Here is a 57,671-nt window from a genome sequence, read left to right on the forward strand (position 1 = left end):
GACAAAAGAAACTAAAGAAACGCGCGCCGATTGAATATCGGCACGCGCTCGCTGCTTAGCTTTTTTATGTTGTCTACTTGACAGGGGCAAGACCAGATAACCGGAGTTTCTTTTTAAACAATTATTCAAAAGTGATTTTATCAACAGTTTCTCGATCAAGGCGCTTAATCACTTCAGCGATTAGCTTTACAGCATTTTCGTAGTCATCACGGTGAAGCATTGCTGCGTGTGAATGGATATAGCGAGTTGCAATGGTGATGGAAAGGGAAGGAACGCCATTATGTGTAACATGGATGGCTCCTGAATCTGTTCCACCGCCAGCAATTGCATCAAATTGATAAGGGATATTCAGTTCGTCTGCCGTATCTGTAACGAGATCGCGCAAGCCTTTGTGTGAAACCATGGATGCATCATAAAGAATGATTTGCGGTCCTTTGCCCATTTTGCTCATTGCTTCTTTTTCAGAAATTCCCGGGGTGTCTCCTGCAATTCCAACATCGACACCAAATGCGATATCCGGCTCAATTTTTTGTGCAGAAGTTCGGGCACCGCGAAGTCCAACCTCTTCTTGTACAGTTCCTACACCGTAAACAACGTTTGGATGGTCAGCTTCTTTCAATTGTTTTAATACATCGATGGCAATCGCACAGCCAATACGGTTATCCCATGCTTTTGCCAAAAGCATTTTTTCATTGTTCATTACCGTAAATTCGAAATAAGGAACAACCATGTCACCAGGTTTAACTCCCCACTCTTTCACTTCTTCACGGCTGGAAGCGCCGATATCAATAAACATGTCTTTAATTTCAACAGGCTTTTTGCGTGCTTCCGGAGATAAGATATGTGGAGGTTTTGATCCAATTACACCCGTTACATCTCCCTTTGAAGTTACGATTGTTACACGCTGTGCAAGCATTACCTGGGACCACCAGCCGCCAACCGTCTGGAAGCGGATGAATCCTTTGTCATCAATGCTTGTTACCATGAAGCCAACTTCATCCAAATGGCCGGCTACCATGATTTTAGGGCCGCCTTCTTTACCGGTCTTTTTAGCAATTAAGCTGCCTAGTCCATCAGTTGTCACTTCATCAGCGTATGCTGCTATATACTTTTTCATTACCTCGCGCGGTTCGCGCTCATTGCCCGGAATCCCTTTGGCATCTGTTAATTCCTTAAGCATTGTTAAAGTTTCATCTAATTTAGCCATCATTTCGACTCCCTTAATATGTATTCATCCCTATTATACTGAACCTGCGATTCAATATAAAGAATTATCAGACGGAAACCCAATCCGGCTCAAGACTGATTGTGGTTATAGCTCTGTAAAACTTGCCCGATGATTTCCGCTCAAGAAGCGTGCTATCAGAGGGCCGTCCGAAGCCTCTTCGGCGCAGGGTCTCCCTTTGGCTCACCTCTCCCGCTAAGACATTAGCATCCTCAAATAAACACCGCACAAAGGAAATACGGATGCATTTTCAAGGAGTCTAGCACCTTCCGCTCCAATCAACTGACTGCCAAACTCAAATAATGAGCTCCTTATCTTTTAGTATCCTTCCGCCTGCCTTTTATAATTTACTTCATTTTTCTCTATATATGCCTTTTCGATTTCTAAAGGGGTGAATCCCAGCATTTCACCAAGATTTAAATAGGCTGTAAAAAGTTCTTTGTAATGTTCAAGGGAACGGCTTGTCCGAAAATAGCCGATTCCATTATATACGGATAAAAACTGGCCAGTCACCGATTCTGTCTTATCCAAAGTGATTGCATATTCTTCTTCCTGATTAAAACCGCATTCAATGCCCAGAGATAAAATAAAATGTATACCGTCCACAAACTCTTCCAATACTGTCTCCTGAGGAGAAGATGGCTTGAGGCTCCAAAACTTAAAACACCTTGTTTCGTTTGCCAGCTCGCCCAGCTCAACAAGCAATGCCAGTACTTTACGCTCAAATAAATCTACATCCTGCAATTGGTGATTTGTTTCTATATGCCTGTCCAATTCTTTTTGCATTTTGAATAATTGCTGATAATTCATTCTCCACCATCCTATGTCCATATTAAATATAAGCTAATTAAATTATACTTCAAGTTTTGCATGGTCAAAAAAATTATAACAAATCGTTAAAAAGTTGAAACTTTTTTTAACCTCATCCGTAAAGTAAAGAAAATAATATTGGAGGGCTGTTATTATGTGGCTCCTGCGTATGCTGCTGTTTGCACTTATCCTTTTTCTCATTTACAGCGCCATAAAGTATCTTTTAAATTCTAAGCGAAAGCTGGAACTTGCCCATGAACAGAAACGTTATTATTTTTGGGATGACCAGGAAAATGTCCGGAAAAATTTCCTGATTACGTATAAAGGTGTTTTATTTGAAGGCGAAAAGTACCTTGGTACAACCGATAACGCTTTTGAAGTAGTCTCCATTTTCATCTGGCCCCGAAGCACTGCTGCCCTTAAAGGAATGGTTCGAGAAGATTTTATTTTTATTGAAAGAAAGATAACGGAGGCCTATCCTAATGCAAAAATTGACTGGAAAAGCCCTGTTAAAGAGTTCATGCATAAAACAGCTTCACCTGGCGAGCCATTTATAGATCATATGTAAAAAAACGTTCGGATGGACCGAACGTTTTTTTATGCTGTTTTAAAGAATTCCTTCCACTTTATAACGGTTACTTTTTCCCTTAAAATAAAAACCAAAAAAGCAAGAGAAAGCAAGATTAAAAGAATCATTGATGGAGTAAAACCACTGATGAATTCTCCAAACACTGTATAAAAGACTGCCAGCGGCAAATTGCTTACCCAAGAGTTTTTTACATAATCACTAAAGCTCTTGTTTCTTTCCATCAGGCAAAAATTCAGCAAATGGTAGTGGATAAATGGAATTAGCCTTAGAACAGCAACTTGCCCGACAGTCAGATTCCTGTACTCCCCGAACCATCTCTTTTTTAGCAATGAAAGCTTTTCATGAGTCCTTGGCATTTTGCTGATCATAAAATAAAAAAGACTACTGCTGATCATTAACCCGATAATCGAGAATAAAGAGCCAAAGAAGCTTCCAAACAAAACTCCCCCTGTCACGCAAACAAGCGGGACGGGAATAAATAAAACCTGCCGTATAATATGAAAAAAGATAAAAGCAATGGGAGCAAGAATTCCAGCAGTCTCCACGATCACAAACAACAGCGACAATTGCTCATTCATGCATCCACCTTCTCCCGGCTGTCATTCTGGGTGTTCACTAAAGCTTATGGAGGGTCATGCCTGCTTATGACAATTGAATGATAATGTACACAATTAATCCAGCTTCCAGCAAGGCTAAAGCAGGCAATCCAAATTTAAACTGAAGATGTTTCGTTTTATGCCTGAACGTGTTCATTCCGAGAGTCATCCCGGCTGCACCGCTTAGAAATGCAACAAGCCAGAGAGTCTTTTCGCTGATCCGGTACTGATTCCTTTTCGCCTTTTCTTTATCGACTTTCATTAAGAAAAATCCGGCTATATTCACAATCAGATAGACGATTACAATAGTTTTAAACATCGATGGTCTCCTTTTGTATGTATTAAGTCTCTAATGAGCTTAAGGGAAAAGCAAGCTGCTGTCTATTAAAGTGAAACTTCAATCAGTGGGTGGCTTTTCCCCACTGATTGTTAGTTGAACCAATCGGGCCTTTACGGGCAGTTGGATTCCCGCTTAACTTCCTTCGGTTCCTCTGATTCTTGAAAAGGGAGTCTTACTGCCCGTTAGACTGCGATAATAGAGCATAAAAAAGCCATTCCCGTTTAAGAGAATGGCTTTGTATTTATTATTACTTGCTAAGCTGCTGCTTTGCAACTGATGCTAATTCAGCAAATGCTTTTTCGTCAGCGATTGCTAATTCAGCAAGCATTTTGCGGTTAACTTCGATGCCAGCAAGCTTTAAACCATGCATTAAACGGCTGTAAGAAAGACCGTTCATGCGAGCTGCTGCGTTAATACGAGTAACCCAAAGTTTGCGGAAGTCGCGCTTTTTCTGGCGACGGTCGCGGTATGCATACATTAGGGATTTCATAACCTGCTGGTTAGCAACTTTGTATAATGTATGTTTTGAACCGAAATAACCTTTAGCTAATTTAATGACTTTTTTACGACGTTTGCGAGTAACTGTACCGCCTTTTACACGTGGCATATTATTTCCCTCCTAATTTCGAGATATTACTTAAGATTTACTAGTAAGTTACGGATGCGCTTGTAATCGCCTGAAGAAACAAGAGTTCCTTTGCGAAGCTTACGCTTTTGCTTTTGAGATTTGTTAGCGAACATATGGCTTCTGTAAGCATGAGAACGCTTCAGTTTACCAGAACCTGTTCTTTTGAAACGCTTAGCAGCGCCGCGGTGAGTTTTCATTTTTGGCATTGGGAATTCCTCCTCTTACTTGTCGTTTTTCGGTGCTAAGACCATAAACATGCTTCGGCCATCCATTTTTGGATGTGATTCCACTGTTGCAACTTCATTGCATGCTTGTGCAAATCGGATTAAAACACGCTGGCCAATTTCCTTATGCGTAATGGCACGCCCTTTGAATCGGATCGATGCTTTTACTTTATCGCCTTTTTCAAGGAATTTAATAGCATTGCGAAGTTTAGTATTAAAGTCATGCTCCTCAATAGTCGGGCTAAGGCGAACCTCTTTAATACTGATAATCTTCTGGTTTTTGCGAGCTTCTTTTTCTTTTTTCTGCTGCTCGAACTTGAACTTTCCGTAGTCCATGATACGGGCTACCGGAGGCTTCGCATTCGGTGCAACCAGAACAAGATCAAGATTTGCACGAGAAGCAATTTCAAGTGCGTCGAATTTTGATTTAATTCCTAACTGCTCGCCGTTTTGGTCAATAAGACGGACTTCGCGGGCGCGAATGCCCTCGTTTAACAACATATCTTTGCTAATAGCTAGACACCTCCAAGGTTTAATGCGAACACAACGTTTGGGTCAAGAATGGCTTAATAATAAGAAGCTGCCAACTGCACCGGACCAAAGCTGAATCGCAAGTTATGCAACATTTCTCTTCCACAGAGGGAAGCAGAACTGTTTTTAGCCAAATAAAAAAGTGCGGATGAATACACCCACACTTACGTATATAAACAGAAAATGTTCACGTAAAACCTGCCAACTGCACTTTGCGTCAATCAGGTGAGAAGCGGGTGCTTCTTCTTTTCCTCAAACTGTATTCAATTACCTTAGATACTATATCACAAAGTATAATTTCGTGTCAAACGAATAACTTTTATCACAACGAAGAAAAGCATAACAAAATATATCGCTTTTTGCAATATGGTTTTATTATTTTTTTGGAAAAAGAATTAAGTACCAGTTTCTTCAGGAATTTACGTTGGAGAAATATATCAACGAATTTTTTAATATATCAACAAAAAAAGAATCTGTCTCAAAGACATTGCAAGAGAAAAGGGCTGCAGTTTCCGCAGCCCTTTTGCCAATATTAGCGTTTAACTTCAGCTTTTAAAGCTGAGATGAAATCTTCAAATGGAACTGTTTCTGATTTTTGCTCCCCATACTTGCGGACATTAACAGCTTTTTCAGTTACTTCATTGTCTCCGACTACAAGCATGTAAGGAGTTTTTTGCATTTGCGCTTCACGGATTTTATAGCCGATTTTTTCATTGCGATCATCAAGCTCAACACGGATGCCTTCTGCCTGAAGGTGCTCCTGTACTTGCTTTGCATAGTCAAAGTGCACATCAGGAGAAACCGGAATCACCTGGACTTGAACTGGCGCCAGCCATGTCGGGAATGCCCCCTTGTATTCTTCAATCAGGAATGCCACAAAGCGTTCCATTGTTGAAACAACACCACGGTGGATAACAACAGGTCGATGAGGCTTTCCGTCTTCTCCTACGTATGTTAAGTCAAAGCGTTCAGGCAGAAGGAAGTCGAGCTGAACAGTTGATAATGTTTCATCTTTGCCAAGGGCAGTTTTAACCTGAACATCCAATTTAGGGCCGTAAAAAGCTGCTTCACCTTCTGCCTCAAAGTAATCCAGGCCAATTTCATCCATGGCTTCTTTCAGCATAGCCTGTGCTTTTTCCCACATTTCATCATCATCAAAATACTTCTCAGTATCTTGAGGATCCCTGTAGGATAGACGGAATGAATAATCATTGATATCAAAGTCTTTATATACTTCTAGAATCAGATGAACAACGCGCTTGAATTCTTCCTTAATTTGGTCAGGACGTACAAAGATGTGCGCATCATTCAGAGTCATGCCGCGTACACGCTGAAGTCCGGATAGGGCTCCTGACATTTCATAGCGGTGCATCGTTCCAAGTTCGGCAATGCGGATAGGCAGCTCGCGATAGCTGTGAATGCCGTTTTTGTAAATCATCATATGATGCGGGCAATTCATCGGACGAAGAACAAGCTGTTCATTATCCATTTCCATCACCGGGAACATGTCTTCCTGATAATGGTCCCAGTGTCCGGAAGTTTTATAAAGATCTACACTCCCCATGATTGGAGTGTACACATGGTTATAGCCTAATCTTTCTTCCTTATCAACAATATAGCGCTCGATGTTGCGGCGGATTGTTGCTCCTTTCGGAAGCCATAACGGCAAGCCCTGGCCAACCTTTTGGGAGTTCATGAACAGGTTAAGCTCTTTGCCGATTTTACGGTGGTCGCGCTCTTTTGCTTCCTCAAGCAAACGTAAATGTTCAGCCAGGTCTTCTTTTTTGAAAAAGGCTGTTCCATAAATACGCTGAAGCATTTTATTATCGCTGTCGCCTCTCCAGTACGCACCGGCAATGCTTAATAACTTGAACTCTTTCAGTTTTCCTGTTGATGGAACGTGAACACCGCGGCATAGGTCAAAGAACTCACCCTGCTCATAGATTGTTACTGTTTCTTCTTCTGGAATGGCTTCAATAAGTTCAAGTTTGTATTCGTCACCAATTTCCTTGTAGATCTCGACCGCTTCATTACGGCTGACTTCCTTGCGGACAATATCAATATTTTCATTAATGATCTTTTTCATTTCTTTCTCAATTACAGGAAGGTCTTCTGGCGACAGGGATTCTTCCAGGTCGATGTCATAATAAAACCCGCCTTCAATAACTGGGCCGACACCGAGTTTTACATTTTTATATAAACGCTTTATCGCCTGCGCCATCAAGTGGGCAGTACTGTGGCGAAGTACCTCCAGCGCATCACTGCTGTCTGGTGTAACAATTTCAATAGCCCCATCCTTTTCAATTGAACGGCGAAGATCATACATTTCTCCATCAAGCTTACCGGCAATCGCCTTTTTCTTCAGGCCCGGGCTGATCGAAGCTGCAACATCTTCTGTTGTCGTTCCCTTTGGAAACTCCTTTACAGCACCATCTGGAAACGAAACTTTAACAACTTCTGACATGATATTTCCTCCTTATTTATAAAGCGCAAGCGCCTTGGTTAGCCCCGACAAGCACAAGACGAGCCTCCACAAAAGGTGTACTTTCCTTTTTTGGAGGATTGGCTTGTGACCTCGAGGGGCTAGGCGCTGGAGCTGGATTCAGATTTTGCTCCTTAAGCGCGTTTTAACCTTTGTGAAAAAACAAAAAAACCCGCCCCTAAAAAAGGGACGAGTTATTATTAACACGTGGTTCCACCCTACTTCTCATTTTCAAAAAGAAAATGACTCTGTAGTAAGATAACGGTTCGTTAAAAACCGCCAGCCCATTTCCTGGCTGGAGTTCAGAGGCGGTAAGCATTCGAATCGTGTTAGGAAGGTTTCAGCCATGCCTTCCCTCTCTTTGAACCGTATAAGAATACCCTTATCCTCATCGCAACTTTTGGTTTGATTATCATAATATGTACGTTATTATAGTTTGTTATTTCAGGAAAATCAAGGGTATATCTTACATTTTTTCATCAGCTGCGTAAGGATAGGTTCTTTTATTATCATAAAAGCCTGAAATGGAATTCAGTACAAGTCTTTCTTCAAATATATTGCGGATCGTTCTGACCAATGGCTGTTCATAATCATCCGAATAAAGATAAATACAGGATGGGGCAATGGAAAGAAGCGGCGCAATCGTTACGGAGTCCACATATACCGGGTGATTGGATAAAAGTTTCCGGTCAATCATTCTTAGAAGCTCTACCCGCTTTATTTCATAAAATTGCTCATCATAAAAATGAATGCCCTCATCCATAAGAACATGGATCGTATTCAGTTTGGCCTGCCTGCCTGATAAAAAATCCCTTAATGTTTGAATAAACATCTGGTATTCCTGTTCCATCTTATACTCATCGATGGACACTTCCACATATTTGGCCATTTGGTCCATAAGCGGACGCATCCGGAATTTTACAAAGGAATCAAAAGAAAACGAGATATTATTTTGAAACAGCTGATCGATTGCGCTTTTCAAACTTTCCTTAACATCCAAATCGCTTACAAATGCAGCTAGATCCTCGCGGTTCCCTTCCAGAATGGAGTGGATAATTTCAAGAATTTGCTGCTGCTCACCCTCATCTTCATAATAATAGTTTTCGATCAGTATTCTCCTAAACCAGTCATCCTGCTTACGGTTAACGATAAACTGGTAAAATACTTCTTTTACAGACTCCAAATCTTTTAGGCTATTTTCAATGAAAACTTTTACTATATGTTGACCTTCAAATTGAAGAGTTTTATTATCGGTTTGGTTAGAAGACAGCAGCCGCTCATGGAGATGCTCATAAAAATTTCTTGCATCTGCGCTGCTATGGAAAATGATTTCGATCAACCAAATCCCCCCTTTATACAAATCTCTGTTCTATGTATATGGGGGACTTGGCCAAATTAGAAGTCTGGTTTGTTCTTTTAGCATTTTAAATCGAGGGAAAATAACATACTAAAGAAGCTGCCGGATAATACACGGCAGCTTTCTTTGTTAAACTCTTCTATTAGGGCCTTCCACAAGAACAGGATCTGCAAGGTATTTGATCCGCTCCATAATTCTTCTGGCCTTCATTTTCTCTTCCTCACCGCGCTGGCTATAGGATAGATGATGCTCCAGCCCTTGGAAATCAAAGTTAGAGGTGAAAAAGGTAGGAAGGCTTTCCTGCATGCGAAATTGCAGAATGGGACCTAAAATTTCATCCCTTGTCCAGCTGGACATCGTTTCGGCACCGATATCATCAAACATTAAAACAGGCGCTTTTTTGATTGTTTCAATCTTGCTATTTAAAGTATGATCGCCGATTGAATTCTTTAGTTCCCTGAACAGCTCCGGGACATACACAATCATAGAGGATACTTTTTTGCTTGCCAGCTCATTGGCGATAGCCCCAAGCAAATAGGATTTGCCCACACCGAATTTACCGTAAAAATAAATCCCCTTTTTCTTGGAGCCCGGCTGGTAGTCCATGACGAATGAAGCAGCTTTGTCGACTGCAATAATACGATCATCATCATCATATACAGAGTCAAAAGTGGCATGAAGAATATCAGTTGGGACATACAGGCTCTCGATAAGCTTCTCATTTTTCCGCTTCTCGTCATGCATAACCTTGCGGGGGCACTTATCGTACTTTAAATCAATAGTTCCCCTTTGAATAACAAGTTCTGGATGATAGCCCTGCATAAAATTAACACAGCCCTCCAGGCTCGGGCATTTATTGCACTCCTTGCTTTGCTGTGTATACTCAAATAACTTCATCAGGCTTTTTTCAACCATTTCAGATATCACTTCGTCCTTATGGTCCCGTAAAAAAGCCTTTACCTCCGGATGATTCAGTGTTTGATTGCGCATCATTTCATACCTTTTTTGGAACCCTTCATTGCCTGCAAGGCGTCTAAGTGTTTCATTGATTTTTTCCATCAATCAGTCACCTCCTGTGATCGCAGTTTTTTCAGTTTTTCTTTTAGCTCTCTTTTTTTCATTTCAAGTTCATCCTGTTCCTTGCCGCTTTTTTGTGGCTGGGCCTCAGGCTTATTACTGCTTATTTCATTTTTATCATCAAACCAGTCAGGCAGCATCTCAGTCCTGATAGGCTGCTTTTTTGTCCCTTTTTTATTCGGTGTTTTCTTTCCTTCTGCCCAATCAAGATATTGCCGGTGCTCCTTTTTAGCTAAAAGCATGGCCTCCTGAGGAGTTTTGATCTTCTTTCTGGCCCAGTGTCCCGCTATTTTTTCAACATAACCTTTAGTCAATTTCATATCTGTTTTAAGCATAACATATTGAATTAGAACATTTATTACTCCTGGAAGAAGCTTTTGCTGGAACATTACATCCTCAATAATCTGCAAGTCGCTTTTAGATGGTTCTGCTCCTCCGGATATGTCTTTTAAAAGCTGTCTCGGAGAAGTAATTTCTAAATAACGGATCAATTCCTCTTCCTGCGTTTTAGGCTCTTTTTTATGAGTTTGGTGAATCGAAGGCTGTATCCGGTCTATAAGGGATGGCAGCTGATCCTGATTTTGAAATTGATACCAATCGCGTGCGGATTTTCTTAGCTCTTCAATATTAATCTCATTGTCTTCATTGACAGCACTGATCATTATATTTTTCATTTGAATCGGATCAATTCCATACAAAAAAGCAAGATTGCTGATTGATTCCTTTACTTTAGCTGTAAGGGCTTTTTTGGGAACAAGAGATTCATTTAGTCCTGCCTGAAGCAATTCAAAATTAAAGGCTTCATTGGAGATTTGGATTCCATCCTGTTCCTGTCTTCCCACATACCCCTGCCCATCCGTTTCAGTCATGAGCTGCTCGATATCTTTGTCAACTTCAAAAGATCCGGGATGCCCTGATTCATATACATCTTGAAAAGCTTTAGTTACTTCAAGATACCCTGACTTCGGCTGCACCTTATGATCCGAAAAGAAGCGTTTCAGCCTCATGAATTGGTTTTTCCCCAATTTTTTATAGAGATAAATATTTAGCATTCCATCAAGGAAAAATTGTTCAGGCGTTAGAGGAGGGAGCAGCTCATAAATAAATGAACGGGTATCATCTTCCTTGTTTACATAAACCTTCAAAAGCCCGATTCCCTCCAGCTTGAGGCGTGCTTCATAAATTTCCTTAAGCCCCATGCCCATAAAATTCATTAAGCTGTGGTGTGAATTGGAAGAAGACCAAAGCCGGTTTTCCTCCAGCTCAGCCCAGAGGGTCATATATAGGCTGAAACAAGTTGAACCAATAAGAGGCTGGTACAACAGTGTTAGCACTTTTCGGTCATACTCATGCAAAAGCCCACTGGCGGCTACTGTATATCTGTCGATTGGAAGCATTTCTTGCCAATGCTGGGCCATAGCGTTCACCTTTTTCCGTTCTATTTTGTCTTGTTCGTCTGTGTCGTAAAGATGGATAACTGCCGTCTGCCGGTTTCTTGGCTTGGGTTGTTGAAGTACTACTGTACGATTAACTACCTTTTCCCACAAGCCAGCTGGATTTTCGTCGTTATTCCGCTTAATTAACTACCATATTTCCTGAACCTAGCGGATTTTCGTCGTTATTTCGCTCGATTAACTACCTTTTCCCACAAACCAGCTGGGTTTTCGTCGTTATTCCGCTCGATTAACTACCTTTTCCCACAAACCAGCTGGGTTTTCGTCGTTATTCCGCTCGATTAACTACCTTTTCCCACAAGCCAGCTGGGTTTTCGTCGTTATTCCGCTCGATTAACTACCTTTTCCCACAAATCAGCTGGACTTTCGTCGTTATTCCGCTTGATTAACTACCTTTTCCCACAAGCCAGCTGGATTTTCGTCGTTATTCCGCTTGATTAACTACCTTATTCCCTTAACCTAGCGGGTTTTCGTCGTTATTCCGCTCGATTAACTACCTTTTCCCACAAGCCAGCTGGGTTTTCGTCGTTATTCCGCTCGATTAACTACCTTTTCCCACAAATCAGCTGGACTTTCGTCGTTATTCCGCTTGATTAACTACCTTTTCCCACAAGCCAGCTGGATTTTCGTCGTTATTCCGCTTGATTAACTACCTTATTCCCTTAACCTAGCGGGTTTTCGTCGTTATTCCGCTCGATTAACTACCTTTTCCCACAAGCCAGCTGGGTTTTCGTCGTTATTCCGCTCGATTAACTACCTTTTCCCACAAGCCAGCTGGGTTTTCGTCGTTATTCCGCTCGATTAACTACCTTTTCCTCTATCCCAGATGTTTTCGTCGTTTAATATAAAGTCTCAGTAAAAAATCCCTTGTCAGCACATATATCGCAAAAAAAGAGCCAAAGAAAATCCTTCAGCCCGTCATTCCTATTCAGCGAGAATCAGGGGTGACGATCGATCAATCTAAGCCCGATTCGATTATGATTGTTCTTTTTTAATTAATTCTTTGAGTTCATCAATAAAAACGTTAATATCTTTGAATTGCCTGTATACAGAGGCGAAACGCACATATGCCACATCATCAACTTTGGCAAGCCTGTCCATGACCATTTCACCAATTTCATCACTTTTTATTTCAGAAACACCATTGCTTCGCAGCTCTTTTTCCACTTCAAAGGTAATTTCCTCAAGATCCTTGAGTGCAACCGGCCTTTTTTCACAGGCTTTAATAAGGCCGCGGAGAATTTTTTCACGGCTGAACTCTTCTCTAGTACCTTCTTTTTTAACTACAATAAGAGGAATTTCCTCTACTTTTTCAAAAGTAGTGAACCTGTATCCGCACTTTTCACATTCCCTTCTGCGGCGGATAGACCTGCTATCATCGACAGGGCGTGAATCGAGAACGCGGGTATTATTGTTTTGGCATGAAGGGCATCTCATACAATCAGCTCCGAATCCTTTTTTATATTAAGAGGGCTACAGTAATTTGCCTGGTTTGGACAGGTATCCACTTTAGCACCTTGGGTTCTGTTCCGATTTTCTTTGTTACTCTTATCTTATAAAAAAGGGGGGGACAGTACAAGTACAACTATTTGTCTGCGTTTCTTGCAGCACCTAGAAAATCATGTTTTTTATTAAGCTTTTCATAAATTGAAAGCACTTCTCTCTTTAGGATAGGGTGTACACCAGACACAGAGGATTGTTCTGTCGACATATTAATATCTACCGCAGTTTCAAATGGCTTAACTGTAACAACAGTTACAATAGCAAAAAAAGTTTTGTCTTTTTTTATCTCTGCTGCAATCTCGCCATGTTCTTTTGAAATGCTGATAATACGCACATTCCGATCCGCTTTGAACAGCTCTTCAATAGATTGCATCATTTGGGCAATGTTCGTTCTATAATATCTCGTTGCTAACTCAGGGTCGGAGTGATTTTCATGTGTTTCACACTGTTTTTTATAGCGATTGGCAAGTTGCCGGAAAATAGACATCCTCTTTCCTCCGTATATTTTATATGTATTCCTATTGTACTATTTTTTGCAAGGAAACCCTAATGGCGAAGCCCGGATTATCTTAACGTTTTTCTCAAAATAAAAAGAGGTGTAATGTATACACCTCTGGATTTGCCGATTATTATTCAGTTATTAAAGTACTTGAGCTTGTTTAACTTGAACTGGACCCATACCGCGAGGAATCTCGATATTCTCACGCGTTTGAGCTCCTAACGATTCTGCAATAAAGTCTGCAGCGATGTTAGGGTCAAGATCTCCACACGTATATACATCAATGCTGGCATAGCCATGCTCCGGGAAGCTGTGAATAGTTAAATGAGATTCAGAGATTATGACAACTCCGCTCACACCCTGCGGCGCAAATTTGTGGAATGCAACCTCACGAATTTCAGCACCTGATTTTAATGCTGCATTTACGAATGTCTGCTCAATAAAATCCATATCATTTAACTTTTCAAAATCGCATCCCCAAAGTTCTGAGATAACGTGACGACCCATAGTTTCCATATTCAAATTTCCCCCTTTAAACTTTTATGAAGCTATTAATTAATGAATTTCCAGATTTATACTGGTCTATAACTACCACGGGGGAAAGTTAGTCCAGAGAGGTCCTAACCCTTTAAGTAGCTACCGTACCAAAACTCGGAGAAGTTCACGAGGATTAGTATACTTCGTTTGTTTTCTTTTTGCAACACATTGTTCTACATTTTTTTTGCAAATTTATTATATGGGTTTGTCCTTCGGCTGTGCATGCAAATAATCCTTTTTGCCAGAAGTTTTCACCAAACAAAATAGCCTGCCGGGGTGGGCAGGCATAAAGGGTATGGGTATTTTTATTAAAAGAGATTGCTATTGTTTAGCCAACTTCTACAGCGGATGTTTGGAAAAGCTCCTGGGCTACATATTTAGTTAAGTCGACAACGCGGCATGAATAGCCCCATTCATTATCATACCAAGCCAATACTTTCACTTTATTCGTACCGATTACCATTGTGGATAATCCGTCGATGATAGCAGAATGTTCATTTGTATTAAAATCGATTGAAACTAATGGTTCATCTGTGATATCAAGAATTCCATTCAGTGATCCTTGTGAAGCAGTTGCAAAAGCCGCATTAACTTCTTCAATTGTAACGTCGTTCTTAAGGTCAACAACTAAGTCAACTAAAGAAACGTTAGGAGTCGGAACACGAAGTGCCATGCCATGCAATTTGCCTTTTAAATGAGGCAGTACAAGCGACAAAGCTTTGGCTGCTCCTGTTGAAGTCGGGATGATTGACTGTCCGCAGGCACGTGCACGGCGAAGATCTTTGTGCGGGTTATCAATATTCTTTTGGTCATTCGTATAAGCATGGACAGTTGTCATGAGCCCATTTTCAATGCCAAATTGCTCATCAAGAACTTTTGCAACCGGTGCAAGGCAGTTCGTTGTACATGAAGCATTTGAAATGACATCATGTTCCTTTATATTTAATGCGCTTTCATTTACGCCCATAACAATCGTAACATCTTCATTTTTTCCAGGTGCAGTAAGAATAACCTTTTTAGCTCCTGCTTCAAGGTGAAGACCAGCTTTATCGCGTGAATTAAATTTGCCAGTTGCTTCTATAACAATATCGATATTCATTTCCTTCCAAGGAAGCTCCTCAGGATTGCGGTTGCTGACAAGCAGAACTCTTTTGCCGTTCACAACAATGGCATTGTCTTCTGGAACAACACTTCCATCGAATTGTCCATGGTTGGTATCATATTTAATTAAGTGCGCCAATGTTTCAGCAGGGTAGCTTGCATTTATGGCAACAACTTCAAGATTATCTTCCAGGATGGCTTTTCTAAAAACCATTCGTCCAATTCTTCCAAAACCATTAATCGCTATTCTCGCCTTCATGTTACGGCCCCTTCCGCATTAGTGTTATACTTTTATTACCCTAAGATGTAATTAGTATAACATATTAATAGTCGTTTGTGATGAATAAAATGCGGATTTTTAAATGTTTAACAATTCAGAAATATTTTAACTACATAAAGGCTTATAAATACCTAATTTCATAATAATTTTGCCTAAGAAAAGAAAACATTTCTTTTTATTTTGTCATACTAATTAGCTTTAAAACAAAAAAAGAGCCTTTTCAGGCCCTTAAATAGCGTTCCAATTTTTTAAAATATCCCATAATTGTTTCTCAGTGTCTTCAATACTCCCGTTATTGTCGATAACAGCATCAGCCAGGGCCTTTTTATCTTTTAATGGCATCTGCGAGCGGATCCTCGCGCAGGCTTCCTCCCTTGAAAGCTGATTTCTGGCCATGAGCCTCCGCAGCTGCGTATCTTCATCTACATAAACTAATAAAGTCTTATCAGCCATAAATGTTAACTTACTCTCAAATAACAGCGGAATATCAAGAATCACCAATTTTTCATCTTTGCTGATTGCTTTTTCTTTCTTGGCTATCATTCTTTTACGAACAGCCGGATGGACAATACTATTTAATTTCAGCCGCTCCTTCTCATCATGAAAAATGATGGAGCCAAGTTTCCCGCGGTCTATTGAATCATCCTCAAGCAGTATACGATCCCCAAAGTGCCGGATAATTTCCCGGTAAGCTTCTTCTCCTTTTTCAACAGCTAATCTGGATTCCACATCTGCGTCAATTACAGTGATACCTTTTTCAATTAAGATGGCTGAAACGGTGCTTTTACCGCTTGCAATACCACCTGTCAGTCCTATGGTTAATGACATAGCTTGTTCCTTTCAAGGTCTTTTTAAATTTTCCAGATGCCAATTACGATTAAAATAATGCCGGGAATAAATGAGAACTTATGGACCCATCCGCACTTGGAAAAAAGAGATCCAACCTGCATTCCCATAAACACAAACAAAGAGCTCATTAAGGCAACTGTCAAAGCCAAGTAATATGGCGAATATCCCAGCATGGCCGCACCGATTCCAGCTCCAAAGGCATCCAGGGATAAAGCAAGCCCCAGCATAAGCGCTTCAACACCAGTAATTGCACCAGATTTATCAAAATCGGCAGACATCGGCTTTTTCAGGATATTAATAACGAGGCCCAGTGATTTAATTTCAAAATTTACAATTGTTTTTTCATGAGGCAAAACATCCTTAACCTTTTCAGGCCTGAAAAATTGATAAAGAACCCAGGCACCCAGAATGATAAGAATGATTCCTCCCATACTTTCAGCAAAAGCCGGCGATAAAAAGGCCTCTATGAGATGGCCAATTGTCATCGCAGCCATTAGCGTAATTGCTGAACAGCAAGCGATTATGCTGATCGATTTAAATGGTATATTCATTTTTCTTAAACCATATGTTAAACCGACACTAAAACTGTCAAGACTGACAGCAAAAGCAAGTATTAAAAGCGAGAATGCATGCACCATTGAATAGAGCTCCTTCCTGTCAATCGCTACGATAGTATATGGAAGAAGCCCATCCAATGTTATTAGAAAAGCGGACTGTGTCCGCCATTCTTGTGCATCAGTTTAATATTAGGCTAAAATTCATTATCTTTTTTCTGGCAGGATGGACAAAAGACTGTACCCCGGCCTCCTGTCACGGTCCTTTCAAGAGTATTTCCGCAGACTTTACACTCTTCTCCTTTTCGCCCGTAAACATAAAGTTCCAATTGGAACATGCCGATTTCCCCTTGGGAATTTACATAGGAGCGAATGGTACTCCCTCCCTTTTCTACCGCTTCCTTAAGGGTGTCGGAAATCTCCTTATGGAGCGTTTCCAATTCCTCCCTTGATAAGCTGTTTGCCGGTCTTTCCGGATGGATGCGGGAACGGAATAATGCTTCATCAACATAAATATTCCCAAGGCCGACAATTGTTTTCTGGTCAAGAAGCGCTGTTTTGATATTTCTCGTCGTCTTTGCCAGCCTTGCAGCGAGCTCGTCCACTGTGAAATCCTCGGCAAATGGCTCCGGACCCAGATGGGAAAGCGGAAGCATGTTAAATTCATCGCCTTTTGCATACAAGTGCATCGTCCCGAATTTGCGGACGTCCTTATACCGAAGCTCCGTTCCATCTGTAAAATGAAATATGACATGCGTATGTTTTTCAACGGGCTCGTCTTTCGGAAAAAGCCCGTATCTTCCTTCCATTCTTAAGTGGGATATAAGGGCATAATCATCTGTATATAGAATCAAAAACTTGCCTCTCCTGCCTATTTCCCGAAAGGTTTGTCCGGCTATAGCATCCTGAAATTGGGAGACCTCGTCAGGATGCTTAACCATTTTTGGCCAGAAAACAGATACATGTGCAATTGTTCTATTAACAACCAATTCCTGGAGTGTCCTTCTGACCGTTTCAACCTCAGGAAGTTCAGGCATATAAATCCCTCCAATTCGAAAAGCGCAGTGCGCATTAAAGTAATATTATTCAATTAAAACAGGAAAACATTAGATGACATAGCCCTCATCAAAGTAAAGAAAAGGGGTGTAGAAGGATCTATCCCCCTGCAAACGGAGAATTTGGGCGTCATAAACGCTTTGAGAAAAATAGTCTCTTCAAGCTAATGTTCCCTGTCGTTCAACGTTTCCAGCCGCAACCAAAAACGGTGATTTACTATGGCAGCCATAAAACTAAAAGAATTACTTTGCATCAAACCATGTAGGCCCATAAGAATAATCAACCTTCAATGGAACCTTCAGTTCTACGGCATTTTCCATTACATCAGGCACAATCTTTTTAAGTGTCTCTATTTCTTCCTCGGGAGCTTCAAAGATCAGTTCATCGTGTACCTGCAGCAATAACCGTGCTTTAACACCCTCATCCAGCAGGCGGTCTGCCATGTCAATCATCGCCTTTTTAATAATATCTGCAGCGCTTCCCTGGATTGGTGTGTTCATTGCCGTCCGCTCTGCAAAGCTGCGCAGGTTAAAGTTACGGCTGGTGATTTCAGGCAAGTATCTTCTCCTGTGGAGGAGGGTTGATACATAACCCTTTTGCTTGGCATCATGTATGATATCGTCCATATATTGCCTTACCCCTGGATAGCTTTCCAGGTAGCGGTCAATAAACTTTCCGGCTTCCTTTCGTGTAATGCCCAGGCTTTGGGAAAGCCCATAATCACTTATTCCATATACAATCCCAAAGTTAACGGCCTTTGCATGTCGGCGCATATTGGATGTTACTTCATCCGTACTGACATGGAATACTTCCATCGCCGTCTTCGTATGAATGTCCATATCTTCATTAAAGGCTTCAATAAGCTTTTCATCGTCTGCAATATGCGCTAGTACTCGCAGCTCAATTTGCGAATAATCTGCTGCAAAAATGACCCAGCCTTTTTCTGAAGGAACGAATGCCTGCCTGATTTTTCTTCCTTCTTCTAAACGTATCGGGATATTTTGCAGGTTCGGATCTGTGGAGCTTAATCTTCCTGTTTGTGTAAGAGCCTGATTAAATCTTGTATGAACCTTGCCTGTCTCTTTGTTAACAACCTTCAGCAAGCCCTCGATATATGTGGATTGCAGCTTGCCAAGCTGGCGGTAATGCAGGATATCCCGGATAATTTCATGTTCACTTTCCAGCTTTTCAAGGACATCAGCAGAAGTTGAGTAACCTGTTTTTGTTTTCTTAATAACAGGCAAGCCCAATTTTTCAAAAAGGATAATCCCCAGCTGCTTTGGAGAATTGATGTTAAAAGCCTCTCCCGCAAGCAGGTGTATTCGCTTTTCAATTTCATCCAATTTAGAAAGCAGATCTTGGCCCATTGCTTTCAACCGCTCAAGATCGACTTTGATCCCTGTTGATTCCATATCAGCCAAAATTAATGATAATGGCATTTCCAAATCGTAAAACAGCTCTGCCTGCTGGTTTTCTTTTAGTTCATTATCCAACTTTTCCTTCAGCGCCAGCAGTGCTGCAGCCTTCCTTGCCAAATGTCCCGCAAGTTCCTTTTCTTCAGGTATTCTTCTTTTGGCTCCCTTTCCATAAAAAGCTTCATCTGATTGAATCGCAGTGTACCCATGATTTTTAGCAACTGAAGCAATATCTTCAATTGTTTGGGATGGATTAATCAAATATGAAGCAATGTACAAGTCAAAATCTGCTCCTTTTAGATGGATGCCGTGATGGCGAAGGGAAACCTCGGACCTTTTTGCATCATACACGGTTTTCTTTTTTGTCTCATCCTCAGCCCACTTTTTAAACACTTCCGACTCAAGTGCTTTATCTTTGGCAAGAAAGAAGCTGCCATTTTCGTTGGCAATAGAAAAACCGATGATATCAGCATAATGGTAATTATCTTCAAGAACTTCAACATAAAATGCATTTTCATCTGAAAATATCTCTTCGTTAATTTCTTCTGCAATTGTAAATTCAATTTCTTCGAGATTCTCTTCAACTGCTTCAGTATCGCCGCCAAGCTTTTCTAGCAGGGAGTTAAAGCCGAGCTCTTTGAAAATGCCCACGACTTTCTCTTTTTCATATCCTTCATACTCAACATCATCAATCTTTATTTCTACCGGGGCCTCTCTTGTAATGGTAGCGAGCTCTTTGCTCATCAGGGCTTGCTCCTTGAACTCTTCCAGCTTTTCCTTCAGCTTTTTCCCGCTGACCTTTTCGATTGAATTCAATAATTCTTCAAGTGTACCAAATTCCTTCAGCAATTTAAGCGCCGTTTTTTCCCCCACTCCCGGAACTCCAGGAATATTATCCGAACTATCCCCCATAAGGCCTTTCATATCAATAATACGGTCGGCTGTAATCCCGTACTTCTCTTCTATATGGGCGGGAGTATACTCCTCGATATCCGTGATGCCTTTTCTCGTTATGCTGACAGTAACAGTATCTGAACTAAGCTGCGTCAAATCCTTGTCCCCGGAAATAACTTTTACTTCATAACCGTCTTTTTCAGCTTGAAGCGACAGTGTGCCAATAATATCATCTGCTTCATAGTTTTCCAGTTCATACCTGGAAATTCCGTAGGCATCAAGGAGCTCCCGGATATAAGGAAATTGCTCCGAAAGCTCTGGCGGCGTTTTTTGCCTTCCACCTTTATACTCACTGAATGTTTTATGGCGGAATGTTGTTTTCCCGGCGTCAAAGGCTACAAGCAAATGAGTAGGCTTTTCATCCTCCAGAATTCTCTGCAGCATCATTGTAAACCCGTAAACTGCATTTGTATGTACTCCCTTATCATTGTTTAAAAGCGGCAATGCGAAAAATGCACGATACGCGATGCTGTTGCCATCTATTAGAACCAGCTTCTTTTTATCCAAATAAAATCTCCTCCTCAAGAAAAACGCAATGCTATCAGATAAATACCCTGGTAAATCTGAAGTATCAGCTTTATAAAATTATAAAAACCGTTATTTTCCTTTATTCTATCATGAGCAGATAGAGAAAGAAAAATAACGGCTTTCGCATTAAGAAACCCTATTTTTATCTAATTTTTATTCTGTATCTCCCATTAGCAAACGGGCATATGGTGAATCAGATGGAAGAACAATAACGGTCTCTCCATTGATTGTCTTTTTGTAGGATTCAAGGGTACGGTATAAAGAGTAGAAGCTAGGGTCTTTTGAGAAAGCTTCATTATATACTTTCGCAGCTCCCGCTTCCCCTTCAGCACGGATCTCTTCAGCATCTGCCTGGGCCTTCGCAAGGATTTCCCTTACATTTCTGTCTGTTTGTGCAATAATGATGTTTTTTTGTGCATCACCCTTCGAAAGATATTCCTGTGCTGTTGATTGGCGCTCGGAAATCATTCTTGTATAAACGGATTGCTCATTTTCACCCGGTAAATCTGTCCGCTTAATCCGAACATCCGTAACAGTGATTCCATAATTGTCATTCGAAAGCAATTCGTTAACTTTAGCGGTAATTTGGTCGTTCAAGGATCCTCTTGAAGATTTTTCGTCGTTTATAATTTCATCATAATTGAGCTGGCCCAGTTCGGATCGGGTAACAGAGTAAATGAATTCTTCCATCCTGGCTTCTGCACCCTCTAGTGTTCTTGCATTGGCAATCATCTTCTTGGGGTCTTCAATTCTCCATACAGCATAATTATCGATAATCATTACCTTTTTATCCCTTGTGTTGATTTCAGCTTCAGATACATCATAAGTCATCTGGTATTTAGGAAGCGTTGTAACACTTTGAATGAACGGTATTTTATAAGATAACCCGGGTTCACTTTTAATTCTGACAACCTCTCCAAATTGCCGGATGACCTTATACTCTCCTTCCTTCACGATAAAAAGATTGCTAAAAAGAATCGCCAATGAGGCAATGATTATGACCAGGAGAATTCCAAATCTGGTATAATTTCTCCATTGAAAACTCCCCCCGCGTTCATTTATATTAACCACATTCTGATCACTCATTATCCGTACCTCCATCCTCTTTTGGTTTTGCCTGTTCTTTTTCAAGAGGCCGAATCGGGAAGTATTTCATTGTATTGCCATCATCATTCATAATATAAATTTCTGCTTCAGGCAGAACTTGTTCGAGTGTTTCGAGGACAAGCCGCTCTCTTGTAATATCCGGGTTATTTTTGTATTCTCCATAAATTTTATTAAAAACTGCTACATCGCCTCGTGCTCTTTCCAGACGGGCTGCCTTTTCCCCTTCTGCTTTGGAAATGAGGGCATCCTTCTCTCCTTCAGCTTCGTTCATTCTCTGGTTCTTATACTTTTCCGCTTCATTAAGTTTTGTGTTGGCCGTTTCCCGCGCGTCTGTTACATCGGTGAACGCCTTTCTGACATCTTCATTCGGCAGTTCAACATCCTGAAGCTTCACGGCCAGCACCGAAATCCCAATATCATATTTATTTACCAGGGAGGTTAGCAGTTCCCTGACTTCAGCCTCTATTTCCGCTTTTCCAGAGGTTAAAGCATCATCAATTTTGGAGCTTCCTATAATACTTCTCAACGATGCTGAAGTAGAATCATAAAGTACTTCTTCCGGATCTTCAGCATTGTAAAGATATTTCTCAGGATCCGTTATTTTCCATTGTACTACCAGATCTGCCAGAACAATATTTTCATCTCCTGTAATCATTTTCGTTTCTTCTGGGAAATCCTTTATTTCCCCATCCTTTTCTTCATAGCCAAATTGCAGGGAAAAAGTCTCTTTCGAAAGCTTCTCTACACTTTGGATAGGCCATGGCAATTTAAAATGAAGTCCTGGTTCCGTAATACCCTCTTCAACTTTTCCAAAGGTTAAAATAACCGCCTGATCTGATTCATCGACCGTGTACCATGTAGTAAAAGCCACCATACTTAAAATAACAATTGCCAGAACGAGGCCCACAATTGTGTAAATTCTCTTAAGACTGACCATTTCCTCTCCCCTTTCCCTCTTCTTATTTCTATAACTCTTCATACGCTTTAATTACGAAAAGGTTTCAGAAATATGACAAAAAAGGAGAGGAATTGTTTTATCCATGAGATATATAAGGGGATATAAGTTCGTTAATTTATTTGTGAAATAGATTGAAATAAAACTTAAGGTATAAAACTTCTTAATAAATATGCTCTATTAAGCTTGCGCCCAGCAAACCCCGGGCCCGGGCTGTCCTAATCTCTACAATCACTAAGCCTTGTCGGGTCGGTCGCCCTTTGACTCGATCTCCCTCAGGACATTGAACCAGTATCCGCGAGAGAATACCGCTCGAAGGACATTCAAATCTATATTCGGGGATCTCAAGCCTTCCGCTCCAATCAGCAGGATGACAATGTGCTTTAACATAGCAAAAAAATAAGAAAGGCGAAAGCGGGGTCAGCTTTCACCTTTCTCTATGGCTCCTTGGATGAAGGGGTTTAACAATTAAGATTTTAACAACACAATGTAAAGGGAACATAAATCAGTTGTAAAAATAATGTAAAGTTAACTTTTCCACTTCATCCAATTATTACATTGATTCATTAAATTTTTTAGGAAGTTCTATTGTAAAGGATGTTCCTTTGCCAACTTCGCTTTTTACCGTTATGGAGCCCCTATGAGCTTCAACCAAATGCTTTACAATCGCAAGTCCGAGTCCTGTTCCGCCGGAATTCCTGCTCCGTGCTTTATCGACCCGATAAAAACGTTCGAAGATACGGGGAATTTCTTTTGCTTCAATTCCAATGCCTGTGTCGGTTATTTCAGTTACCACTGCCGTACCGGTCTCATGTAACGAAATATAAATGGTCCCTTGATTCGGAGTATAGGAGATCGCATTAGATATTATATTAATAAATACCTGCTTTAGCCGATGTACATCTCCATCAATGCAGATTGGCTTTTTCTCCCTCTTATAATCAAAAACAATACCCTTTTCAACAGCTTTTCCTTTCGTTATGGCCAATACTTCATCAAGTACCACAGTCAAATCCATTGGCTGAATGGATAAGCTGAATCCCTGCTTCTCGATTTTGGATAAGTCCAGTAAATCTTGAATGAGGGACTGCAGCCGATCGCTTTCCTTCAATATAATATTCAGGAAATCCTTCAAAGCCTGCTTGTCCTCCATAGCCCCGTCCAATAGTGTTTCCGAAAAGCCCTTGATTGAAGTAATTGGTGTTTTCAGCTCATGGGAAACATTCGCTACAAAATCCTTCCTCATCTGCTCAAGCTTCTTTAGCTCTGTAATATCATGAAAAACCAGCAATATTCCCTTCCACTCATCATTGGTTCCGATAATAGGAACACCGTATACTTCAAAATAGCGTCTTTCTATATTCACAGGAATGATCAATTGCCTTTTCACTTTTTGCTCGGTCATGAATATCTCTTCTATTATATCTGTAATGCCTTTATGCTCAATAACTTCATAATAGAGTTTATACAAATATTCAGAGGGGTTTACGTTAAAAACCTCTTTGTATGGACGGTTAATTAAATTTATATACCCTCGGCTGTCAATCAGAATGAGGCTGCTGCCCATATTTTCAATAAGAGCCCCTAGCCGGTCTTGTTGCATTTCTCGTGATTTAACCATTTCCTGAAGGTTTCTGGCCAGTACATTAATAGAGGTGCTGAGCATGCCTGTTTCGTCTGCTTGATCTTCATAGGTCCTTGCCCGATAATTTCCTTTAGCAAGTTCTATAGCGACCTTAGTCGCTGATTCGATCGGCTTTGTATAGCGTGCTGTTATCCGCGCCCCAAGCATGATTATGACAAAAAGGGAAAGTCCCAGGCTGATGGTCAAAATCCACCAAATTTGCTGATAGGCCTTTTGGGTTTCTGTCATTTTTGTACTTAAAAATATGTAGCCTTCCTGTTCCCCATTTGTAAATAATGGATGCCAATAATAATGCAAATTATATCCGCCGGCAACTTCCCAGCCTGTTTGATCATCCTCTTCTTTTTTTAAAATCTCAAAAATAATCTCCTGATGCCTGCCTTGTGTGGTTGCACTTTTATTGCTGCTATCAAATAAAATCCTTCCCTGATTATCAGAAGCCGTTACACGTACACCAAGAATGTCACTAAATTCATTGACTTTACCATTACTTAGGGAAGTAATGCCTCCATTATCCACTACATAGCTGGAAATCATTTCAGTTTCCTTTTTTAAACGTTCATCAAAAGCCTTCAAATAATAGCTTTTAAAAAGCTGGCCCAAGAGAAGTCCTACTCCAATTAAAACGGCAAATATTAAAGTGAGCAATGCAAAAAGCAGCCGTGACCGGAACCTGGTCATTCTCCTTTAGGCTCCTCCAGCTTATACCCTAACCCCCGGATTGTTTTAATATAAACTGGTTTTTTTGTATTCTTTTCGATTTTCTCTCTTAAATGGCTTATATGTACATCTACAATTCTTGTATCTCCTGCAAAGTCATAATTCCACACTGCGCTTAGAAGCTGATCTCTTGTAAGAACGCGCCCTTTATTTTTAGCAAGATAAAGAAGCAATTCAAACTCTTTCGGAGTCAATTCAAGGAGCCCTTCCTCAAAATAAGCCTCATAGTGCTCAGGGAATATTTTCAAGCCTCCAATCCGAAATGAATCGGTTTCTTCTGCCTTCTCCTCAGCAGGCTCTGGCATAAATTGAGTCCTCCGCAAAATGGCTTTAACTCTTGCAACAACTTCACGGGGGCTGAACGGCTTTGTCATATAATCATCTGCACCCAGTTCAAGGCCAAGTACTTTATCAAATTCATCATCTTTAGCTGTCAGCATCAAAATGGGTATTGAAACTTTTTGCTGCCTAAGCTGCTTGCAAACTTCAATGCCATCAAGCTTTGGAAGCATAAGATCCAATACAATAAGATCCGGCTTTTCTAAAACTGCCAGATCCTTTCCCTCCTGGCCATCCATTGCAGTAATAACCTCATACCCGGCCTGCTGAAGATTATACTGCAGTAAAGTTACAATTGATTGTTCGTCATCTACAACAAGAATCTTTTTATCCATAACATCCTCCGATTGAATGTATTACCCCTTTGAAAAAGCTTTAACTGAACTAGCTTCATTTATAAAGAAAGCAGGAATTCTTCTGCCTATTAAACCCCTATTTGCCATATCTCTATTATAATATAAACAAAAGGATAATAAGCAACCGAAAGCTAAAGGTTATTTAAAACCTAAGCTCTGTTAAACTTGCCTGCTGATTTCCGCACTAATCAGCAAAGTGCCATAATCGACAATGGATTTTTAACATAACCAAAACATAAAAAAAGATGTGCATGTTCTGCACATCCTGTTTGCCTTATTAAAAATTTTCAAGAGCATTTCCATCCATAGGCTGAAGTTTGTACGGAGGACATACAAGAAGCAGGCCATTGATAACTGTTTCTTCCTCTTCATTTGTTCCCTGTACCTTAATTTGAATGGTATGGCTACTGGTGTTTACTTCAGTTACCTCGAATAAGAATTGAACTGTCCCATAATGATAGACCGGCTTTACATACTCAATATCCTGTTTTAAAATATGGCTTCCCGGGCCAGGCAAATATTTTGAAACAGCTGAATTTATAATTCCATTTAGCATCACACTTGGGACAATCGGCTTTTTATAAGGAGTTTGCGATGCATAGTCATGCTGGATATAAAGCGGGTTCGCATCGTTAGTCAGGCCCAAATATAGCAGTAACTCTTTATCTTCTATCTTTTCTGTTAGCGTTAATTTCTCGCCTATAGATATTTCTTCAATTTTCCTACCTAATTTTCTTTTCTTTCCAAGCAGCATCTCTCTGCACCTCCGTGTAATGTAAACGTTTACAAGGTTGCTGAATAAAAAATAGACTATAGAATAATTTCTATTATTCAGTCTATTTCTTATATCATATCATTTTATACTCTACCCAAAAAGAGTCTCTAGTAAAAAGATTCGGGGAAATCTCCCCGAATTTTTTTATTTTGATTATGCCAATACTTCCATTACACTGCGAACTGCTTCAGCTGACTTATCTAATGCAGCTTTTTCTTCACTTGTTAATTCAAGTTCAATAACCTTTTCAATTCCGTTTGCTCCAAGGATTGTTGGTACACCAAGGTAAATTCCTTCGTAACCATACTCTCCTTCAAGGTAAGCAATTGAAGGAAGAACGCGGCGCTGATCCTTAAGGATCGCTTCACACATCTCAACCAGGGATGCAGCCGGCGCATAGTATGCACTGCCATTTCCTAATAGGTTAACAATTTCTCCGCCGCCTTTGCGTGTACGCTCAACGATTGCATCAAGGCGATCCTTTGGAATTAAAGTTTCTAAAGGAATGCCCCCTGCATATGAATAGCGTACTAGAGGAACCATATCATCTCCATGTCCTCCAAGAACAAATCCGGTAATATCTTTTACTGACAGGTTTAGTTCCTGTGCAACAAATGTACGGAAACGGGCTGTATCAAGTACTCCTGATTGGCCAATTACACGGTTTTTAGGGAATCCTGATTCTTTAAATACTGTATAAGTCATAGCATCAACTGGGTTTGTTAGCACTACGATAAAGCTTTTTGGAGAATATTTAGCAATCTCCTGGGCTACACTTTTCATGATTTTTTGGTTTGTTTGAACAAGGTCGTCGCGGCTCATGCCTGGCTTGCGGGCAATACCTGCAGTGATCACAACGATGTCAGATTCCTTTGTGTCTTCATAGCTTGAAGTACCTGTGATGTTTGCATCGAAGCCTTGTACAGGGCTTGCTTCAAGCATATCAAGCGCTTTCCCTTTTGTAGGGTTTTCCATTTGCGGGATATCAACTAACACAACATCTCCAAGTTCTTTCTGGGCAAGCAAGAATGCAGTTGTTGCTCCAGTAAACCCACCACCAATTACAGAAATCTTTTTGCGTTTCAATGACATGAATAGTTCCCCCTTTAAGATTTAAAGAATCAGGATTAGCGTTAATTATGTAAGAGGCCGTTCTAAAAAGAACAGCCTTCTTATTGTAAAAATATAATTTTCCGCTTGTCGTTATTCCATGTTCTTGATTAATTCGTCACCGAACTCAGAGCATTTTACTTCAGTTGCTCCATCCATTAAGCGTGCAAAGTCATATGTTACAACTTTGGAAGCAATGGATTTTTCCATGGACTTAACGATCATGTTGGCAGCTTCATTCCAGCCTAAGTGTTCAAGCATTAACACACCGGAAAGAATGACTGAAGAAGGGTTAACCTTATCTTGGCCAGCATATTTTGGAGCTGTACCATGAGTTGCTTCAAAGATCGCATGTCCAGTTTCATAGTTGATGTTAGCGCCAGGAGCGATACCGATACCGCCAACCTGTGCTGCAAGTGCATCAGAAATATAATCGCCATTCAGGTTCATTGTAGCAACAACATCGAACTCTTTAGGGCGGGTAAGGATTTGCTGAAGGAAGATATCAGCGATTGCATCTTTAACGATGATTTTGCCTGCTGCTTCAGCGTCTGCTTGAGCGCTGTTAGCTGCTTCCACACCTTGCTCATCTTTAATGCGGTCATATTGAGCCCAAGTGAACACTTTATCGCCGTATTCTCTTTCAGCAAGCTCATATCCCCAGTTTTTAAAGGCGCCTTCAGTAAACTTCATGATATTGCCTTTATGTACAAGTGTTAAGGATTTGCGTCCTTCTTTAATTGCATACTCAATAGCAGCACGAACTAAACGGCTTGTTCCTTCCTCTGAAACAGGCTTGATGCCAATACCGGAAGTTTCTGGGAAACGGATTTTGTTAACACCCATTTCATCCTGAAGGAAAGAAATTAACTTTTTAACTTCGTCAGAACCCTTTGCATACTCAATACCAGCATAAATATCCTCCGTATTTTCACGGAAAATAACCATGTCAGTATCCTGCGGGCGTTTAACCGGAGAAGGAACACCTTCGAACCAGCGTACTGGGCGCAAGCATACAAATAGGTCAAGCTCTTGGCGAAGCGCTACGTTTAGGGAGCGGATTCCGCCGCCGATAGGAGTTGTTAAAGGTCCTTTAATAGCAATTAGATACTCATTAATTACATCCAGTGTTTCGGATGGAAGCCACTCGCCAGTCTGGTTAAAAGCTTTTTCTCCTGCTAAAACTTCTTTCCAAACAAGTTTGCGCTCACCTTTATATGCCTTTTCAACAGCGGCATCTAAAACTCTTGAAGCAGCAGCCCAAATATCTGGGCCTGTTCCGTCGCCCTCGATAAATGGAACGATTGGGTTGTTTGGTACATTTAGTACACCATTAGTAACTGTGATTTTTTCACCTTGCATTGTTTATACCCTCCATTTTGAAAAGTGCGAGCATCAGCCTTTTTATATCTTTTGGCGGCGATGCTGCAGCAGTATATCAGAATCAAAGGTTAGAAGGCATATGCCCCTAACCTTTCCCTGCTCTCTCTATTACAGCAATTTTTTGATAAAAAGTAAAATGCTGAGTGTTTTTTTGCTGGCTCTGTTAAATTTAGGTGCTGATTTTCGCTGCAGGCATTCAGCAACCCGCAGGCTTCCTGGAGCAGTCTCGGCTTTTTGGCCTGCGGGTGTCTCCCTGATTCGTTTTTCCCGCAGGACTTTGAATAAGCATCCGGAAATAAACACCGCATGAAGAAAATGCGAAAGCATGTTAGAAGTGCTCGCGCCCTCCGCTCCAATCAACACGTGCCAAATAGCTTTAATACAGCTTTTTATTTAATCTGCTTTTTAAACAGCCGATTATTAGCCTCTTTGCTCAACAGGCACATATTTTTGCATTCCAGGGCCTGTGTAATCAGCACGAGGACGGATTAGACGATTGTTTTCATACTGTTCAAGAATGTGTGCAAGCCATCCGGAAACGCGGCTTACTGCAAAAATCGGCGTGAACAGGTCATGGTCGATTCCCAGGCTGTGGTACACAGACGCAGAGTAGAAGTCAACATTTGGAGGAAGGTTTTTCTCTCCGGTAACGATGCCTTCGATCTGAGTTGACATTTGATACCAGTGAGGTTCGCCTGTAAGCTCAGTCAGCTTCTTGGACATTTCTCTTAAATGCTTGGCACGCGGGTCACCCAGGCGGTACACACGATGGCCGAAGCCCATGATTTTTTCTTTTTTATCAAGTTTTTCGCGAATGAATGGTTCCACATTTTCGAGAGTGCCAATTTCAGTAAGCATTTTCATTACTGCTTCATTGGCACCGCCATGCAATGGCCCTTTTAAAGCGCCTATTGCAGCAGTTACACCAGAATAGATGTCTGATAATGTCGCCACACAAACACGTGCAGTAAATGTTGAAGCATTTAGTTCATGGTCTGCATGAAGGACTAATGCTTTATTAAATGCTTCTACAGCAATATCTTCAGGCTCCTTGCCTGAAAGCATGTACAGGAAGTTTGCCGCAAATCCAAGGTCTGTTCTTGGCGCAACAGGCTCTAGCCCTTTTCTCACCCGTGCAAATGCCGTTACAATAGCAGGCATTTTAGCTTGCAGGCGAATTGCTTTTTTATAGTTAGCTTTCTCATCCATTTGGTCTGCTTCATCATCATAAAGTCCTAAAAGAGACACAGCCGAACGAAGAGCAGCCATTGGATGCACTTTGTCAATCGGATATGTTTTAAAATGGTTTAATACTTCCTCAGGAAGAGAATAGTTTTCAGCAAGCTGATTTTTCAATTCCTCCAATTGTGATTGAGTAGGAAGTTTTCTGTGCCATAAAAGGTAAATAACCTCTTCAAAACTTGCATTTTCAGCTAGATCGTCAATGTTGTAGCCCGCATAAGTTAATGTGTCGTCTATGATGGAACTAATAGACGAAGTAGTAGCAACTACCCCTTCAAGACCGCGTGTTACTGTCATACCGAATCTCTCCTTTACATAATAAAATTTCCCCATACCCATTTTTGTCTGTACATGTCGTAAGTAAGCCGAACCTGATTTTTCAACTTTTCAGAAAAGCTTCCTTGGCATGTTCAAATTGTCCGATTATTGCCGTCCCTTTTGAACATGATTTTATACAGGCTGCTTAACAGCCTTTGCAAGTCGACTTGGGTTAGCCGATCCACAGACCAAAATCATGAAAGGTGAAACTTCCATTTAGTGAGAGGCCACTCCCCGATATACGGAGAAGTAAACTTTCTTTTGGCATACTTTCCATCGAGCGGTTGCTCGGTTATGCTGCAAAAAAAAAGAAAATGCTTTCATTTTTTCTGTACTCGAAAAATATAAAGTATATTAATAATATTTTAGTAGAGCTTAACTGAATATAATAGGTACCGCGAAATAGGTTACGCTTACAAGTCCTATTATAAACAATTATCTGACTTTTGTGAACGGAAAGCACTCAAATTGTTAAAAAATATTATTTTTCAAAAAAAGTTATTTAAATAAATCAAATATTTTCATGGCTAAATATGCAATTCCTGCACCAATCAGAGGGCCGACTGCAACCCCTTTAAACAGCGATACAGCAAGAATGGTTCCAAGTACAAGAGCGGTTGTTATATGGGGATCTTCTGCGAGCAAAGTGATACCGCCTTTCGCCAGGAGTGCAACAGCCATACCTGAAATCAGGGCAATCCATGCAAAAGGTGATTTAAAGGCGCCGGTCAAATCACGGAACCCAATCTCTCCACTTGCAATTGGCGCCAGGACAGCAATTGTAATAATGGTCACACCCCAATTAATTCCTTTTGATTGCAAAAAAGAGAATGATTTTGAATCCAGGCCTGCAGCTTTTAGGACAATCAATACAAAGACCGCAACTATCAGTGATTGATTTTTAGCCACAACGCCTATAGCCAATAAAAGAAGCAAAAATATGAGTGATTGTGAAAACATTTATTTATTCACCTGCCAGCTCTCTATATTATCGTAACATAATTTTTTCAATTTTAATAATTTCTATGGTTTCTTGCCTATTTTATAAAAAATAGAATACTTATTCATAATAGGCCAAATAGTTCTTTCATCTTTAGAAGAGATAAATCTTTTTTCATTTTAAGCAAAAAGAAAAATGGTGTATGATGATATTAAATAAACAATTTGCATAAAAATGGAATTATTTTTTAGGCTTATCCTATTTGAACAAGGAGGCTATTTTTTGAACCCGGCATACATATATCGGACAGTACGATTTTTCTTTGTCATTGGATTTGTGATTTTAAGTTTATATGCTTTTTTCTATTTATCCAAAGTTACCTATCCTTTTTTGATCGGATTAGCCATTGCTTTTCTTATTAATCCGTTTGTTAATTTACTAGAAGCAAAATGGAAAATGCCGAGGGCCATTGCTGTACTAATAGCATTAATTCTTATCTTTGCCATTTTTGCCGGATTAATCACCCTGCTTGTGGCTGAAATTGTTTCAGGAGCGGATTATTTGGCAAGAGTTGTGCCAACACACCTTGAAACATTAATCGGCTTCATTGAACAGTTTTTTGCCGGGCAGATTATACCGCTTTACAACCAGCTTACCAGTTTATTTAATAATCTGGGCACCGGCCAGCAGGATACCATTTTAACGAATATAGAAAATGTGGGAAAGCAAATTGGCTCCACTCTCGGCGATTTTATCCAGGCATTTTTTGAAAAGATCCCAAATATCCTGTCCTGGTTCCCAAATGCGGCAACTGTCTTAATTTTCTCGCTGCTGGCCACTTTTTTTATAAGCAAGGATTGGCACAGGCTTTCAAGATTATTCAGCCGCATAATTCCCAGCAGGGCAAAAACCAGCGGAAGAACCGTTTTCGCTGACCTGCAAAAAGCACTTTTTGGATTTATAAAAGCGCAGGCTACTTTAGTGTCCATCACAACCGTTATTATATTGGCCGGCCTCCTGATTCTCCGTGTTAATTACGCGATCACCATAGCACTTGTTACAGGACTGGTGGACTTCATTCCTTATCTCGGCACAGGATTAATTTTTGTCCCCTGGATCATTTATGAGGCAATTGGCGGAGAAATGAGCAAAGCAATTGGCTTGGGGATCCTTTATGTAATCGTTCTGGTGCAGCGCCAAATTATGGAGCCAAAGATTCTTTCATCGAGCATTGGCCTTGATCCATTGGCCACCCTGATTGCCTTGTTTGTCGGCTTTAAATTGATCGGCTTCCTTGGATTAATTGTAGGCCCGGTTACACTTGTATTAATCACCACTCTCCATAAAGCAGGTGTATTCAGAGATATATGGATGTTTATAAAAGGGAATGAAAACGAATCATAAGGAAAAAGCCGCTCCCGATTAAAGGAGCGGCTTTCTCTTTATATATACAGCTTATTTTATCTAATGATAGTGATCGTGCCCTTTTCCATCCATTTTTTTATACCGGTAAGAAGGATTCGCTTATAAAGCCTCCTTGTCGGAGGAGCCAGAAGAGTAAAGCCAACTGCATCTGTTATGAAGCCGGGGGTAAGCAGCAAAGTTCCCCCTACAAGAATGCATACTCCATCAAGAATTGTGTCTCCGGGCATTTGTCCATATCGAAGCTGTTCCTGCATTTTTCTGATTGTTTCCAGGCCTTGCTTTTTAGCCAGATAAGCTCCTAGGATGCCTGTGAATATGATGATCGCCAGAGTAGGCCACAGACCGATTGTATTTCCCGATAATAGCAAAACCCCTATTTCAGCCGCTGGAACAATTATCAGCAACAAGAGAATGTAGCGCATGTAGCCACCTCTTTTAGTTTAAGACTTAAGTTTATTATACCAAATAATGAACGGCACCTATAACAATTTGTCCATCCTCTTTTTCATTGTATTCGCTTTTCAGAAGAAACATTCAAAAAAGGAAGGGTTAGCCCCTTCCTTTTTAAAGTGAAAACCTATAGTACACTGGCGTGTCCGTTATAGATAACACCACGCTGGGAGTCAACTGTCACTTCCTGTCCGTCTTTTAACAGGGTTGTCGCTCTTTCGACTCCTACAATGACTGGAATACCAATATTAAGCCCAACAACTGCTGCATGGCTTGTTAAGCCACCTTCTTCTGTAATAAGTGCGCTGCATTTTTCAATTGCCGGAACCATTTCACGGTCCGAACCGATGGTTACCAGGATAGATCCTTCCGTAACCTTCGCAAGTGCTTCCTCTGCATTTCTGGCAATAACAACTTTACCGAAAGCAGATTTGCGCCCAATGCCTTGTGCTTTTGCGAGGACATCGCCGACAACATGAATTTTCATCAGATTAGTCGTGCCAGCTTCACCAACAGGGACTCCTGCAGTAATGACCACCAAATCCCCAGAAGCAACAATTCCGCTGTTCAAGCTTTCTTCAACAGCAATATCAAGCATATCATCTGTTGTAGTCGCTCTTTGACCAATTTGAGGATACACGCCCCATGTTAGAGAAAGGCGGCGTGATACATGGTCATTGGATGTTACAGCTACAATTGGAGCTTTAGGACGGTATTTAGAAATCATTCTTGCTGTATGGCCACTCTCAGTCGGTGTAATAATTGCGTTTACATCCAAGTTTAAAGCCGTATGCGCAACCGATTGTCCAATGGCATCTGTAATATTATGCTCATTATCTTTGCTGCGGTTGGATAAAATTTCTTTGTGATCGAGTGCAGACTCTGCTCTGGATGCAATGTTGTGCATCGTCTGAACCGCTTCAACAGGGTATGATCCCGCAGCTGTTTCGCCTGATAGCATGATGGCATCCGTTCCATCAAAAATGGCATTCGCTACGTCACTGGCTTCTGCACGCGTAGGGCGCGGATTCCGCTGCATGGAATCCAGCATTTGTGTGGCAGTGATTACAGGTTTGCCCTGTGCATTGCACTTTTTAATTAATTTCTTTTGAACAAGAGGAACTTCCTCTGCAGGAATTTCAACACCAAGGTCACCGCGCGCCACCATCAGCCCATCTGAGATCTCCAGGATTTCGTCGATATTATCAACGCCTTCCTGGTTTTCAATCTTAGGAATAATGTTAATATGGGCCGCATTGTGCTCTTCAAGAAGCTGTCTGATTTCCAATACATCTGACGCCCTGCGGACAAATGATGCTGCAATAAAGTCTACTCCCTGTTCAATTCCAAACAGGATATCCTGCGCATCTTTTTCTGTTATTCCCGGCAGATTCACAGATACTCCAGGAACATTTACACCTTTTTTATTCTTCAATGTTCCGCTATTTAATATTTTTGTATGGATTTCACTATTTGCTTTATCTACCTTCGTAACTTCCAGGCCGATTAGCCCGTCATCAAGCAAAATTTTGCTTCCAGTATGAACATCTTCAATAAGGCCGGCATATGTAACAGAAAACTTCTCAGGCGTTCCCTCAACCTCATTCATGGAAATGATAATATCGTCCCCTGCTTTTAATTCAATCGCACCCTCACGCATATTGTTCGTACGTATTTCCGGGCCCTTTGTATCCAAAAGGATTGCTACCGTCTTACCAGTGCTTTTTGCTGCTTCACGAATATTTTGAATCCGCTGGCCATGTTCCTGGAAATCACCATGGGAAAAATTCAAACGGGCCACATTCATGCCTGCCTCGATCAGCTGTGTTAACTTTTCAACACTTTCACTGGCAGGGCCAATTGTACAAACGATTTTCGTTTTACGCATATAATTCTACCTCCTGAAATGAATGAAGCTTAGTTTTGCAGGCAGCTTGTAAGGCATGTCTGCTTGTTTAGTTTTATAATAACAAAAAAGTTAGATGGAAAGTTCTTTTGACAATTTATAAAGATCTAAATCAAGAGTATGCTCTCTATCTAGAATTTCAATAATATCATGGTCAACAAGCTTATTGTTTTCAATCCCGACTGCGCGTCCGCCTTTGCCTTCAATAAGCAATTCTACTGCACGCGCCCCTAGGCGGCTTGCGAGTACACGGTCAAAGGCTGTTGGTGATCCTCCACGCTGCATATGCCCTAGTACAGATACGCGAGTATCAAAGTCTGTTGTTTCCTTGATCTGCTTGGCAAAATCCACTCCGCTGCAAACACCTTCCGCAACCACAATGATACTGTGCTTCTTGCCGCGTTCATGCCCTTTTTTGAGGCGGTCAGCTATTTCGTCCATATTATAGCCTTCTTCAGGAATCAGGATGGTTTCGGCTCCTCCGGCTAATCCTGCCCAAAGAGCAATATCTCCCGCATCTCTTCCCATTACTTCAATAATAAACGTTCTTTCATGTGAAGTAGCTGTATCACGGATTTTGTCAATCGCATCAATAACCGTATTTAATGCGGTATCAAAGCCGATTGTGTACTGAGTTCCCGGAATGTCATTATCAATGGTTCCAGGGACGCCAACGCATGGAAAGCCTTGTTCAGTCAGCGCTCTTGCTCCGCGGTATGAACCATCTCCTCCAATGACTACCAGTCCATCGATGCCGTGCTTGTTCATTTGTTCAATGCCCTTTTGCTGGCCTTCTTTCGTTTTAAACTCTTCGCTTCTTGCAGAATGCAATACGGTTCCCCCGCGATGGATAATGTCGCCAACAGAACCAAGGTCAAGCTTTTTAATATTCCCGGTCATCAAACCTGAATACCCGCCATAAACGCCATATACTTCGATATTATGATAAATAGCTTTACGGACAACCGCACGAACAGCAGCGTTCATACCCGGCGAATCGCCACCGCTTGTTAATACTCCTATTCTTTTCACAATAACCACCCCAGATTAGTTTTTATATAAAGATGAAAAAGCGTGTTGTTTATAGCGGTGCTTTCACCAGCCTAAATATTTTTCTTTAAACATGACCGACCATAATTTGTATGTAATGATAGGCTCTTTATGTAAAGCCGCATGGATGCTTATCTTATTATGAACAAAACGCTTGTGAATATTTCTAAAATACCATGAAGAAGGACGCATCTCAACTTAATCAGACAATTTAAAACAAATACAGAATTGTCGGTGAAATGGAAGCGTTTTATATTGGAAAAGCAGTGATTTTTGTCACTACAACTGGGATCAAGCACATTCAAAAAATAAAAACGTGCCCGAAAGCACGTTTTTATTTTACCCCAATAAATTCCTTTAAAAACGAATATTCACCAATAGATTTGAACTTGTTGTACCTGTGGTCGACCAATTGTTCTTCCGACAAACTCATTAAATCCTTTAAAGAGTTATACAGAACAGATTCAATTTCTGCTGCCTGGGTTTTAACATCTTTATGGGCGCCGCCTTTTACCTCTTCAACTATCTGATCCACAACGCCAAGTTCTTTTAAATCCGGCGCTGTAATTCTCATCGATTCTGCTGCTTTTTTAGCCTGAGAAGCATCCTTCCAAAGAATGGCAGCAGCACCTTCAGGAGAGATTACAGAATAAGTGGAGTTTTCCAGCATATGAATATGGTTGCCCACACCCAGTGCCAGCGCACCGCCGCTTCCGCCTTCACCAATGACGATGCAAATGACAGGAACCTTTAAGCTGGCCATTTCAAATAGGTTTTTGGCGATCGCTTCGCTCTGTCCACGTTCCTCGGCAGCTTTGCCAGGATAAGCGCCTTTCGTATCAATAAAACAAATAATCGGCCTCCGGAACTTATCCGCCTGCTTCATAAGCCTTAACGCTTTCCGGTATCCTTCTGGATGAGGCATTCCAAAGTTTCTGCGAATATTCTCTTTCGTATCTTTTCCGCGCTGATGCCCGATAACTGTCACCGGAAGGCCTTTAAATTTCGCTATACCGCCGACAATCGCTTCATCATCCCCAAAAGCACGGTCACCGTGGCATTCGAAAAAGTCCTCAAAAAGATATGAGATATAGTCCAGTGTAGTTGGCCTTGCTGGATGGCGGGCAATTTGCACGCGATCCCAAGGTTTCATGTTTTCATATATGTCCGTTTCTAATTTTTCCAAGCGTGCTTCCAGCTTTTCTATCTCAGAGGATAGATCCACATCGGCCGTTTTCGTAAACTCTTTCAATTCTGCAATCTTTTTTTTCAGCTCCGTTACCGGACGCTCAAATTCTAATTCTCCTGCCATTGGAAGTCACCTCCTGGTTGGTGTATTGATAAAATCGTTGATATCTTTTCCTTTAATTCAGTTCTTGAAATGACTGCATCCAATTGGCCATGTTTCAATAAGAACTCAGCTGTCTGGAAATCCTCCGGCAATTCTTCCCGGATTGTTTGCTCAATGATTCGACGGCCGGCAAAACCGATCAAAGCACCTGGTTCAGCCAAATTATAATCTCCGAGGGAAGCAAAACTTGCTGACACGCCGCCTGTGGTCGGGTGAGTCATAATGGAAATAATAAGACCGCCATTATCACTGAACCTTTTTAAGGCTACACTCGTTTTGGCCATTTGCATGAGGCTGAGGACCCCTTCCTGCATCCTCGCCCCCCCTGAAGCAGTAAAAATAATAAAAGGAACAGCTAATTCATCAGCTTTTTCGATGGCACGGGTGATTTTCTCGCCGACTACAGATCCCATACTTCCCATCCTGAACGTAGAATCCATGACTGCCACTACTATTTTCTGACCATTAACAGTACCTGTTCCAGTGACAACCGCCTCATTTATTTTTGTTTTTTCCCGATCCTTCTCAAGTTTTTCAATATAGTCCGGGAAGTTCAGAGGGTTTTCAGAAATCATATTTGCATTAATTTCTTCAAAGCTATTGGAATCCAAAAAACTTGCCAATCGCTCTTTTGAGTTCATTGAGTGATGATAATGGCAGTGGAAACAAACCTTTAGGTTTTTGACAAGCTCCTTAGTATACATGATTTTTTTACAATTTGGACACTTTGTCATGATTCCTTCCGGCACATCCTGCTTTGCCGTTTCCGATGGAATGGTTGCATATTTCTTTTTCTTCGTCTTAGTAAAAATATCTTTAAGCAAGATGAAACCTCCCTGAATATTGCTGTTAGAAAAAATCCGTATTCTTTTCCATAATTTTCAACAGTGGTCAGACCACTAATTTAAAATGAATACCTATATAATAGGCTTTATATACTGCTTGTCTGATTCTTTTAATATAGATTATAGCAACTGTAAAATCTGCAAAAAATTGTCGTTAACCTTTCGACAATTTTCTTAAGTTTTTATATACACGAATAACCTCAGATTCATTCTTAGAAATTAATGTATCAATAAGCTCAGCGTACTCTGTTTTGGACACGATCATTTTCTTTAGATCTAAGGAATTATAATAATCTTTTAAAATCATCCATATCCGTAGAAAAAGATGATTATCTGCAAGGGTGACAACCTCCAAGAAAAACTCATCTTCTGTGTAATCTGCCTCCAGAGCCCAATTTTTGAACTTAAGGAGCTGGTCTTTCTCAGCCTTCTGGATGATTAGCCATAAACAATCCAGCTCAATCAGAAACTTTGTCTCTTTTACATCCCGAATTGCTTTTTGGTCCTGAAGAATAAATGTGCTGAGCAGCTGTACAAGCTGGTTTCCTCTGAAATCCCGGATAAAAGTACCCTCACCTCTCCTTGTTTCAATTAAACCAAGAAGTTCAAGGGCCCTTAAAGCTTCCCGAACGGAAGAGCGCCCAACACCCAGGCGCTCTGAAAGCTCTCGTTCGGAAGGCAATCTATCTCCAGGCTTTAGGCCATCATGCTCGATCATGGATCTAAGCTGTTTTACTATTTCGATATAGACCTTCGTATTATTTTGAGGTGAATTCACTTATGGAATCACTCACCTTTTCCAATGATCGCAAGGCTTCTCGTTTTTTCCTTCACTTCATCAGGATCAACCTTAATACGTGCAACTCCCGTTTCCATTGCTGCTTTAGCCACTGCAGCAGCAACTTCAGGTGCCACACGCGGATCAAATGGTCCTGGAATAACATAATCAGCATTAAGCTCTTCCTCTTTAATCAAGCCTGCAATTGCTTCTACCGCAGCTACCTTCATTTTCTCATTGATATGAGTAGCCCTTACATCCAAAGCACCACGGAAAATTCCTGGGAATGCCAATACATTATTTACCTGGTTAGGAAAATCTGATCTTCCTGTTCCGACTACCATTGCCCCGGCTGCCTTTGCTTCATCAGGCATAATCTCAGGAGTAGGATTAGCCATGGCGAATATAATCGGATCCTGATTCATTGTACTGATCATTTCCGCGGTTAATGCTCCTGCTGCCGATACCCCGATGAATACGTCTGCCCCTTTTATAACATCAGCAAGACTGCCTTTTACATCATCTCGATTTGTATATTTCGCTACTTCATTTTTAATCTCATTCATGCCCTGAGGACGGCCCTCATAAATAGCGCCCTTTGTATCGCACATAATAATGTCGCGGACACCGTAACTATACAGAAGCTTAATAATCGCAATGCCTGCTGCTCCAGCTCCGTTCGCAACAACCTTGATTTCATTCATCTTTTTGCCGGAAAGCTTTAATGCATTCACAAGGCCTGCAACCGTCACGATCGCAGTGCCATGCTGGTCATCATGGAATACAGGGATATTTGTTTCCTTCTTTAAACGCTCCTCTACATAAAAGCAATGAGGAGCAGCAATATCTTCCAGATTCACGCCTCCAAAAGTCGGCTCAAGAAGCTTGACGGTTTCAACAATTTTATCGACGTCTGTAGTGTTCAGACAGATTGGGAAAGCATCTACTCCTGCGAAACTCTTGAATAAGACAGCCTTTCCTTCCATAACAGGCAGAGCAGCTTCAGGTCCAATGTTCCCCAGCCCAAGCACCGCTGTACCATCGGAAACCACCGCGACCATATTGCCTTTCATTGTATACTCATATACAGTCTCAGGCTTATCGTAAATCTCCTTACAAGGCTCAGCGACACCAGGAGAGTAGGCAAGGCTCAAATCTCTCGCATTGCGCACCTGTACTTTTGATTTTGATTCCAATTTCCCCTTATTAACTCTATGCATATGAAGTGCTTCTTCACGTAAGGTCAAAATATTCACTCCTCAATTATCCGCAGCCGGACAGGACTTTGTATATATTAACATAGCATAATGAACCATTTCTAAATGGCCGGATCACCGGCACGAAAACTAATCCGCGCAATAATGGATGCAGGCTCCATAATTTACAGCTGTTTTCTATCTTCTGGATTAGCTTGTTCTAATTTTCCATAGTGGTCAGACCAGTTTATTTTCTTCTTACAAATATACCATAATTGTTATTGTTGTAAAGGGAAACTACTTTAAAATCACGTTATTCTTTCCCAGTAAATTAATTAGCTGGTTTATAAATTCATCCGATGGGTGAACCAGGTCCTCTTCTCCAAGACGAATACTTTTTTGGGAGCTTTCGTAATATAGAACAACCTGTATGGATCCCTCATTTTTCTTAAATAATTCCTTAAGGAAACGCAGATTTTCTGCTGCTTCTTTTTCCTTTGTAATTCGCAGATATAAAACCGGATCCATGTTTTCCATTCTTTCAATAGCTTCCTTTGCAGCCTCAAGGTGCTGCACGATCAGCTGCCTCTTTCCTTCCCGCTCTTCCATTTTCCCTTCCAAAAAAATAATATTTCCCTGAGAACATAGAGCCGAGTAACGATTAAAAATCTTTGGAAATACGACGGCCTCCATGTCCCCGGACTGGTCGCTTAAGGAAAGAAAAGCCATTGGCTCCCCTTTTTTCGTGCGGATTTTCTTTACATCCGACACATATACAACTGCCCTCGCCTTTTTGGATGAAGGTTCAAACTCCAAAAGCGGAACAGCACCCAGCAGGGCAAAATGGGGTTCATAAACTGAAACGGGATGGTCGGATAAATACAGGCCAAGGACTTCTTTTTCGAATTTCAGCTTATCCTCAGGACGTATAGGATCGACTTGAGTATATTTTGGTTTTGGAAAAAATTCATCGTCTTCAAAGAAATCGAACTGATCGTCTTCCGGTTTAACCAGCTGGGCATGTTCTGCAGCAACATCGAGGCTGGCAAGCAGGACAGCTCTGTCTTCACCAAATTCGTCAAAGCTGCCTGAATGGACCAAAGCTTCCAGAACTTTACGATTCACAGCTTTAGTTGATACTCTTATACAGAAATCAAATAAGTCATCAAACCGCTTATTTTTTCTTGCTTGAAAAACATCTTTTAATGCCGCTGCCCCTACCCCTTTAATAGCTGCAAGACTGTATCTGACCGAGTCTTTTTCGACTAAAAAGGAATAGCCGCTTTGATTGATAGAAGGAGAAAGGATGGATAAGCCCATCTGCTTAAGCTCTCGGATATATTGGGCAATTTTCCCTTCATTGCCGATAACTGATGTCAGAAGGGAAGCCATAAAGTGCAGCGGATAATGGGTTTTCAAATATGCAAGCTGGTAAGCTATAAAACTGTAAGCGACAGCATGGCTTCGGTTAAATCCGTAGTTCGCAAAACGTACGATTAAATCATAAATATCATTGGCGGTTTGTTCACTGTATCCTTTTTTTAAGGCCCCGCCTACAAAATGGCTGCGTTCGCGATCAAGCACTTCTTTTTGCTTTTTGCTGACTGCCCGCCGCAGCAAATCTGCCTCTCCCAGCGAGAAGCCTGCCATTTTGGCGGCAATTTGCATAATTTGTTCCTGATAGACAATAACTCCGTAAGTATTTTCAAGAATAGGCTTTAAATCGGGATGGGGGTAAGATACTTCTTGCCGTCCATGCTTTCTGTCGATAAAAAGCGGGATATTTTCCATTGGCCCGGGACGATAAAGCGCATTAACAGCTACAATATCTTCAAAACGGGTTGGCTGCAGCCTGGTCAGGACACTTCTCATCCCTGCTGATTCAAGCTGGAAAATACCCGTTGTGTCCCCTTTTCCAAGAAGGCTATACACAGCTGCATCATCCAGCGGAATCCTTTTGATATCAATTCGTTTACCTGTTTTTCTCTGGATCGAGCTTAAAATATTTTCAATCAATGACAGGTTCCTGAGCCCAAGGAAGTCCATTTTTAATAAGCCGACATCCTCCAGATGCTCCATTGAATATTGAGTCAAATAGACATTTTCATGGCCTCTTTGGATAGGGATCGCCTCTACAAGGGGATGCTCGCTGATGACAACTCCAGCAGCATGTGTAGAGGTATGCCTTGGCAGTCCTTCCAGTTTAAGGGCTGTTTCGAATAGCCTGCGGTTTAAATCAGATTCTTGAGTGAACCTTCTTAATGGTTCTGACTCTTTGTAAGCCCCTTTAAGATTGATACCCAGTTTGGAAGGGATTTTTCTCGACAGAATGTCTAACTCTTTTGGATTTAACCCAAATGCCCTGCCGACATCCCGCAAAGCAGCTTTTGCCGCCAGTGTTCCGAACGTAAGGATCTGGGCAACATGCAGCTCTCCATATTTTTTGGATACATACTGGATTACCTCATCCCTTCTGTGATCCGGAAAATCGATATCAATATCAGGCATGGATATTCTTTCCGGATTAAGGAATCGTTCAAACAGCAGCTTATGCTCGATTGGATCCACATCTGTTATGTACAGTACATAAGCAACCATCGAACCAGCAGCCGATCCCCGCCCAGGGCCGGTTAGAATGCCATTGTTCCTGGCAAATTTCATAAAATCCCAGACAATTAGGAAATAATCGCTGAATTTCATTTCTTTTATTATTTTCAGTTCGTATTTCAAGCGGTCGCTATGTTCTACTTCTGCATCAGGATATCTTTCAGCAAAGCCTTGCCAGCAAATTTCCTCTAATAGCCCATCTGCACCTAAACCTCTTTCAACGGGATACTTCGGAAGGTTCTGTTTGTTCAACTCGAGCATGACGTTGCATTGGTCGGCAATCTTAATGGTATTCTCCAAAGCATCCGGGAATCCGGACAATAACTCTACCATTTCCCGCGAAGTTTTTAAGTAGTATTCATCATTTGCCAGGCGTTCTCTGCCTTCATCCTCCAGCTTCTCCCCATTTTTTATGGCCAGCAGGCATTCATGGGAAAAAGCGTCTTCCTTCTTCAGATAGTAAACACTATTGGCGGCCGCCAGCTCAATTCCCGTTTCTGCTGAGAGCCGGGCCAGGCCTTCCTGAATTATTTTCTCTTCAGGCAATCCATGCTCCTGCAAAGAAAGAAAAAACGAATTTCTTTCAAAAAGCACACTAAAAAGTTCTGCAGTCCGTTTGGCTTTATCGAATTCTCCAGTCTTCAAATATCTCTCAATCTCGCCATCCTGGCCAGGTGTTAAGGCGATTAGACCGCCTGCATAATGCTTTAGCCACTTAACCGGAATTCCTTCCGGTGATTTTGTCTGAACTGTGCTTGTGATTTTTAATAGATTTTGAAACCCTTGCTGGTTTTTAGCCAGAAGGACAATTGGATAAGCCTCGCCTTCATCCGCCTCACTCAGTACATCCACAGTTAAGCCCATAATCGGCTTAATGGATTGCTTTAAGCACTCTTTATAAAAGGCGACCGCACCGTACATGACATTTTTGTCTGTTAAAGCCAGAGCGGGAAATCCCTTTTCCCTGGCACTTAAAACCAGCTGCTCTATTCTTGCTGTGCTGGACAGCAGGCTATAGGCGCTATATACATGAAGGTGAATAAATGACACGTTTCTCACACCCTTAATTTCTCTGCTATTTTTATCGCAGTCTAACGGGCAGTAAGCCCCATTTTAGACTTGAGCAAGTTTCAAAGAATAGATAGGGGCCAACTGCCCGTAAAGGCCCGATTGGTTCCCTAGTGACCAGCGGGGAATAAGGCCTCCCCGCTGATCACAGTTTCACTTTATTATAGAACGCCCGTTTCCAAAAAGAAAATATGTTCTCTTATTATAAAGCTCTGTTAACCCTAGGTGTTGATATCCACTGCAGGCAATCAGCGAACCGCTGTCTTTCTGACGTCGGCGTTCTACGCCTGCGGGGTTCTCCCTGGGTACGCTTTTTCCGCAGGACTCTGAAAAACCATCCTCGAATAAACACAGTACGAAAAAAATACGTATGCATTTTCAAGGAATCTCGCGCCTTCCGTTCCGATCAGCACAGTGATAACTCAACAATTAGCTTTCAAACAACTTTTATAAAGGCGGCTTAAAACATATTTTCCAGAGTTTGTCCATATGATGAAGTATCAAGATAATTCAGGCAGGATTCCCCCCTGCAGTTAGGATGGATGAAATGAAAACCCAGCCTTTTTTTTCTACTCTAATTGAGAGTTACTTCATTGCTCTCGGTGTTTTAATAGGCGGTTCAATCATTGGAGGATTGGCGGCTTTTTTGACGGGCAAGCCGCCTTTGAATGAAATCTTCAAGATTTCCAGCATGATTCGCATTTGGGCCATCATTGCAGCAATCGGAGGCACCTTTGATACAGTTTACAGCTTCGAAAAGGGCGTATTGGATGGACAGACTAAAGATATATTTAAACAGTTTATGTTAATTCTTTCTGCTCTTGGAGGAGCCCAAACCGGTGCCATGCTTATTAACTGGCTGACACAGGAGCATATTTCATCATGAGAATCCCGCCATACTACCGCCTGCCGTCCTGGCAGCGTTTTTTTGCGGGCATGGCTATAGGGGGCATGATAAGCTGGTTTATATTTTTATATATTTTTGGTGAATGGCAGGAAAGATACAGCAAGGAAATCGAGCTGCAAAAGGACGCCATTTATGAATTGGAAAAGGATAAAGAAATTTGGCAGGAGGAATTTAAAAAGCTTAATAAAGAAAACCAGAAAATGCTGACTGTCCAGGATATTACCATTAAAATTGTAAACGGCGAGAAATATAAGCTGGATTCTTTCAGTGTCTTTCAGCTTGAAGATGATATTAAAGAGGACATTAGCATGATGGTGGCCAAAGATATTGATACAGTTTATAAAAGCAGTGAATTGATCAAAAAAATAATAGAAAATAGAACACATAGAGTGAATGAAAAAAGATATCGAGTTGAAGTAAAAGAGATGGTGATTTACACAACAGTTTCGATCGAATTGAATATTATGCTGGATTGAGGCCCGGCCAAAAGCCGGGCAATCCATACTAGTTTTCTTTGCATGTTTCCTCTAAATCTCTTACTACTGAATCCAGTTCATCCCATGAATAAATCGATGCGCCGGCAGCGAGTGGATGGCCCCCGCCTTTATATTTTCTCGCAATCTCATTAATAATCGGGCCTTTTGACCGGAAGCGGACACGGATTTGATCACTTTCCTCAATAAAGAAAACCCACGCTTTTATTCCCTTTACATCGCCAAGGACACTTACAAGAAGGGAAGCTTCCGATGGTAGTGCCTGAAACTCCTCAAGCAGTTCTTTTTTCAGAACCATTATAGCTGCCCCATATTTTTTCACTTCGAAGTTTTGCAGTACATAGCCCTTTAATTTAACGATATTAGCTTTTAACTCATACATTTTATTAAAAAGTTCAGGCCTCGAAAAATTATAGTGAATCAGCTCTCCTGCATAAGCAAATGTTTTTTCTGTTGTGCTTGGATAAAGAAAGCGGCCGGTGTCCCCTACAATGCCAGCAAATAATAGCCTTGCAGCTTCATCAGACATCTTTAGGCCCTGGTCTTTTCCAAAAAGGTAAAATTCATAAATCAATTCACTGGTTGAGCTTGCATCTGTATCGACCCACATCATGTCTCCATATGGATCCATATTCGGATGATGGTCAATTTTAATTAGCTTGTCGCCCTGAGTGTATCTGTCATCACATATACGCTCAGCATTTGCCGTATCACAGACAATTACAAGTGCCTCATTGTATGTATCATCAGGTATTTCATCGAGTCTTCTCATAAAATGAAGTGTTTCTTCTTCCTTGCCTACAGTGAAAATATTTTTTTCAGGAAACGAAGCCTTCAGGATTTCAGCAAGTCCTCCCTGTGATCCGTACGCATCCGGATCGGGACGGACATGCCTATGAATAATGATCGTTTTATATTTTTTAATTTCATCAAGTATCTTTTGTTTCATTGCGCGCTCCTTTTATTCGGAATACTTTATTTTTACCACATCATGGTGAAAAAGAAAAAGAAAACTCAGTACACTTATGGCATTTTTTTAATTAAGCAGGTAGAATAATAAGAGATTGTCGAAACTTGGAGGTTGCGATATGCCTATCTTTGTAATCCTGATCATTCTCTCTTTTTCTTTCTATATTTTCTACAAAATCAAACTCTTCAGAAGCAAGCAGCCGGCTGAAAGACAATGGATCTCAGCGAAGTCTAAAATGGCTCTTGGTGCATTCGTTGCTTTCTTTGGGTTAAATCAGCTGTTTTTATATGATACAGCCACAGCGCTTATTGTCGGTATTATTTTTATCCTTGTTGGAGGATTAAGCATTTGGGGCGGCATAAAAGCCTATAAGTTTTACCTGCCTCACGCAGCAAAAGAGGCTGAGGAAGCAAGGAAGAATTAAAAAGAGTGATGGCAGGCCTATTGCTTAAATTAAAATTTAAAAAAAGCCGTTTCCGATGGGAGCGGCTTTTCTTATGCCCAAAACCTCTGCCGGGCTACATTTTTCAATTAATGCCGGTCAATCAGCTGGCACATCATCATGGCCTTGCCAACGAGGACACCTTCATTAAATACTTCCACATCCACTTTCCCGAATTTGCGTCCTACTTCCAGTACTTTCGGATAGATCTCAAGCATACTGTCGATCTGTACGGGCTTAATGAAATAGATCGTCATATTTTCTACAACCAGGTCCCCTTTTTTATAGCTTCTTAAAACTCTGTTTGCTGCTTCAGAAACGATTGTCGTAAATACTCCATAAGAAATCGTTCCAAGATGATTGGTCATCTGCGGCGTAACTTCACAGCGATAAACATCCTCGCCTTTCGTTTTGCCTCTTGTCAGCACAAGCTGGTTTGTAACGATATCATCAATGGTTTCACCCACTTGCGGCTGGCGCTGAATCATTTGCAGAGCTTTTAGCACATCCTGCCTGCTTACAATCCCTTCCAATTTGTTCGCTTCATCTACAACAGGAAGAAGTTCAATGCCTTCCCAAACCATCATATGGGAGGAAGAAGCTACGCTTGTTTTGCCGCCAACAGTCATTGGGTTTTTGGTCATGACTTTTTCAATAGGCATTCCCGGATCATGGCCCATAATATCCTTGGATGTAACCACTCCCTGAACCTTCAAATTATGGTCGACCACCGGAAAACGGCTATGATTGGTTTCACGGTTGTACTTCAGCCAATCCTCAATAGTGTCAGTCGTTTTTAAGACAATTGCTTCTTGAAGAGGGGTTAAAATGTCCTCCACAAGAACAATTTCTTTTTTAATCAACTGGTCATAAATTGCGCGGTTAATCATTGTCGCGACGGTGAACGTGTCATAGCTGCTTGAGATGACAGGCAGCTGGAGATCGTCAGCCAGCTTCTTAACGTGGTCCTCGGTATCAAACCCGCCTGTTATTAAAACCGCAGCTCCTGCCTTCAATGCCAGTTCATGGGCCTGAGTCCTGTTTCCGACAATCAGCAGGTTTCCGGCATCTGTATACCTCATCATCGCTTCAAGCTTCATGGCCCCAATAACGAACTTGTTCAGCGTTTTGTGGAGGCCGGCTCTTCCGCCCAGGACCTGGCCATCAACAATATTAACAACTTCTGCAAAAGTCAGCTTCTCGATATTCTCTTTCTTTTTGCGTTCTATCCTTATCGTGCCCACACGTTCAATCGTGCTCACATACCCTTTATTTTCTGCATCCTTAATCGCTCTGTAAGCAGTCCCTTCACTAACTGCAAGCGCCTTGGCGATCTGTCTGACTGATATCTTTTCCCCTACCGGCAGTTCATCAATGTATTGTAAAATTTGCTCATGCTTAGTAGCCAAGACTTTCACCCTCTACAAATTATTCCTATATTTTCATTATAAGGGTAAAAAGGCCTTGATACAATTGACTTCGGCATTATTGGCTTTTCCCGCATTGGTTCTCATTCATTCGGAAGACGAAAATGTAAAGAGAGAGAGAAAATCGGATGAGCCAATTTCCGTAAAAGCCCTATTGATGAGCTACAGTGAAATTACCTTTGATTTTTTTAAAGGGTCAGTTGAATTAATCAGGCTCGCAGTGTCGATTTAATTGCAGAGTAAACAAATCATACCGACACTCGAACATGACTAACCGTCAGTGAAATAAAACTCCACTAATGAAAGTCTAACCTTATCTGCTGAACGAGCGGACTCTCTTTTTGGCCATCATTTGACGTGTGCGTTTTTGGGCTGCTTCCGCTTTTTTCGGAGCATACAGCAAAGCAGTCAGATTTCCGGCGATGATAAATAGGGCAAATGCCAGCCAGCTAATTGCGAAAATCCCTTCTGTTCCCCCATTAAAAACGCCAAGCCTTGGCGCAGCATAATAAAGCATCAACCCGCACAGCAGCAGACATAGTAAATATCGATTTTTGTTCATAAGCATCCTCCTTTATAACATCCTCTTTAAAATCTATGCGGACAGGCCAGGAAAATGAGATGTTTTTAGATTGGGGCTGGATTCCGAAAGTATAATACGGTAAATTATTATTTTCGTTGATATGCGGGAGAATTCGTTGATATAATCTGCCATATCATCGATATATTGATTTTTTCGTTGATAAAAATTAATTTTCTTGCTAAATCTCATAGAAAAACGCAGCCTTCCATAGCAGAAGCTGCGTTTTTCCATTATAATTCGATGATTTCTCCTGCTTCGAGCACCTGGCCTGTGCCATTCTCCAGCATGCTTGTGAATTTATGCGGATCTTGCTTGATTGGCGGGAAAGTGTTGAAATGAATCGGCACAACCTTTTTGGCACCCAAAAGCTTGGCAGCGTATGCGGCATCGTCCGGACCCATTGTAAAATTGTCGCCGATCGGCAGGAATGCCAGGTCAATGGGGTGGCGGTCGCCGATTAGTTTCATATCAGAGAAAAGTCCTGTATCCCCTGCATGGTAAATCGTTTTTCCTTCTAAAGTAATGAGTACGCCTGCAGGCATTCCCAGGTAAATGATCTCATTATTTTCAGTCTCAAGGCCTGTTCCATGGAATGCAGGTGTTAGCTTTACTCTTCCAAAATCGAAATCATAGCCCCCGCCGATAGACATGCCATGTGCATTAACTCCCTGCCAGCCTAAGTAAGTGGCAAGCTCAAAATTGGCAATGACAAGAGAGTCATTGCGTTTTGCCAGTTCAATCGTGTCACCAAGATGGTCACCATGTCCATGTGTAACAATGATAACATCAGGTTTCTGCTCATCCGCTTTTAAATCTGTCAGTCCATTGCCTGTAATAAATGGGTCGATTAAAATTGTTTTTCCCTGTGATTCAATTTTAACAACTGAATGGCCGTGGTACGATACTTTCATTTTAAAACTCCTCTCAAAAATCATGTTATGTAATTTTACTTCAACGAAAAACGGGTTAATCCTGCCTCCAATTTAAATATATACCCTAATTAATAGCCTTTAAAAAGTTTACTTTTTCTTATTTAGTTGCTACTCTCAAGGTAACAGTACAGAAGGAGGTTCATTATGAACAACAGATTGCAGAAACTATCACAGTGGATGAAGGATAATGATATACAAGTCAGCTTTGTGACATCTCCAGATAATGTCTTTTATTTAAGCGGTTTTTTAAGCGATCCGCACGAGCGCTTGCTTGGGCTGGCCGTTTTTCAGGAGGAAGAGCCTTTCCTTGTATGCCCGGCCATGGAAAAAGAGGATGCCAAACATGCTGGCTGGAGCCACGAAATCATTGGTTACAGCGATATCCAAAATCCATGGGAATATATTCAGAAATCCATATATAGCAGAATAGGAAAAGTGGAAAAAGCAGCTATCGAAAAAGAACATATGAATGTAGAACGATATGAAGCAATTTCAAATCTGTTCAGCGGAGCAGCATTTGTTTCAGCAGAAGAAAAACTCAGGAAGCTTCGAATGGTCAAAGACGAAAAGGAATTGGAAATCATTCGCGAAGCCTGTTCATTGGCTGACTTTGCCATCGAAACAGGCTGTGCTGAAATCCAGGAAGGAAAAACAGAGCTTGAGGTTTTAGCTGCTGTTGAATATGCTTTAAAGAAAAAAGGCGTAAACGAAATGTCTTTTTCTACAATGGTGCTTACAGGTGCAAATGGAGCTTCCCCGCATGGAACACCTGGAATGACCAAAATCCAAAAAGGGGATTTAGTGCTTTTTGACCTGGGTGTTGTCTGGAATGGATACTGTTCAGATATCACAAGAACCGTTGCATACGGTGATATTAACGATAAACAAAAGGAGATTTATGATACCGTTTTAAAGGCACAGCTTGCGGCTGTTGAAGCAAGTAAGCCGGGAGCGCCTTGTTCTGAAATAGACTTAACGGCAAGGAATCTGATTTCAGAAGCCGGCTATGGAGATTATTTTCCACACCGATTGGGCCATGGACTTGGTGTAAGCGTCCATGAATACCCTTCATTAACCGAAACTAATTCACTTCTGCTTGAGGAAGGCATGGTTTTCACGATTGAACCAGGCATCTATGTTCCAGGCGTTGCCGGCGTCCGGATTGAAGACGACCTTGCCGTAACAGCAGATGGAGTCGAAATTCTGACCAAGTTCCCGAAAGAACTTCAAATTATCAGGTAGGCGATGAAAATCAAATACGATCTTGAAAAAGGGATTTTTTTTGTGGATGTAAAAGAATACGAAGGAAATATAACCGATCCAGCAGGATGCCGATGTCTATTCGGATCCATATGATGCCACACTCTGCAACGAGTGAAAAGAAAGTGCATGCAGTGATCCCTCATGGGGACTACTGTTCAACCCGCCCAGAGAAACCCATAAAAAAATCCGGAGTTTTAAGACTCCGGATTTTTTCATTCATTGCTGCACCAGCTGCGTCCCGGTATCTGAATAGTCAAGCTTATGTGCTTCGGCTACTGCTTTGTATGTCACATAGCCGTTCAATGTGTTAATGCCCTTCATTAGTGCCTCGTTCTCCAAGCATGCCTGCTTGTAGCCTTTATTGGCAATTTGAACTGCATACGGGACCGTTACATTTGTCAATGCAAGTGTCGATGTGCGTGGAACAGCACCAGGCATATTTGCAACAGCATAATGGACTACACCATGCTTTTCGTAGGTTGGATTATCATGTGTTGTAATTTTGTCAGTTGTTTCAAAAATCCCGCCCTGGTCAATAGCAATATCCACAACAACAGATCCGGAGCTCATTGTCTTGATCATTTCCTCTGTTACGAGCTTTGGCGCTTTTGCCCCGGGAATCAGGACAGCCCCTATCACTAGGTCAGACTCCTTAACAGCTTCCGCAATGTTGAAAGGATTTGATATTAGTGTTGTCACTTCTTTTCCGAAAATATCATCAAGCTGGCGAAGACGTTCAGGGTTTAGATCGATAATCGTAACCTTCGCCCCAAGGCCAATGGCCATTTTTGCCGCATTGGTTCCCGCGACACCACCTCCGATAATTGTTACTTTTCCGCGATGGACACCCGGTACCCCCGATAACAGAATTCCTTTTCCTCCGTATACCTTTTCTAAAAATTGTGCCCCTACCTGGGCTGCCATCCTCCCGGCTACTTCACTCATTGGAGTCAGCAAGGGTAGTGTCCGATTTGGAAGTTGGACGGTTTCATAGGCAATGCCAGCCACTTTTTTCTCGATCAAAGCCCGTGTCAGTTCAGGTTCTGCAGCCAAATGTAAATATGTAAACAGAATTAACCCTTCACGGAAATAGGCATATTCAACTGGAAGCGGCTCTTTTACCTTCATAACCATCTCCATTGACCACGCTTCTTCTGCAGTTTGAACAATTTTTGCCCCTGCATTTACATAGTCTTCATCGAGAAAACCCGAACCTGTTCCTGCACCAGTTTCAATATAAACCTCGTGCCCAAAGTGGATTAGGTTTACCACGCCAGCTGGCGTCATAGCTACCCTGTTCTCATTGTTTTTTACTTCTTTCGGTACCCCGATACGCATGATGCATACCTCCTGTAAAATAGATTCTTTATCCACTTATTTGGCTTTTCTATCGGAAAATATACCAGAGGGGCAAAAATATAGCCCTTTCCGGAATGTCCTCAGGTAAAATGAAATCAATGTATTTTAAGAAAGGAATTTTCCTATGCCATCTTCCGACAAAAAGCAGTCAACCACATTTTCATCCATAGAAAGATTCGGTCTGGAGGCGTTCCTGCCGAATTAAAAACGACCAAATGGTATGATTATTTTTATTTGCAGGCGGCTTTTTCCATTAATTCCGGAAACTTTCTTGTTCCCGCGCTCGCTGTTTTGACGGGCGGACTCTCATTTTTTGCGGCTGTTGCATCAACGATTATGGGGGCTGCCGCGGCCTTCCTTTTTGTGTCTTTGTTGTCACTGCCTGGCTCCAGGCATGGAATACCAGCACAGTTTGCCATTAGATCCATACTTGGCAATGCTGGGGCACGGTATATCTCTTCTCCTATCCGATCGGTTACGTCCCTTTATTGGTTCTCTGTCCAGACAATCGGCGGATCTGCAGTCCTGATCAGTTTGCTGGAGAAAGCTTTTGAAATAAGGCTGCCGTTAGCGCTTGTATCGGTATTTCTGGCAGGATTGATGAGTTTGCTTGCCCTGATTGGATTTGATGCAGTCAAGAAAGCTATAAAATATTTTATGCCATTTTTAATCATTGGGCAGGTTGTCCTTTTTGTACTTTTTATAAAAGAACTTTCGAGTACCCAATCTTTTGGCTCCTTATCGCATTCTCAATGGAGCTTTGGATCGTTCTTTCTGTATTCATCTCTTGTTTTTATTCAATATGTTTCCGGTGCGAGTGCATCTTCCGATATGGCCCGTTATGCGGCATCAGCAAAAGGAGCCTTTTGGGGATTGTTTGCCGGCAACACATTGGGCTTCTCCATTACTGCTATACTAGGAGCTTTATCCGCGTCTCAATTCGGTGAATGGAATCCCTTTGTTTCAGCTGGCAGCCTTGCGTCTTCCAGCTGGGTATTGCTGCTCATTTTTATTTGTGCCATGACATCCATGCTTTCGATAAACATGAACAATGCCTATACAGGTGGATTTAGCCTATTAAATATCTTTCAAAACCTGGGCAGAGTAAAAAGTACACTTATATTCGGAGCTGCTGCTGTTGTTCTCAGCTGTTTACCTGCAGTTGTGAATAAAGCACAGGAATATATATCCATGCTCGGTATTTTTATTATTCCGATTTCCGCTGTTATCATAGCAGACTTTATATTCGTAAAAAAAGGCACTCTTTCAGAAGAACATCTAACAAAGCTGTTTATCAGCCAATCTGATCAGAACCGAGAAGGACTTATGTCGATCATTTTCGGCGCACTGATATATCTTGCCCTGCCCGATCTTATCTCACCCGGATTCATCTCATTTTTCTTAACTGGTTTAGGATATTTTATTTTTCACAGATATGGAAGATTAAAAGATCGCCGCCAATTAAAAAGACAACAAAAGCTGTCATCGTAATGACAGCTTTTTGGAATCTTCTTTATTGTAATCTTCCTTCATTGCGTTCATGTGCTTCCATGTCAAAATCCGCGTTCGACTGGTCAATAACACCGCTGTTATAAGCATTCATAATTTGCGCGCTTACCTCATTGGTACCCTGCTCATCGTATAAATATGGTGACTGTGCTTTCGGTTCCCGCTTTTCCATGTCATCTGCTCCTTTTAAAGAATTTTTCATCGGCTTTACTATTGTTCGATGTTTTGTAACAGATATTCACATTTGGCAGCTGTATAATATAGGTAAAGGAGGAGATTAAAATGGGCATGAAGTATAAGAACATATTAGTCGCCGTAGATGGTTCAACTGAAGCAGAATGGGCGTTTAAAAAAGCAATTGAAATCGCTAAACGGAATAATGCCTCTATGGTTTTGGCACATATTATTGATACCCGCACTTTTGCCACTGTAGAAGCTTATGACCGCACGATTGCTGAAAGAGCTGACCGCTTTGCAACTGAATTAATGGAAAAATATAAAAGAATAGCAGTGGAAGCTGGCATTGAAAATGTAAGGTTTGAAATCGATTACGGTTCTCCAAAAGTGAAGATTCCAAAAGATGTTGCCAGAAAGCATAACGTGGACTTAATCATTTGCGGTGCTACCGGCATGAATGCAGTTGAACGATTCCTGATTGGAAGTGTTTCTGAACATATTACCCGCTATGCCCGCTGTGATGTCCTCGTTGTAAGAACGGATAAAGAAGATGAGTAGGCCTTATATAGAAGAAAGGACGCTGTTTTAACAACAGCGTCCTTTTTGTATAGGAATAATAATTAGTTCACAGCCTGCTCTTTTTTCGCAAGGTATTTCTTAGCTTTTTCAATGGCAATATTCACTTGCTTAAAGCCGGTTCCCCCAGCGCTATTTCTTCTTTTGACAGCTGTATAAGGATCCAGGACTTCATATATATCTTCTTCGAACAATGTATTGGCCTTCTTAAATTCATCAAGCGGCAAACCTCCAAGGAAGCAGCCTTTATCCACACAAGTAAGTACAAGCTTGCCTACGATCTCATGGGCTTCCCTGAATGGAATTCCTTTATCTGATAGGTAATCGGCCAATTCAGTGGCATTGGAAAAATCATTTTTTGTCGCTTTTTCCATTTGCTCATTTTTCACCTTCATCGTACGGATCATTCCGGCAAAGATTTTTAGTGATCCGGTAACAGTTTTAACTGTGTCAAACATGCCTTCCTTGTCTTCCTGCATATCCTTGTTATAGGCAAGCGGCAGGCCCTTTAGCACCGTAAGCAAGCCCATTAGGTTTCCATATACACGTCCGGTTTTGCCGCGTATAAGCTCAGCCATGTCAGGATTTTTCTTCTGCGGCATAATGCTGCTGCCTGTCGCAAAGCTGTCATCCAATTCAATGAATTGAAATTCCTGGCTTGACCAAAGGATGAATTCTTCGCTTAGGCGAGAAAGATGCATCATTAGAATGGAGCTTGATGATAAGAATTCAAGGATAAAATCTCGATCGCTGACAGCATCAAGGCTGTTTTCATAGATGCCTGCAAAACCGAGCAGATCAGCAGAATACTCGCGGTCGATCGGAAAAGTCGTTCCGGCAAGCGCACCGGCACCAAGCGGAGAAATATTAATTCGCTTCAAGCTTTCCGCAAAGCGTTCTTTATCGCGCTCGAGCATCCAGAAATAGGCCATTAAATGATGTGCAAAGGAAATTGGCTGGGCTCTTTGCAGATGTGTATATCCTGGCATAATGGTTTCTACATTTTTTTCAGCCTGCTCAATCAGCTCTTCCTGCATTTCATTAATCAATTCAACAATCTGCTTAACCTGTTTGCGCAAGTATAGGTGCATATCTGTTGCTACCTGGTCATTTCGGCTTCTTGCTGTATGGAGCTTTCCGCCGACGGGACCTGCCAATTCAGTGAGGTAGCTTTCAAGATTTAAATGGATGTCTTCCAGTTTCACGGAGTAAGACAGTTCGTCATTAGCAGCTTTCTCCTTAAGCTGCTGCAGGCCCTTTTTAATTTTAGCGGCTTCGTCCTCTGTAATAATCCCCGTTTTGGAAAGCATGGCAACATGGGCCATGCTTCCCTCTATATCTTCCATTACTAATTCCTGGTCAAATGAAATCGAGGCTCCAAATTCATCTACCCATTCTTCAGCAGACTTTGTGAATCTGCCGCCCCATAACTTTTTCACACTGTCACCTTCTTGTTTTGGACGATGCTTTGAACTTTAGTCGGCAAGCCCCATAGCTTGATAAAGCCAACTGCCGCATTATGGTCAAACTCATCCTCAGATGTATAAGTAGCCAGTTTTTCATCATATAGAGAATACGGAGATTTTCTGCCTTCTACAATCGCATGCCCTTTAAACAGCTTGACTCGTACTGTACCTGTAACAAAGCTCTGCGTTTCCTTAAGGAATGCAGCCAATGCATTATTCAGCTGTGAGAACCACAGGCCTTCATAAATAAGCTCAGCAATTTTTTTCTCAATAACCGGTTTAAAGTGAGCCACTTCTTTCACGAGTGTTAAATCTTCCAGCTCTTTATGAGCTTTAAGCAATGTCATTGCACCCGGGCATTCGTAAACCTCACGGGATTTGATGCCGACAAGGCGGTTTTCCACATGATCAATTCGTCCAACACCGTGTTTGCCAGCAAGCTCGTTCAGTTCGGCAATAAGCTCGGAAAGCTGCATTGCTTTTCCATTTAAGCTGACCGGAACTCCCTTTTCGAAGCCGATTTCAACTGTATCAGGTGTATCAGGAGCTTTTTCCAAAGAAACTGTTAAATCGTATGCATCTTCCGGAGGAGCTGCCCATGGATCTTCAAGCACTCCGCACTCATTGCTTCTTCCCCATAAATTTTGGTCAATGCTGTATGGAGAATCCAGGTTAATTGGAATTGGAATATCATTTTGTTTTGCATATTCAATTTCTTCTTCACGTGACCAGCTCCACTCACGAACCGGAGCCAATACCTGAAGGTCTGGATTAAGAGCCTGAATGGCTACTTCAAAACGAACCTGGTCGTTCCCTTTACCTGTACATCCATGTGCAACTGCAACAGCGCCTTCTTTTTCTGCAACTTCAACTAGCTTTTTGGCAATCAGCGGACGTGAAAGGGCAGAAATCAATGGATATTTATTTTCATAAAGTGCATGTGCCTGGAGAGCAACAAGTGCATATTCATTAGCAAACTCTTCTTTCGCATCAATTACATATGACTGAACCGCTCCAACAGACAAAGCTTTTTTCTGGATAAAGTTCAGGTCTTTTCCTTCACCGACATCAAGGCAGCAGGCAACGACTGAATAACCTTGATCCTGAAGCCATTTAATAGCAACTGATGTATCTAAACCGCCTGAATATGCAAGAACTACTTTATTTTGTGACATTTATATTTCCTCCTCATGAATACTCGTATAAATATACAATTAAACTATGTTTTTATTCATTTATTATTCTCTTACTTTAACAACCTTTCTTTTAAAAATCAATACTTATTCTTAAAAATGTATAAAAATTAACAAGTTTTTTTAATTAAAGGCTCTATTAAGCTTGCCTGTTGATTTCCGCTCAATCAACAGGGTGCCAATATCAACACTGAGCTTTAACAGATCCTAATAAAAAA

53 protein-coding genes and 2 other annotated features are annotated in these 57,671 nt (G+C 41.3%); of the genes, 9 read left to right on the top strand and 44 right to left on the bottom strand.

Annotated features, from left to right (window positions below; translation table 11 throughout):
• Positions 1 to 121: 121 nt before the first annotated feature.
• Both DFO73_RS18715 and DFO73_RS18720 read right to left on the bottom strand, forming a co-directional pair.
• Positions 122 to 1,207, bottom strand: a complete 1,086-nt coding sequence (locus DFO73_RS18715; RefSeq protein ID WP_110066239.1) for a M42 family metallopeptidase — start codon at positions 1,205 to 1,207, stop codon at positions 122 to 124.
• Between the two features lie 336 nt (positions 1,208 to 1,543).
• Positions 1,544 to 2,035 carry a dUTP diphosphatase gene (locus DFO73_RS18720; protein WP_110066240.1) on the bottom strand — a complete coding sequence of 164 codons (492 nt, stop codon included), beginning with the start codon at positions 2,033 to 2,035 and terminating at the stop codon, positions 1,544 to 1,546.
• Positions 2,036 to 2,189: 154 nt separating this feature from the next.
• On the opposite strand from DFO73_RS18720, the gene DFO73_RS18725 reads away from it, so the two are divergent.
• Positions 2,190 to 2,603 (top strand): sigma-w pathway protein ysdB, encoded by a 414-nt coding sequence (locus tag DFO73_RS18725; protein WP_110066241.1) that lies wholly within the window; start codon positions 2,190 to 2,192, stop codon positions 2,601 to 2,603.
• Between the two features lie 29 nt (positions 2,604 to 2,632).
• Here DFO73_RS18725 and DFO73_RS18730 read toward each other — a convergent pair whose 3' ends face one another.
• From DFO73_RS18730 to DFO73_RS18865, 26 genes are all read right to left on the bottom strand, one after another.
• Positions 2,633 to 3,202: a TVP38/TMEM64 family protein gene (locus DFO73_RS18730; protein WP_110066242.1), complete on the bottom strand. Its 570-nt coding sequence runs from the start codon at positions 3,200 to 3,202 to the stop codon at positions 2,633 to 2,635.
• A gap of 64 nt (positions 3,203 to 3,266) precedes the next feature.
• Positions 3,267 to 3,539, bottom strand: coding sequence for a DUF1294 domain-containing protein (locus DFO73_RS18735; RefSeq protein ID WP_110066243.1), 273 nt, complete (start codon positions 3,537 to 3,539; stop codon positions 3,267 to 3,269).
• A gap of 268 nt (positions 3,540 to 3,807) precedes the next feature.
• A complete protein-coding gene (rplT, locus tag DFO73_RS18740) occupies positions 3,808 to 4,167 on the bottom strand; it encodes a 50S ribosomal protein L20 (RefSeq protein ID WP_009333214.1) in 360 nt (119 codons plus the stop codon).
• 26 nt (positions 4,168 to 4,193) lie between these two features.
• Positions 4,194 to 4,394, bottom strand: a complete 201-nt coding sequence (gene rpmI / locus DFO73_RS18745; RefSeq protein ID WP_009333215.1) for a 50S ribosomal protein L35 — start codon at positions 4,392 to 4,394, stop codon at positions 4,194 to 4,196.
• A gap of 15 nt (positions 4,395 to 4,409) precedes the next feature.
• Complete coding sequence (gene infC / locus DFO73_RS18750; protein WP_110066244.1) at positions 4,410 to 4,913, bottom strand: translation initiation factor IF-3; 504 nt, start codon at positions 4,911 to 4,913, stop codon at positions 4,410 to 4,412.
• 160 nt (positions 4,914 to 5,073) lie between these two features.
• Positions 5,074 to 5,197: a sequence feature (ribosomal protein L20 leader region), on the bottom strand.
• A 278-nt stretch (positions 5,198 to 5,475) separates the two neighbouring features.
• Positions 5,476 to 7,407: a threonine--tRNA ligase gene (thrS, locus tag DFO73_RS18760; RefSeq protein WP_110066246.1), complete on the bottom strand. Its 1,932-nt coding sequence runs from the start codon at positions 7,405 to 7,407 to the stop codon at positions 5,476 to 5,478.
• Positions 7,408 to 7,607: 200 nt separating this feature from the next.
• Positions 7,608 to 7,829, bottom strand: a binding site (T-box leader).
• A gap of 62 nt (positions 7,830 to 7,891) precedes the next feature.
• Complete coding sequence (gene ytxC / locus DFO73_RS18765; RefSeq protein ID WP_110066247.1) at positions 7,892 to 8,764, bottom strand: putative sporulation protein YtxC; 873 nt, start codon at positions 8,762 to 8,764, stop codon at positions 7,892 to 7,894.
• 147 nt (positions 8,765 to 8,911) lie between these two features.
• The gene (dnaI, locus tag DFO73_RS18770; RefSeq protein ID WP_110066248.1) at positions 8,912 to 9,841 is read right to left on the bottom strand and encodes a primosomal protein DnaI; all 930 of its coding nucleotides are present in this window, start codon (positions 9,839 to 9,841) and stop codon (positions 8,912 to 8,914) included.
• The gene (locus DFO73_RS18775; protein WP_110066249.1) at positions 9,841 to 11,277 is read right to left on the bottom strand and encodes a replication initiation and membrane attachment family protein; all 1,437 of its coding nucleotides are present in this window, start codon (positions 11,275 to 11,277) and stop codon (positions 9,841 to 9,843) included. The genes dnaI and DFO73_RS18775 overlap by 1 nt, the downstream gene beginning before the upstream one ends.
• Before the next feature lie 1,011 nt (positions 11,278 to 12,288).
• Complete coding sequence (gene nrdR, locus DFO73_RS18780; RefSeq protein ID WP_110066250.1) at positions 12,289 to 12,750, bottom strand: transcriptional regulator NrdR; 462 nt, start codon at positions 12,748 to 12,750, stop codon at positions 12,289 to 12,291.
• A gap of 148 nt (positions 12,751 to 12,898) precedes the next feature.
• The gene (locus DFO73_RS18785) at positions 12,899 to 13,303 is read right to left on the bottom strand and encodes a hypothetical protein (RefSeq protein ID WP_110066251.1); all 405 of its coding nucleotides are present in this window, start codon (positions 13,301 to 13,303) and stop codon (positions 12,899 to 12,901) included.
• Positions 13,304 to 13,456: 153 nt separating this feature from the next.
• Complete coding sequence (speD, locus tag DFO73_RS18790) at positions 13,457 to 13,831, bottom strand: adenosylmethionine decarboxylase (RefSeq protein WP_009333223.1); 375 nt, start codon at positions 13,829 to 13,831, stop codon at positions 13,457 to 13,459.
• Positions 13,832 to 14,180: 349 nt separating this feature from the next.
• A complete protein-coding gene (locus DFO73_RS18795) occupies positions 14,181 to 15,212 on the bottom strand; it encodes a glyceraldehyde-3-phosphate dehydrogenase (RefSeq protein WP_110066252.1) in 1,032 nt (343 codons plus the stop codon).
• A 249-nt stretch (positions 15,213 to 15,461) separates the two neighbouring features.
• Positions 15,462 to 16,061: a dephospho-CoA kinase gene (coaE, locus tag DFO73_RS18800; protein ID WP_110066253.1), complete on the bottom strand. Its 600-nt coding sequence runs from the start codon at positions 16,059 to 16,061 to the stop codon at positions 15,462 to 15,464.
• A 23-nt stretch (positions 16,062 to 16,084) separates the two neighbouring features.
• Complete coding sequence (gene ytaF / locus DFO73_RS18805) at positions 16,085 to 16,720, bottom strand: sporulation membrane protein YtaF (protein WP_110066254.1); 636 nt, start codon at positions 16,718 to 16,720, stop codon at positions 16,085 to 16,087.
• Positions 16,721 to 16,833: 113 nt separating this feature from the next.
• Positions 16,834 to 17,673 (bottom strand): DNA-formamidopyrimidine glycosylase, encoded by an 840-nt coding sequence (mutM, locus tag DFO73_RS18810; RefSeq protein WP_110066255.1) that lies wholly within the window; start codon positions 17,671 to 17,673, stop codon positions 16,834 to 16,836.
• Between the two features lie 261 nt (positions 17,674 to 17,934).
• Positions 17,935 to 20,568 carry a DNA polymerase I gene (gene polA, locus DFO73_RS18815; protein ID WP_110066256.1) on the bottom strand — a complete coding sequence of 878 codons (2,634 nt, stop codon included), beginning with the start codon at positions 20,566 to 20,568 and terminating at the stop codon, positions 17,935 to 17,937.
• Positions 20,569 to 20,742: 174 nt separating this feature from the next.
• Complete coding sequence (hflC, locus tag DFO73_RS18820; protein ID WP_110066257.1) at positions 20,743 to 21,675, bottom strand: protease modulator HflC; 933 nt, start codon at positions 21,673 to 21,675, stop codon at positions 20,743 to 20,745.
• Entirely contained in the window at positions 21,668 to 22,633 is a 966-nt protein-coding gene (gene hflK / locus DFO73_RS18825; RefSeq protein WP_110066258.1) for an FtsH protease activity modulator HflK, read from the bottom strand. Before hflK ends, hflC begins: the two co-directional genes overlap by 8 nt.
• A 571-nt stretch (positions 22,634 to 23,204) precedes the next feature.
• Positions 23,205 to 24,977, bottom strand: coding sequence for a two-component system histidine kinase PnpS (pnpS, locus tag DFO73_RS18830; protein WP_110066259.1), 1,773 nt, complete (start codon positions 24,975 to 24,977; stop codon positions 23,205 to 23,207).
• On the bottom strand, positions 24,974 to 25,690 hold the full coding sequence (locus tag DFO73_RS18835; RefSeq protein WP_110066260.1) for a response regulator transcription factor: 717 nt from the start codon (positions 25,688 to 25,690) through the stop codon (positions 24,974 to 24,976). The genes pnpS and DFO73_RS18835 overlap by 4 nt, the downstream gene beginning before the upstream one ends.
• A gap of 298 nt (positions 25,691 to 25,988) precedes the next feature.
• Positions 25,989 to 26,465, bottom strand: coding sequence for a MaoC/PaaZ C-terminal domain-containing protein (locus DFO73_RS18840; RefSeq protein WP_110066261.1), 477 nt, complete (start codon positions 26,463 to 26,465; stop codon positions 25,989 to 25,991).
• A 174-nt stretch (positions 26,466 to 26,639) separates the two neighbouring features.
• Positions 26,640 to 27,578 (bottom strand): malate dehydrogenase, encoded by a 939-nt coding sequence (gene mdh, locus DFO73_RS18845; protein ID WP_110066262.1) that lies wholly within the window; start codon positions 27,576 to 27,578, stop codon positions 26,640 to 26,642.
• 111 nt (positions 27,579 to 27,689) lie between these two features.
• On the bottom strand, positions 27,690 to 28,958 hold the full coding sequence (gene icd / locus DFO73_RS18850; protein ID WP_110066263.1) for an NADP-dependent isocitrate dehydrogenase: 1,269 nt from the start codon (positions 28,956 to 28,958) through the stop codon (positions 27,690 to 27,692).
• Between the two features lie 441 nt (positions 28,959 to 29,399).
• The gene (gene citZ, locus DFO73_RS18860; RefSeq protein WP_110066265.1) at positions 29,400 to 30,518 is read right to left on the bottom strand and encodes a citrate synthase; all 1,119 of its coding nucleotides are present in this window, start codon (positions 30,516 to 30,518) and stop codon (positions 29,400 to 29,402) included.
• A 519-nt stretch (positions 30,519 to 31,037) separates the two neighbouring features.
• A complete protein-coding gene (locus DFO73_RS18865; protein ID WP_110066266.1) occupies positions 31,038 to 31,499 on the bottom strand; it encodes a DUF441 domain-containing protein in 462 nt (153 codons plus the stop codon).
• A gap of 262 nt (positions 31,500 to 31,761) precedes the next feature.
• Here DFO73_RS18865 and ytvI point away from each other — a divergent pair, with 262 nt between their 5' ends.
• Positions 31,762 to 32,883: a sporulation integral membrane protein YtvI gene (gene ytvI / locus DFO73_RS18870; RefSeq protein ID WP_110066267.1), complete on the top strand. Its 1,122-nt coding sequence runs from the start codon at positions 31,762 to 31,764 to the stop codon at positions 32,881 to 32,883.
• 56 nt (positions 32,884 to 32,939) lie between these two features.
• Here ytvI and DFO73_RS18875 read toward each other — a convergent pair whose 3' ends face one another.
• The 8 genes from DFO73_RS18875 to dnaE all read right to left on the bottom strand — a co-directional run bounded on the left by DFO73_RS18875 (position 32,940) and on the right by dnaE (position 44,137).
• Positions 32,940 to 33,326 carry an FxsA family protein gene (locus DFO73_RS18875; RefSeq protein ID WP_110066268.1) on the bottom strand — a complete coding sequence of 129 codons (387 nt, stop codon included), beginning with the start codon at positions 33,324 to 33,326 and terminating at the stop codon, positions 32,940 to 32,942.
• A 155-nt stretch (positions 33,327 to 33,481) separates the two neighbouring features.
• Positions 33,482 to 35,242 carry a pyruvate kinase gene (gene pyk, locus DFO73_RS18880; RefSeq protein ID WP_110066269.1) on the bottom strand — a complete coding sequence of 587 codons (1,761 nt, stop codon included), beginning with the start codon at positions 35,240 to 35,242 and terminating at the stop codon, positions 33,482 to 33,484.
• Between the two features lie 90 nt (positions 35,243 to 35,332).
• Entirely contained in the window at positions 35,333 to 36,292 is a 960-nt protein-coding gene (pfkA, locus tag DFO73_RS18885) for a 6-phosphofructokinase (protein WP_110066270.1), read from the bottom strand.
• 352 nt (positions 36,293 to 36,644) lie between these two features.
• Complete coding sequence (gene accA / locus DFO73_RS18890; protein ID WP_110066271.1) at positions 36,645 to 37,622, bottom strand: acetyl-CoA carboxylase carboxyl transferase subunit alpha; 978 nt, start codon at positions 37,620 to 37,622, stop codon at positions 36,645 to 36,647.
• Positions 37,607 to 38,485, bottom strand: a complete 879-nt coding sequence (accD, locus tag DFO73_RS18895) for an acetyl-CoA carboxylase, carboxyltransferase subunit beta (RefSeq protein WP_110066272.1) — start codon at positions 38,483 to 38,485, stop codon at positions 37,607 to 37,609. Before accD ends, accA begins: the two co-directional genes overlap by 16 nt.
• A gap of 175 nt (positions 38,486 to 38,660) precedes the next feature.
• Positions 38,661 to 39,224 (bottom strand): FadR/GntR family transcriptional regulator, encoded by a 564-nt coding sequence (locus tag DFO73_RS18900; RefSeq protein ID WP_375137335.1) that lies wholly within the window; start codon positions 39,222 to 39,224, stop codon positions 38,661 to 38,663.
• A 68-nt stretch (positions 39,225 to 39,292) separates the two neighbouring features.
• A complete protein-coding gene (locus DFO73_RS18905; protein WP_110066274.1) occupies positions 39,293 to 40,531 on the bottom strand; it encodes an NAD(P)-dependent malic enzyme in 1,239 nt (412 codons plus the stop codon).
• A 246-nt stretch (positions 40,532 to 40,777) separates the two neighbouring features.
• A complete protein-coding gene (gene dnaE, locus DFO73_RS18910; protein WP_110066275.1) occupies positions 40,778 to 44,137 on the bottom strand; it encodes a DNA polymerase III subunit alpha in 3,360 nt (1,119 codons plus the stop codon).
• Positions 44,138 to 44,702: 565 nt separating this feature from the next.
• Here dnaE and DFO73_RS18915 point away from each other — a divergent pair.
• Both DFO73_RS18915 and ytrI read left to right on the top strand, forming a co-directional pair.
• A complete protein-coding gene (locus tag DFO73_RS18915; RefSeq protein WP_110066276.1) occupies positions 44,703 to 45,041 on the top strand; it encodes a YtrH family sporulation protein in 339 nt (112 codons plus the stop codon).
• A complete protein-coding gene (ytrI, locus tag DFO73_RS18920; RefSeq protein WP_110066277.1) occupies positions 45,038 to 45,538 on the top strand; it encodes a sporulation membrane protein YtrI in 501 nt (166 codons plus the stop codon). Before DFO73_RS18915 ends, ytrI begins: the two co-directional genes overlap by 4 nt.
• A 28-nt stretch (positions 45,539 to 45,566) precedes the next feature.
• On the opposite strand, the gene DFO73_RS18925 is transcribed toward ytrI, so the two are convergent.
• The gene (locus DFO73_RS18925; protein WP_110066278.1) at positions 45,567 to 46,505 is read right to left on the bottom strand and encodes a DHH family phosphoesterase; all 939 of its coding nucleotides are present in this window, start codon (positions 46,503 to 46,505) and stop codon (positions 45,567 to 45,569) included.
• A gap of 139 nt (positions 46,506 to 46,644) precedes the next feature.
• Between DFO73_RS18925 and DFO73_RS18930 the strand changes: the two genes are divergently transcribed.
• Positions 46,645 to 46,950: a YtpI family protein gene (locus DFO73_RS18930; RefSeq protein ID WP_110066279.1), complete on the top strand. Its 306-nt coding sequence runs from the start codon at positions 46,645 to 46,647 to the stop codon at positions 46,948 to 46,950.
• Between the two features lie 107 nt (positions 46,951 to 47,057).
• On the opposite strand, the gene DFO73_RS18935 is transcribed toward DFO73_RS18930, so the two are convergent.
• A complete protein-coding gene (locus tag DFO73_RS18935) occupies positions 47,058 to 48,377 on the bottom strand; it encodes a CBS domain-containing protein (protein WP_110066280.1) in 1,320 nt (439 codons plus the stop codon).
• A 55-nt stretch (positions 48,378 to 48,432) separates the two neighbouring features.
• On the opposite strand from DFO73_RS18935, the gene DFO73_RS28315 reads away from it, so the two are divergent.
• Positions 48,433 to 48,627, top strand: coding sequence for a hypothetical protein (locus tag DFO73_RS28315; RefSeq protein WP_142669537.1), 195 nt, complete (start codon positions 48,433 to 48,435; stop codon positions 48,625 to 48,627).
• Positions 48,628 to 48,708: 81 nt separating this feature from the next.
• Here DFO73_RS28315 and DFO73_RS18940 read toward each other — a convergent pair whose 3' ends face one another.
• Both DFO73_RS18940 and DFO73_RS18950 read right to left on the bottom strand, forming a co-directional pair.
• Positions 48,709 to 48,957, bottom strand: a complete 249-nt coding sequence (locus DFO73_RS18940) for a hypothetical protein (protein WP_110066281.1) — start codon at positions 48,955 to 48,957, stop codon at positions 48,709 to 48,711.
• A 251-nt stretch (positions 48,958 to 49,208) separates the two neighbouring features.
• Entirely contained in the window at positions 49,209 to 49,889 is a 681-nt protein-coding gene (locus DFO73_RS18950) for a metal-dependent hydrolase (RefSeq protein WP_110066283.1), read from the bottom strand.
• Positions 49,890 to 50,054: 165 nt separating this feature from the next.
• Between DFO73_RS18950 and DFO73_RS18955 the strand changes: the two genes are divergently transcribed.
• Complete coding sequence (locus DFO73_RS18955; protein WP_110066284.1) at positions 50,055 to 51,152, top strand: M24 family metallopeptidase; 1,098 nt, start codon at positions 50,055 to 50,057, stop codon at positions 51,150 to 51,152.
• A gap of 237 nt (positions 51,153 to 51,389) precedes the next feature.
• On the opposite strand, the gene ald is transcribed toward DFO73_RS18955, so the two are convergent.
• Positions 51,390 to 52,511: an alanine dehydrogenase gene (ald, locus tag DFO73_RS18960; protein WP_110066285.1), complete on the bottom strand. Its 1,122-nt coding sequence runs from the start codon at positions 52,509 to 52,511 to the stop codon at positions 51,390 to 51,392.
• Positions 52,512 to 52,766: 255 nt separating this feature from the next.
• Here ald and DFO73_RS18965 point away from each other — a divergent pair, with 255 nt between their 5' ends.
• Positions 52,767 to 54,023, top strand: a complete 1,257-nt coding sequence (locus DFO73_RS18965) for a purine-cytosine permease family protein (RefSeq protein WP_258309602.1) — start codon at positions 52,767 to 52,769, stop codon at positions 54,021 to 54,023.
• Positions 54,024 to 54,045: 22 nt separating this feature from the next.
• Here the strand turns inward: DFO73_RS18965 and DFO73_RS28800 are convergent, their stop codons facing one another.
• On the bottom strand, positions 54,046 to 54,213 hold the full coding sequence (locus DFO73_RS28800) for a hypothetical protein (RefSeq protein ID WP_181396065.1): 168 nt from the start codon (positions 54,211 to 54,213) through the stop codon (positions 54,046 to 54,048).
• A 110-nt stretch (positions 54,214 to 54,323) separates the two neighbouring features.
• On the opposite strand from DFO73_RS28800, the gene DFO73_RS18970 reads away from it, so the two are divergent.
• On the top strand, positions 54,324 to 54,776 hold the full coding sequence (locus tag DFO73_RS18970) for a universal stress protein (RefSeq protein WP_110066286.1): 453 nt from the start codon (positions 54,324 to 54,326) through the stop codon (positions 54,774 to 54,776).
• 62 nt (positions 54,777 to 54,838) lie between these two features.
• Here the strand turns inward: DFO73_RS18970 and argH are convergent, their stop codons facing one another.
• Both argH and DFO73_RS18980 read right to left on the bottom strand, forming a co-directional pair.
• The gene (gene argH / locus DFO73_RS18975) at positions 54,839 to 56,233 is read right to left on the bottom strand and encodes an argininosuccinate lyase (RefSeq protein WP_110066287.1); all 1,395 of its coding nucleotides are present in this window, start codon (positions 56,231 to 56,233) and stop codon (positions 54,839 to 54,841) included.
• On the bottom strand, positions 56,230 to 57,435 hold the full coding sequence (locus DFO73_RS18980; RefSeq protein WP_110066288.1) for an argininosuccinate synthase: 1,206 nt from the start codon (positions 57,433 to 57,435) through the stop codon (positions 56,230 to 56,232). Before DFO73_RS18980 ends, argH begins: the two co-directional genes overlap by 4 nt.
• Positions 57,436 to 57,671 lie beyond the last annotated feature (236 nt).

Origin of the sequence: Cytobacillus oceanisediminis (genome assembly GCF_003182355.1) — a bacterium.
Classification (GTDB): Bacteria; Bacillota; Bacilli; order Bacillales; family Cytobacillaceae; genus Cytobacillus; species Cytobacillus oceanisediminis_A.

Bases quoted from the DNA above. Each gene is read 5' to 3' on its own strand.
- DFO73_RS18715 (WP_110066239.1), bottom strand. From the start codon at position 1,207: ATGGCTAAATTAGATGAAACTTTAACAATGCTTAAGGAATTAACAGAT.
- DFO73_RS18720 (WP_110066240.1), bottom strand. From the start codon at position 2,035: ATGAATTATCAGCAATTATTCAAAATGCAAAAAGAATTGGACAGGCAT.
- DFO73_RS18725 (WP_110066241.1), top strand. From the start codon at position 2,190: ATGTGGCTCCTGCGTATGCTGCTGTTTGCACTTATCCTTTTTCTCATT.
- DFO73_RS18730 (WP_110066242.1), bottom strand. From the start codon at position 3,202: ATGAATGAGCAATTGTCGCTGTTGTTTGTGATCGTGGAGACTGCTGGA.
- DFO73_RS18735 (WP_110066243.1), bottom strand. From the start codon at position 3,539: ATGTTTAAAACTATTGTAATCGTCTATCTGATTGTGAATATAGCCGGA.
- rplT (WP_009333214.1), bottom strand. From the start codon at position 4,167: ATGCCACGTGTAAAAGGCGGTACAGTTACTCGCAAACGTCGTAAAAAA.
- rpmI (WP_009333215.1), bottom strand. From the start codon at position 4,394: ATGCCAAAAATGAAAACTCACCGCGGCGCTGCTAAGCGTTTCAAAAGA.
- infC (WP_110066244.1), bottom strand. From the start codon at position 4,913: ATGTTGTTAAACGAGGGCATTCGCGCCCGCGAAGTCCGTCTTATTGAC.
- thrS (WP_110066246.1), bottom strand. From the start codon at position 7,407: ATGTCAGAAGTTGTTAAAGTTTCGTTTCCAGATGGTGCTGTAAAGGAG.
- dnaI (WP_110066248.1), bottom strand. From the start codon at position 9,841: ATGGAAAAAATCAATGAAACACTTAGACGCCTTGCAGGCAATGAAGGG.
- DFO73_RS18775 (WP_110066249.1), bottom strand. From the start codon at position 11,277: ATGGCCCAGCATTGGCAAGAAATGCTTCCAATCGACAGATATACAGTA.
- nrdR (WP_110066250.1), bottom strand. From the start codon at position 12,750: ATGAGATGCCCTTCATGCCAAAACAATAATACCCGCGTTCTCGATTCA.
- DFO73_RS18785 (WP_110066251.1), bottom strand. From the start codon at position 13,303: ATGTCTATTTTCCGGCAACTTGCCAATCGCTATAAAAAACAGTGTGAA.
- speD (WP_009333223.1), bottom strand. From the start codon at position 13,831: ATGGAAACTATGGGTCGTCACGTTATCTCAGAACTTTGGGGATGCGAT.
- DFO73_RS18795 (WP_110066252.1), bottom strand. From the start codon at position 15,212: ATGAAGGCGAGAATAGCGATTAATGGTTTTGGAAGAATTGGACGAATG.
- coaE (WP_110066253.1), bottom strand. From the start codon at position 16,061: ATGTCATTAACCATAGGACTGACAGGTGGTATTGCAAGCGGTAAAAGC.
- ytaF (WP_110066254.1), bottom strand. From the start codon at position 16,720: ATGGTGCATGCATTCTCGCTTTTAATACTTGCTTTTGCTGTCAGTCTT.
- mutM (WP_110066255.1), bottom strand. From the start codon at position 17,673: ATGCCTGAACTTCCTGAGGTTGAAACGGTCAGAAGGACACTCCAGGAA.
- hflC (WP_110066257.1), bottom strand. From the start codon at position 21,675: ATGAGTGATCAGAATGTGGTTAATATAAATGAACGCGGGGGGAGTTTT.
- hflK (WP_110066258.1), bottom strand. From the start codon at position 22,633: ATGGTCAGTCTTAAGAGAATTTACACAATTGTGGGCCTCGTTCTGGCA.
- pnpS (WP_110066259.1), bottom strand. From the start codon at position 24,977: ATGACCAGGTTCCGGTCACGGCTGCTTTTTGCATTGCTCACTTTAATA.
- DFO73_RS18835 (WP_110066260.1), bottom strand. From the start codon at position 25,690: ATGGATAAAAAGATTCTTGTTGTAGATGACGAACAATCAATTGTAACT.
- DFO73_RS18840 (WP_110066261.1), bottom strand. From the start codon at position 26,465: ATGCTGCTTGGAAAGAAAAGAAAATTAGGTAGGAAAATTGAAGAAATA.
- mdh (WP_110066262.1), bottom strand. From the start codon at position 27,578: ATGTCATTGAAACGCAAAAAGATTTCTGTAATTGGTGGTGGGTTTACT.
- icd (WP_110066263.1), bottom strand. From the start codon at position 28,958: ATGCAAGGTGAAAAAATCACAGTTACTAATGGTGTACTAAATGTACCA.
- citZ (WP_110066265.1), bottom strand. From the start codon at position 30,518: ATGACAGTAACACGCGGTCTTGAAGGGGTAGTTGCTACTACTTCGTCT.
- DFO73_RS18865 (WP_110066266.1), bottom strand. From the start codon at position 31,499: ATGTTTTCACAATCACTCATATTTTTGCTTCTTTTATTGGCTATAGGC.
- DFO73_RS18875 (WP_110066268.1), bottom strand. From the start codon at position 33,326: ATGCGCTACATTCTCTTGTTGCTGATAATTGTTCCAGCGGCTGAAATA.
- pyk (WP_110066269.1), bottom strand. From the start codon at position 35,242: ATGCGTAAAACGAAAATCGTTTGTACAATTGGCCCTGCCAGTGAAAGT.
- accA (WP_110066271.1), bottom strand. From the start codon at position 37,622: ATGGCAGGAGAATTAGAATTTGAGCGTCCGGTAACGGAGCTGAAAAAA.
- DFO73_RS18900 (WP_375137335.1), bottom strand. From the start codon at position 39,224: ATGATCGAGCATGATGGCCTAAAGCCTGGAGATAGATTGCCTTCCGAA.
- DFO73_RS18915 (WP_110066276.1), top strand. From the start codon at position 44,703: ATGAAAACCCAGCCTTTTTTTTCTACTCTAATTGAGAGTTACTTCATT.
- ytrI (WP_110066277.1), top strand. From the start codon at position 45,038: ATGAGAATCCCGCCATACTACCGCCTGCCGTCCTGGCAGCGTTTTTTT.
- DFO73_RS18925 (WP_110066278.1), bottom strand. From the start codon at position 46,505: ATGAAACAAAAGATACTTGATGAAATTAAAAAATATAAAACGATCATT.
- DFO73_RS18930 (WP_110066279.1), top strand. From the start codon at position 46,645: ATGCCTATCTTTGTAATCCTGATCATTCTCTCTTTTTCTTTCTATATT.
- DFO73_RS18940 (WP_110066281.1), bottom strand. From the start codon at position 48,957: ATGAACAAAAATCGATATTTACTATGTCTGCTGCTGTGCGGGTTGATG.
- DFO73_RS18950 (WP_110066283.1), bottom strand. From the start codon at position 49,889: ATGAAAGTATCGTACCACGGCCATTCAGTTGTTAAAATTGAATCACAG.
- DFO73_RS18955 (WP_110066284.1), top strand. From the start codon at position 50,055: ATGAACAACAGATTGCAGAAACTATCACAGTGGATGAAGGATAATGAT.
- ald (WP_110066285.1), bottom strand. From the start codon at position 52,511: ATGCGTATCGGGGTACCGAAAGAAGTAAAAAACAATGAGAACAGGGTA.
- DFO73_RS28800 (WP_181396065.1), bottom strand. From the start codon at position 54,213: ATGGAAAAGCGGGAACCGAAAGCACAGTCACCATATTTATACGATGAG.
- DFO73_RS18970 (WP_110066286.1), top strand. From the start codon at position 54,324: ATGGGCATGAAGTATAAGAACATATTAGTCGCCGTAGATGGTTCAACT.
- DFO73_RS18980 (WP_110066288.1), bottom strand. From the start codon at position 57,435: ATGTCACAAAATAAAGTAGTTCTTGCATATTCAGGCGGTTTAGATACA.